General features: G+C 63.6%; 64 protein-coding genes and 3 tRNA genes (1 of these 67 only partly in view). 34 read left to right on the top strand and 33 right to left on the bottom strand.

The features are described 5' to 3' along the window. Positions 1-34 precede the first annotated feature (34 nt). A complete protein-coding gene (locus AC0KVN_RS04970) occupies positions 35-187 on the top strand; it encodes a hypothetical protein (RefSeq protein WP_004207357.1) in 153 nt (50 codons plus the stop codon). A 3-nt stretch (positions 188-190) separates the two neighbouring features. Here the strand turns inward: AC0KVN_RS04970 and AC0KVN_RS04965 are convergent, their stop codons facing one another. After that, positions 191-955, bottom strand: a complete 765-nt coding sequence (locus AC0KVN_RS04965) for an AraC family transcriptional regulator (RefSeq protein WP_185704934.1) — start codon at positions 953-955, stop codon at positions 191-193. Between the two features lie 91 nt (positions 956-1046). Here AC0KVN_RS04965 and AC0KVN_RS04960 point away from each other — a divergent pair, with 91 nt between their 5' ends. Then, positions 1047-2261 (top strand): MFS transporter, encoded by a 1215-nt coding sequence (locus tag AC0KVN_RS04960; RefSeq protein WP_435568327.1) that lies wholly within the window; start codon positions 1047-1049, stop codon positions 2259-2261. Positions 2262-2332: 71 nt separating this feature from the next. After that, positions 2333-3085: a sulfite exporter TauE/SafE family protein gene (locus tag AC0KVN_RS04955; RefSeq protein WP_435568326.1), complete on the top strand. Its 753-nt coding sequence runs from the start codon at positions 2333-2335 to the stop codon at positions 3083-3085. Positions 3086-3130: 45 nt separating this feature from the next. Here the strand turns inward: AC0KVN_RS04955 and purC are convergent, their stop codons facing one another. From purC to AC0KVN_RS04920, 7 genes are all read right to left on the bottom strand, one after another. After that, complete coding sequence (gene purC / locus AC0KVN_RS04950) at positions 3131-3913, bottom strand: phosphoribosylaminoimidazolesuccinocarboxamide synthase (protein WP_004207352.1); 783 nt, start codon at positions 3911-3913, stop codon at positions 3131-3133. 127 nt (positions 3914-4040) lie between these two features. Further along, positions 4041-5315, bottom strand: coding sequence for an aminotransferase class V-fold PLP-dependent enzyme (locus AC0KVN_RS04945; protein WP_435568325.1), 1275 nt, complete (start codon positions 5313-5315; stop codon positions 4041-4043). 39 nt (positions 5316-5354) lie between these two features. Further along, the gene (locus AC0KVN_RS04940; protein ID WP_435568324.1) at positions 5355-5516 is read right to left on the bottom strand and encodes a hypothetical protein; all 162 of its coding nucleotides are present in this window, start codon (positions 5514-5516) and stop codon (positions 5355-5357) included. A 35-nt stretch (positions 5517-5551) separates the two neighbouring features. Then, on the bottom strand, positions 5552-6958 hold the full coding sequence (otsA, locus tag AC0KVN_RS04935; RefSeq protein ID WP_004207349.1) for an alpha,alpha-trehalose-phosphate synthase (UDP-forming): 1407 nt from the start codon (positions 6956-6958) through the stop codon (positions 5552-5554). Continuing rightward, positions 6955-8724 carry a glycoside hydrolase family 15 protein gene (locus AC0KVN_RS04930; protein WP_257211540.1) on the bottom strand — a complete coding sequence of 590 codons (1770 nt, stop codon included), beginning with the start codon at positions 8722-8724 and terminating at the stop codon, positions 6955-6957. Before AC0KVN_RS04930 ends, otsA begins: the two co-directional genes overlap by 4 nt. A gap of 98 nt (positions 8725-8822) precedes the next feature. After that, positions 8823-9587 (bottom strand): trehalose-phosphatase, encoded by a 765-nt coding sequence (gene otsB / locus AC0KVN_RS04925; protein WP_435568323.1) that lies wholly within the window; start codon positions 9585-9587, stop codon positions 8823-8825. 61 nt (positions 9588-9648) lie between these two features. Next, the gene (locus AC0KVN_RS04920; RefSeq protein ID WP_004207346.1) at positions 9649-9819 is read right to left on the bottom strand and encodes a hypothetical protein; all 171 of its coding nucleotides are present in this window, start codon (positions 9817-9819) and stop codon (positions 9649-9651) included. Between the two features lie 131 nt (positions 9820-9950). Here AC0KVN_RS04920 and AC0KVN_RS04915 point away from each other — a divergent pair, with 131 nt between their 5' ends. From AC0KVN_RS04915 to AC0KVN_RS04900, 4 genes are all read left to right on the top strand, one after another. Then, a complete protein-coding gene (locus tag AC0KVN_RS04915) occupies positions 9951-10871 on the top strand; it encodes a LysR substrate-binding domain-containing protein (protein ID WP_435568322.1) in 921 nt (306 codons plus the stop codon). A 39-nt stretch (positions 10872-10910) separates the two neighbouring features. Continuing rightward, complete coding sequence (locus AC0KVN_RS04910) at positions 10911-11141, top strand: type II toxin-antitoxin system CcdA family antitoxin (protein ID WP_037506592.1); 231 nt, start codon at positions 10911-10913, stop codon at positions 11139-11141. Positions 11142-11212: 71 nt separating this feature from the next. Next, positions 11213-13540, top strand: coding sequence for a DNA topoisomerase IV subunit A (gene parC / locus AC0KVN_RS04905; protein WP_435568321.1), 2328 nt, complete (start codon positions 11213-11215; stop codon positions 13538-13540). A 68-nt stretch (positions 13541-13608) separates the two neighbouring features. Continuing rightward, positions 13609-15363, top strand: coding sequence for a putative bifunctional diguanylate cyclase/phosphodiesterase (locus AC0KVN_RS04900; RefSeq protein ID WP_483655968.1), 1755 nt, complete (start codon positions 13609-13611; stop codon positions 15361-15363). Here AC0KVN_RS04900 and AC0KVN_RS04895 read toward each other — a convergent pair. The 4 genes from AC0KVN_RS04895 to AC0KVN_RS04880 are packed head-to-tail and all read right to left on the bottom strand — an operon-like array spanning position 15327 to position 18263. Then, entirely contained in the window at positions 15327-16538 is a 1212-nt protein-coding gene (locus AC0KVN_RS04895) for a CCA tRNA nucleotidyltransferase (protein ID WP_435567449.1), read from the bottom strand. The genes AC0KVN_RS04900 and AC0KVN_RS04895 overlap by 37 nt on opposite strands. Then, positions 16519-17130, bottom strand: coding sequence for a CoA pyrophosphatase (locus tag AC0KVN_RS04890; RefSeq protein ID WP_125985883.1), 612 nt, complete (start codon positions 17128-17130; stop codon positions 16519-16521). Before AC0KVN_RS04890 ends, AC0KVN_RS04895 begins: the two co-directional genes overlap by 20 nt. Beyond that, positions 17127-17693: a DUF1285 domain-containing protein gene (locus AC0KVN_RS04885; RefSeq protein WP_435567450.1), complete on the bottom strand. Its 567-nt coding sequence runs from the start codon at positions 17691-17693 to the stop codon at positions 17127-17129. The genes AC0KVN_RS04890 and AC0KVN_RS04885 overlap by 4 nt, the downstream gene beginning before the upstream one ends. A 51-nt stretch (positions 17694-17744) precedes the next feature. Then, positions 17745-18263 carry a GNAT family N-acetyltransferase gene (locus AC0KVN_RS04880; protein ID WP_333702221.1) on the bottom strand — a complete coding sequence of 173 codons (519 nt, stop codon included), beginning with the start codon at positions 18261-18263 and terminating at the stop codon, positions 17745-17747. A gap of 125 nt (positions 18264-18388) precedes the next feature. Here AC0KVN_RS04880 and AC0KVN_RS04875 point away from each other — a divergent pair, with 125 nt between their 5' ends. Beyond that, complete coding sequence (locus AC0KVN_RS04875; RefSeq protein ID WP_004207337.1) at positions 18389-18772, top strand: dihydroneopterin aldolase; 384 nt, start codon at positions 18389-18391, stop codon at positions 18770-18772. Positions 18773-18832: 60 nt separating this feature from the next. On the opposite strand, the gene AC0KVN_RS04870 is transcribed toward AC0KVN_RS04875, so the two are convergent. After that, on the bottom strand, positions 18833-19780 hold the full coding sequence (locus AC0KVN_RS04870) for an isopenicillin N synthase family dioxygenase (RefSeq protein WP_004207336.1): 948 nt from the start codon (positions 19778-19780) through the stop codon (positions 18833-18835). Between the two features lie 99 nt (positions 19781-19879). Here AC0KVN_RS04870 and AC0KVN_RS04865 point away from each other — a divergent pair, with 99 nt between their 5' ends. Continuing rightward, positions 19880-20287, top strand: a complete 408-nt coding sequence (locus AC0KVN_RS04865; protein ID WP_004207335.1) for an EVE domain-containing protein — start codon at positions 19880-19882, stop codon at positions 20285-20287. Between the two features lie 149 nt (positions 20288-20436). Then, positions 20437-20727 carry a hypothetical protein gene (locus tag AC0KVN_RS04860; RefSeq protein WP_010337758.1) on the top strand — a complete coding sequence of 97 codons (291 nt, stop codon included), beginning with the start codon at positions 20437-20439 and terminating at the stop codon, positions 20725-20727. 77 nt (positions 20728-20804) lie between these two features. On the opposite strand, the gene AC0KVN_RS04855 is transcribed toward AC0KVN_RS04860, so the two are convergent. Next, positions 20805-21107, bottom strand: coding sequence for a glycine zipper 2TM domain-containing protein (locus AC0KVN_RS04855; protein ID WP_010337759.1), 303 nt, complete (start codon positions 21105-21107; stop codon positions 20805-20807). Positions 21108-21228: 121 nt separating this feature from the next. Here AC0KVN_RS04855 and AC0KVN_RS04850 point away from each other — a divergent pair, with 121 nt between their 5' ends. Next, on the top strand, positions 21229-21666 hold the full coding sequence (locus tag AC0KVN_RS04850; protein ID WP_435567451.1) for a cupin domain-containing protein: 438 nt from the start codon (positions 21229-21231) through the stop codon (positions 21664-21666). A 173-nt stretch (positions 21667-21839) separates the two neighbouring features. On the opposite strand, the gene AC0KVN_RS04845 is transcribed toward AC0KVN_RS04850, so the two are convergent. The 5 genes from AC0KVN_RS04845 to AC0KVN_RS04825 form a co-directional block, all read right to left on the bottom strand. Next, a complete protein-coding gene (locus tag AC0KVN_RS04845) occupies positions 21840-22145 on the bottom strand; it encodes a hypothetical protein (protein ID WP_435567452.1) in 306 nt (101 codons plus the stop codon). Positions 22146-22182: 37 nt separating this feature from the next. Then, positions 22183-22254: transfer RNA gene (locus AC0KVN_RS04840), tRNA-Thr, on the bottom strand. A 28-nt stretch (positions 22255-22282) separates the two neighbouring features. Next, positions 22283-23140, bottom strand: a complete 858-nt coding sequence (locus tag AC0KVN_RS04835) for a hypothetical protein (RefSeq protein WP_435567453.1) — start codon at positions 23138-23140, stop codon at positions 22283-22285. Next, positions 23137-24450, bottom strand: coding sequence for a replication-associated recombination protein A (locus AC0KVN_RS04830; protein ID WP_435567454.1), 1314 nt, complete (start codon positions 24448-24450; stop codon positions 23137-23139). The genes AC0KVN_RS04835 and AC0KVN_RS04830 overlap by 4 nt, the downstream gene beginning before the upstream one ends. A gap of 28 nt (positions 24451-24478) precedes the next feature. After that, positions 24479-25657 (bottom strand): glycosyltransferase family 4 protein, encoded by a 1179-nt coding sequence (locus AC0KVN_RS04825; protein ID WP_435567455.1) that lies wholly within the window; start codon positions 25655-25657, stop codon positions 24479-24481. A gap of 123 nt (positions 25658-25780) precedes the next feature. Here AC0KVN_RS04825 and AC0KVN_RS04820 point away from each other — a divergent pair, with 123 nt between their 5' ends. Both AC0KVN_RS04820 and AC0KVN_RS04815 read left to right on the top strand, forming a co-directional pair. Beyond that, complete coding sequence (locus tag AC0KVN_RS04820) at positions 25781-25999, top strand: hypervirulence associated TUDOR domain-containing protein (protein WP_435567456.1); 219 nt, start codon at positions 25781-25783, stop codon at positions 25997-25999. A gap of 73 nt (positions 26000-26072) precedes the next feature. Then, entirely contained in the window at positions 26073-26726 is a 654-nt protein-coding gene (locus AC0KVN_RS04815) for an MOSC domain-containing protein (protein ID WP_278393309.1), read from the top strand. Positions 26727-26739: 13 nt separating this feature from the next. Here the strand turns inward: AC0KVN_RS04815 and AC0KVN_RS04810 are convergent, their stop codons facing one another. From AC0KVN_RS04810 to AC0KVN_RS04775, 8 genes are all read right to left on the bottom strand, one after another. After that, positions 26740-27366 carry a LysE family translocator gene (locus tag AC0KVN_RS04810; RefSeq protein WP_004207323.1) on the bottom strand — a complete coding sequence of 209 codons (627 nt, stop codon included), beginning with the start codon at positions 27364-27366 and terminating at the stop codon, positions 26740-26742. A 100-nt stretch (positions 27367-27466) separates the two neighbouring features. After that, complete coding sequence (locus AC0KVN_RS04805) at positions 27467-27931, bottom strand: MaoC family dehydratase (protein WP_010337834.1); 465 nt, start codon at positions 27929-27931, stop codon at positions 27467-27469. Between the two features lie 47 nt (positions 27932-27978). Then, complete coding sequence (locus AC0KVN_RS04800; protein WP_435567457.1) at positions 27979-29541, bottom strand: alkaline phosphatase D family protein; 1563 nt, start codon at positions 29539-29541, stop codon at positions 27979-27981. A 45-nt stretch (positions 29542-29586) separates the two neighbouring features. Continuing rightward, positions 29587-30867 (bottom strand): alkaline phosphatase family protein, encoded by a 1281-nt coding sequence (locus tag AC0KVN_RS04795; RefSeq protein ID WP_435567458.1) that lies wholly within the window; start codon positions 30865-30867, stop codon positions 29587-29589. Positions 30868-30941: 74 nt separating this feature from the next. After that, on the bottom strand, positions 30942-31469 hold the full coding sequence (locus AC0KVN_RS04790) for a DNA-deoxyinosine glycosylase (RefSeq protein WP_435567459.1): 528 nt from the start codon (positions 31467-31469) through the stop codon (positions 30942-30944). 4 nt (positions 31470-31473) lie between these two features. Next, complete coding sequence (gene ychF / locus AC0KVN_RS04785) at positions 31474-32574, bottom strand: redox-regulated ATPase YchF (RefSeq protein ID WP_004207317.1); 1101 nt, start codon at positions 32572-32574, stop codon at positions 31474-31476. Positions 32575-32643: 69 nt separating this feature from the next. Next, positions 32644-33354 carry a DUF2490 domain-containing protein gene (locus AC0KVN_RS04780; RefSeq protein WP_435567460.1) on the bottom strand — a complete coding sequence of 237 codons (711 nt, stop codon included), beginning with the start codon at positions 33352-33354 and terminating at the stop codon, positions 32644-32646. A 67-nt stretch (positions 33355-33421) separates the two neighbouring features. Beyond that, positions 33422-35050, bottom strand: coding sequence for an alpha-D-glucose phosphate-specific phosphoglucomutase (locus AC0KVN_RS04775; RefSeq protein WP_435567461.1), 1629 nt, complete (start codon positions 35048-35050; stop codon positions 33422-33424). A gap of 225 nt (positions 35051-35275) precedes the next feature. Here AC0KVN_RS04775 and AC0KVN_RS04770 point away from each other — a divergent pair, with 225 nt between their 5' ends. Genes AC0KVN_RS04770 through AC0KVN_RS04760 form a run of 3 tightly spaced genes read left to right on the top strand, consistent with a single transcriptional unit; the run spans position 35276 to position 37155 of the window. After that, positions 35276-36331: a linear amide C-N hydrolase gene (locus AC0KVN_RS04770; protein WP_435567462.1), complete on the top strand. Its 1056-nt coding sequence runs from the start codon at positions 35276-35278 to the stop codon at positions 36329-36331. A gap of 18 nt (positions 36332-36349) precedes the next feature. Next, positions 36350-37033, top strand: a complete 684-nt coding sequence (locus AC0KVN_RS04765) for a hypothetical protein (protein WP_435567463.1) — start codon at positions 36350-36352, stop codon at positions 37031-37033. Further along, positions 36979-37155, top strand: a complete 177-nt coding sequence (locus AC0KVN_RS04760; protein ID WP_435567464.1) for a hypothetical protein — start codon at positions 36979-36981, stop codon at positions 37153-37155. Before AC0KVN_RS04765 ends, AC0KVN_RS04760 begins: the two co-directional genes overlap by 55 nt. Positions 37156-37161: 6 nt before the next feature. Here AC0KVN_RS04760 and pth read toward each other — a convergent pair whose 3' ends face one another. The 4 genes from pth to AC0KVN_RS04740 form a co-directional block, all read right to left on the bottom strand. Beyond that, positions 37162-37731, bottom strand: a complete 570-nt coding sequence (gene pth / locus AC0KVN_RS04755; protein ID WP_279727926.1) for an aminoacyl-tRNA hydrolase — start codon at positions 37729-37731, stop codon at positions 37162-37164. A gap of 88 nt (positions 37732-37819) precedes the next feature. Continuing rightward, positions 37820-38431 carry a 50S ribosomal protein L25/general stress protein Ctc gene (locus tag AC0KVN_RS04750; protein ID WP_004207310.1) on the bottom strand — a complete coding sequence of 204 codons (612 nt, stop codon included), beginning with the start codon at positions 38429-38431 and terminating at the stop codon, positions 37820-37822. A gap of 115 nt (positions 38432-38546) precedes the next feature. Beyond that, entirely contained in the window at positions 38547-39437 is an 891-nt protein-coding gene (locus AC0KVN_RS04745; protein WP_435567465.1) for a TraB/GumN family protein, read from the bottom strand. 4 nt (positions 39438-39441) lie between these two features. After that, complete coding sequence (locus AC0KVN_RS04740) at positions 39442-40368, bottom strand: TraB/GumN family protein (protein ID WP_435567466.1); 927 nt, start codon at positions 40366-40368, stop codon at positions 39442-39444. A gap of 134 nt (positions 40369-40502) precedes the next feature. Between AC0KVN_RS04740 and AC0KVN_RS04735 the strand changes: the two genes are divergently transcribed. The 3 genes from AC0KVN_RS04735 to ppdK all read left to right on the top strand — a co-directional run bounded on the left by AC0KVN_RS04735 (position 40503) and on the right by ppdK (position 46216). Further along, positions 40503-41375 carry a glycine--tRNA ligase subunit alpha gene (locus tag AC0KVN_RS04735; protein WP_004207307.1) on the top strand — a complete coding sequence of 291 codons (873 nt, stop codon included), beginning with the start codon at positions 40503-40505 and terminating at the stop codon, positions 41373-41375. Beyond that, a complete protein-coding gene (glyS, locus tag AC0KVN_RS04730; RefSeq protein WP_435567467.1) occupies positions 41375-43378 on the top strand; it encodes a glycine--tRNA ligase subunit beta in 2004 nt (667 codons plus the stop codon). The genes AC0KVN_RS04735 and glyS overlap by 1 nt, the downstream gene beginning before the upstream one ends. Positions 43379-43516: 138 nt before the next feature. Then, positions 43517-46216, top strand: coding sequence for a pyruvate, phosphate dikinase (ppdK, locus tag AC0KVN_RS04725; RefSeq protein ID WP_136187349.1), 2700 nt, complete (start codon positions 43517-43519; stop codon positions 46214-46216). A 64-nt stretch (positions 46217-46280) separates the two neighbouring features. Here the strand turns inward: ppdK and AC0KVN_RS04720 are convergent, their stop codons facing one another. After that, the gene (locus AC0KVN_RS04720) at positions 46281-46772 is read right to left on the bottom strand and encodes a hypothetical protein (protein WP_435567468.1); all 492 of its coding nucleotides are present in this window, start codon (positions 46770-46772) and stop codon (positions 46281-46283) included. Positions 46773-46910: 138 nt separating this feature from the next. Here AC0KVN_RS04720 and AC0KVN_RS04715 point away from each other — a divergent pair. The 8 genes from AC0KVN_RS04715 (at position 46911) to AC0KVN_RS04680 (ending at position 50278) form a co-directional block, all read left to right on the top strand. Then, positions 46911-46987, top strand: a tRNA-Arg gene (locus tag AC0KVN_RS04715). Positions 46988-47093: 106 nt separating this feature from the next. Beyond that, positions 47094-47273, top strand: coding sequence for a hypothetical protein (locus tag AC0KVN_RS04710; protein ID WP_004207303.1), 180 nt, complete (start codon positions 47094-47096; stop codon positions 47271-47273). 93 nt (positions 47274-47366) lie between these two features. Further along, on the top strand, positions 47367-47549 hold the full coding sequence (locus tag AC0KVN_RS04705; protein WP_048937173.1) for a hypothetical protein: 183 nt from the start codon (positions 47367-47369) through the stop codon (positions 47547-47549). Between the two features lie 121 nt (positions 47550-47670). After that, positions 47671-47747, top strand: a tRNA-Arg gene (locus tag AC0KVN_RS04700). A 229-nt stretch (positions 47748-47976) separates the two neighbouring features. Then, a complete protein-coding gene (locus tag AC0KVN_RS04695) occupies positions 47977-49269 on the top strand; it encodes a tyrosine-type recombinase/integrase (protein ID WP_483655967.1) in 1293 nt (430 codons plus the stop codon). Positions 49270-49307: 38 nt separating this feature from the next. Beyond that, complete coding sequence (locus AC0KVN_RS04690; protein ID WP_483655966.1) at positions 49308-49484, top strand: helix-turn-helix transcriptional regulator; 177 nt, start codon at positions 49308-49310, stop codon at positions 49482-49484. A gap of 57 nt (positions 49485-49541) precedes the next feature. Continuing rightward, positions 49542-49757 carry a helix-turn-helix transcriptional regulator gene (locus tag AC0KVN_RS04685; RefSeq protein WP_483655965.1) on the top strand — a complete coding sequence of 72 codons (216 nt, stop codon included), beginning with the start codon at positions 49542-49544 and terminating at the stop codon, positions 49755-49757. A gap of 38 nt (positions 49758-49795) precedes the next feature. After that, entirely contained in the window at positions 49796-50278 is a 483-nt protein-coding gene (locus AC0KVN_RS04680) for a hypothetical protein (RefSeq protein ID WP_483655964.1), read from the top strand. Here AC0KVN_RS04680 and AC0KVN_RS04675 read toward each other — a convergent pair whose 3' ends face one another. Beyond that, positions 50279-50755 carry a hypothetical protein gene (locus AC0KVN_RS04675; RefSeq protein WP_483655963.1) on the bottom strand — a complete coding sequence of 159 codons (477 nt, stop codon included), beginning with the start codon at positions 50753-50755 and terminating at the stop codon, positions 50279-50281. Positions 50756-50817: 62 nt separating this feature from the next. On the opposite strand from AC0KVN_RS04675, the gene AC0KVN_RS04670 reads away from it, so the two are divergent. The 7 genes in view from AC0KVN_RS04670 to AC0KVN_RS04640 are tightly spaced (at most 31 nt apart) and all read left to right on the top strand, a layout consistent with a single transcriptional unit that may run on beyond the window. Further along, the gene (locus AC0KVN_RS04670) at positions 50818-50976 is read left to right on the top strand and encodes a hypothetical protein (protein ID WP_483655962.1); all 159 of its coding nucleotides are present in this window, start codon (positions 50818-50820) and stop codon (positions 50974-50976) included. After that, positions 50969-51313 carry a helix-turn-helix domain-containing protein gene (locus tag AC0KVN_RS04665; RefSeq protein ID WP_483655961.1) on the top strand — a complete coding sequence of 115 codons (345 nt, stop codon included), beginning with the start codon at positions 50969-50971 and terminating at the stop codon, positions 51311-51313. Before AC0KVN_RS04670 ends, AC0KVN_RS04665 begins: the two co-directional genes overlap by 8 nt. A 6-nt stretch (positions 51314-51319) precedes the next feature. Then, positions 51320-51538 (top strand): hypothetical protein, encoded by a 219-nt coding sequence (locus AC0KVN_RS04660; protein ID WP_483655960.1) that lies wholly within the window; start codon positions 51320-51322, stop codon positions 51536-51538. Between the two features lie 23 nt (positions 51539-51561). Continuing rightward, a complete protein-coding gene (locus tag AC0KVN_RS04655) occupies positions 51562-51840 on the top strand; it encodes a hypothetical protein (protein ID WP_483655959.1) in 279 nt (92 codons plus the stop codon). After that, the gene (locus AC0KVN_RS04650) at positions 51840-52136 is read left to right on the top strand and encodes a hypothetical protein (protein ID WP_483655958.1); all 297 of its coding nucleotides are present in this window, start codon (positions 51840-51842) and stop codon (positions 52134-52136) included. The genes AC0KVN_RS04655 and AC0KVN_RS04650 overlap by 1 nt, the downstream gene beginning before the upstream one ends. Positions 52137-52167: 31 nt before the next feature. Beyond that, positions 52168-52509: a hypothetical protein gene (locus tag AC0KVN_RS04645; protein ID WP_483655957.1), complete on the top strand. Its 342-nt coding sequence runs from the start codon at positions 52168-52170 to the stop codon at positions 52507-52509. Continuing rightward, positions 52506-52952: the beginning of a hypothetical protein gene (locus AC0KVN_RS04640; protein ID WP_483655956.1), read on the top strand. Its footprint extends 447 nt past the window's final position; 447 of the gene's 894 nt are visible here — the first part of the coding sequence; it begins with the start codon at positions 52506-52508; the stop codon falls past the right edge of the window. The genes AC0KVN_RS04645 and AC0KVN_RS04640 overlap by 4 nt, the downstream gene beginning before the upstream one ends.

Genomic DNA, 52952 nt, shown 5'->3' with positions numbered 1-52952 from the left:
ATCTGAGGGCGGAGTTTTTACAGGGATATGGGGCATGTCCGGTCTGGCACTGGCGATGTTTGTGGGGCTTTTTGCCTGGGGGCAGCAGATTGTGGGCTATGACGATCCGCATGGGCGGGTTCAACTGGCGCTGTTCGCAACCTTCTGCTTCGGCCTGCTGGTGGGCTATCGCGCCAAGTCCGCCTGAGGATCAGGGGCGATAGCGGCTGGGCGAGACACCCAGCGCTCGCTTGAACATGGTCGAGAAATTGGCCGGCCCGTCATAGCCCAGGTCCAGCGCGATCGTCGTGATTGGTTCGCCCGCCGCCAGCCGGGGCAGGGCCGCCGACAGGCAGGCCTGTTGCCGCCATTGCGCGAAGCTCATCCCCGTTTCCTGCCGGAACAATCGGGTGAAGCGACGCCGGTTCATCGCCAGCGCGTCGGCCCATTGGTCGATCGTCACATGGGCCTGTGGCTGTTCGACAAAGGCGTGGCAGCGCGCCGCAAGCGCGGCATGGCGTGGGAAGGGCACGGCGAGCGGGATCAGCGGCGCCCGCTCGATCTCTGCCACCAGCAGCCGCATGACCAGGCCATCGCGCGCCGCTTCCGCATATTCTACCGGAACATGGGCGGCCTCCACCAGCAACTGGCGCAGCAGCGGTGACACGCCGAGTACCCGGCAGGACCGGGCCAGGCCGGGATAGACGGCCTGATCGACCAGCACGCTGCGCGTCTGCACCGCGCCGACCATTCGCACCGCATGGGGCGTGCCGCCAGGAATCCAGACGGCCCGTTCGGGTGGGGCGACCCAGGCGCCTTGCGGCGTGCTGACCGCGACCACGCCGGACGCGGCATAGAGCAATTGCCCGCGCCGATGCTGATGCTCGGCCAGTTCGAAGGAGGGCGGATAATCATTGCCGATGCCGACCACGGGCCGGGGCACATGCTCATGATCGTCGGGGTGCCGCTGGTCCATGATTGTCCCGATCGCAAAAGAGATTGACCCATATGCGGAAGCGGGACGCGAAGGGAAGCGCTAATCGGCCGCTTCCAGAAAGGAACGGACAATGAAAGAAACACGGATAGACAAGGCAGGCGCACAATTGGCAGCGGGCGGCACGGCATTTGGCGTGATCGTGGCGATTAGCTTCTGCCATCTGCTCAACGACATGATGCAGTCGCTGCTTCCCGCCATCTATCCGGGTCTCAAGAGCGAGCTACATCTGAGCTTCGGCCAGATCGGCATGGTGACCCTGGTCTATCAGATTACCGCGTCGATCCTGCAGCCGATGATCGGCCTCTATGCTGACAAGCGGCCGACGCCGATGGCGCTGCCGGGTGGCACGCTCTTCTCGCTGGCGGGGCTGACCGTGCTATCGATCGCGCACAGCTATGGCCTCGTGCTGGTCGGCGCGGCGCTGCTGGGCGTCGGTTCCTCGGTCTTCCATCCCGAATCCTCGCGGGTGGCGCGGATGGCGGCGGGCGGTCGCCATGGCCTTGCGCAGTCGCTGTTCCAGGTCGGCGGCAATGCGGGGCAGGCGCTGGGGCCGCTGGCGGCGGCGCTGGTCGTGGTGCGCTGGGGCCAGTCGAGCCTCGCCTTCTTCGCGCTGCTGGCGCTGTTGTCGGGCGCGGTGCTGTGGAATGTCGCCAACTGGTATCGCCACCATGGTCTCAGCCGGTTGCAGGTCGGCGGCGCCGGCGCGCTGCATGTCGAACTGCCGCGCGGGCAGGCGGCGCGGGGCATTGCGATCCTGCTGGCGTTGATCTTCTCCAAATATGTCTATCTCGCCAGCCTGACCAGCTATTACACCTTCTACCTGATCCAGCGGTTCGACCTGTCGGTGCAGAATGCGCAGCTCCATCTGTTCGCCTTCCTGGCGGCGGTGGCGGTCGGCACGGTCGCGGGCGGACCGCTGGGCGACCGGTTCGGGCGCAAATATGTGATCTGGTTCTCGATCCTGGGGGCGCTGCCCTTCACCTTGGCGCTGCCCTATGCCGGGCTGTTCTGGAGCGGGCCGCTGACCGTCATCATCGGCCTGATCCTCGCCTCCGCCTTCCCCGCGATCGTCGTCTTCGCGCAGGAACTGGTGCCCGGCAAGGTCGGCATGATCTCGGGCCTGTTCTTCGGCTTCTCCTTCGGCATGGGCGGGCTGGGCGCGGCCGGGCTGGGCTGGTTGGCCGACCATAGCAGCATCGAGATGGTGTTCCGGGTCTGTGCCTTCCTGCCGGCGATCGGCCTGCTCACCGCCTTCCTGCCCAATCTGGGACGCGAGCGGAACTGAATGTCATGGGCGTGGCGGCCCAGGTCGCCCTGCTTATTCTCTTTGCCGGCAACTGCTTATAAGGCTGGGGCATGAGTCCCGACCTTCTCTATCTCGCCTGTGCCATCATCGCCGTCATTATATCGGGGCTCGCCAAGGGCGGATTTGCCGGTGTCGGGGCGCTGGCGATGCCGATCATGGCGCTGGGAGTCGATCCGGTGCGCGGCGCGGCGATCCTGCTGCCGATCCTGATCCTGCAGGACGCGGTCAGCGTCTGGGCCTTCCGCCGCAGCTGGGACGGGCATATCCTGGCGGTGATGCTGCCCGGCATGGCGATCGGCGTCGGGCTGGGCTACTGGTTCGCGGCGCAAGTTTCCGAAACCGTAGTGCTGGGCGCTCTCGGCGCCATTTCCACCTTGTTCGGGTTACAGCGGCTCTGGGTCGAGCGGGGCGGGGCGATCGTCCTGCCCTCGACCTCGCCGGGCTGGGTCGGCACCCTCTTCGGTATCGCGAGCGGCTTCACCAGCCAGATCGCCCATGCCGGATCGCCGCCTTTCCAGATGTGGGTGCTGCCCAAGAAGCTGCCGCGCGACATGCTGGTCGGCACCACGGCTGTCGCCTTCGCTGTCATGAACTGGATGAAGGTGCCGGCCTATGCCGCGCTGGGTCAGTTCACCCACGCCAATCTGATGGCGACGGCGCTGCTGGTGCCGGTGGCGGTGGTCTCGACCTTCGCCGGCGTCTGGCTGGTCCGGCGGGTCGATGCTGCGCGCTTCTACACGCTCATCTATGTGCTGATGGTGCTGCTGGGGCTCAAGCTGATGGCGGATGCCATCCTCGCCTGAGGCCCAAAAGAAAAAGGCCGGCGTTGCGGCCGGCCTTTTCGTAGATCAGTCCTTCTCGCGCTTCTTGCGATGCGTGTCGAGGTCGAGGACGGTGGTGTCCAGCCCTTCGGGCAGCAGGCCCAGGCGGCGCGCCACTTCCTGATAGGCTTCGACTTCGCCGCCGAGGTCGCGACGGAAGCGATCCTTGTCCAGCTTCTCGTTGGTCGCCATGTCCCACAGGCGGCAGCCATCGGGGCTGATCTCGTCGGCCAGGATGATGCGGCTGTAATCGCCGTCATAGAGGCGGCCGAATTCCAGCTTGAAGTCAATGAGGCGGATGCCGATGCCGGCGAACAGGCCGCACATGAAGTCATTGATGCGGATCGCCATGTCGGCGATGTCGTGCATCTCTTCCTGCGTGGCCCAGCCGAAGCAGGCGATATGCTCTTCGGAGATCAGCGGGTCGCCCAGCGCATCATCCTTGTAGCAATATTCGATCAGCGTGCGCGGCAACTGGGTGCCTTCTTCGATGCCGAGCTTCTTCGACAGCGAACCGGCGGCGACGTTGCGCACTACGACCTCGATCGGCACGATCTCGACCTGGCGGACGAGCTGTTCGCGCATGTTGAGGCGGCGGATGAAGTGGGTCGGCACGCCGATCTGGCCGAGCAGGGTGAAGATATGCTCGGAGATACGGTTGTTGAGCACGCCCTTGCCCGAAATCGTGCCCTTCTTCTGGGCATTGAAGGCGGTCGCATCATCCTTGAAATATTGGATGATCGTGCCGGGCTCGGGGCCTTCGTAAAGGATCTTTGCCTTGCCTTCGTAGATCTGGCGGCGACGGGCCATGCGCGTTCCTGTCTTTTTCTTACAAAAGATTTTGCCCCGGCAAACGCGAATCGGAAAGGATCAGCGGGTGCCGGGGCTGCTTGGGGTGGCCCATAGAGCAATATAGGCGGGGGTGCAATTGTGGCGGCTATGCCCCCTTCATCTTCCGATATTCGTCGAACAGGCCAAGGAAGCGGTCGATGTCCGCCCTGCTCAGGAAATAGGGGGTGGCGAGGCGCAGCTTGCTGGGGTTGCCGCCGCGAATGCGCACCTTGTGATTTTTCCAGAGCCAGTCCTGCAATTCCATCCGCTGCACCGGCGGCACGTTGACGGTCGCGATCGCGCAGCGCAGCGCCGGATCGGGCGAGGTCCAGTCCTCCGCGCCGCGCTTCACCATTTCGGCATGGATATAGTCGGCGAGCATGCGGTTGCGCGCCTCGATCCGCTCCATGCCGATGCTGTTGGCGAAGCTGATCGCGGCGTTGAGGCCCATCAAGGTCGGGATGCAGGAGGAGCCGATCTGCATATAGCGATCCGCCATCCGCGTCGGGTCGTCATAACCGCCGGTCGCGATCGTGTTCCAGACCCGGTCCATCACGCTCTTGTCGCGCAGATAGAGGAAGCCGGTGCCCTTGGTCGCGAACAGCCATTTGTGCATCGACCCGGTATAGAGGTCGCAGCCGATATCGTTGAGGTCGACCTTCATCATGCCCGGCGCATGGGCGCCGTCGAAGGCGGAGATGATCCCCTTCGACCGGGCGAGCGCGGCAATCTCCTTCGCCGGCAGCACCACGCCGGTCGAGGTGCTGATATGGCTGACGAAGATGATCCGCGTCTTCGGCGTGATCGCGTCGTTGATGCGGTCGAGGATTTCGGCCGCGTTTTTCGGCGGCTTCGGCATGGCGAATTTCTTGACCACCACGCCATAGCGGCGCGACCGCAGCATCCAGGGCATTTCGCCCGATCCATGTTCCTCGTCGCTGATCAGCACCTCGTCGCCCGGCTTCATGTCGAAGCCATTGGCGATATAGCTGTTCGCCTCGGTACAGTTGCGCAGGATCGCCATCTGCTCGACCTTGGCGCCCATGAAGTCGGCAAAGGGCTTGCGATACTGGTCCCAGGCGCCATAGCCCCAGATCGGATAATCCTCCGACCCTTGCTGCGTCATCTGCTCGGTCGTCTCGAACCCGTCGAAGATCGCCTTCAATACCGGGCGCGGCGAGGAGCCGACGGTGCCGACATTGAGGTTCACGACATCGGCCGGGATCAGGAACTGTTTGCGCAGCGCCGCCCAATAGGCGTCTTCATTCTTCGCATGGAGATCGGCGGCCGGCAGCGGCACGCTGGTCAGCGCTTCCGCCCCGATCGGCGCGGCGAGCGAGGCGGCAGCGGCGCTGCCGAGGAAGGAACGGCGATCGAGCATGGACATCCCCCATTTGGCGCTCCCGAAGCCGGAGCGGCATCATGTCTGCTGCTGGTTCAACGAGGCGCAAGGGGAAATCCGCAGGGGACGCGCTACAGCACGTTGCCAGGCGATCAGGCCGACGCTGCCAATGATCACGCCGGATTTGGCACTGATGGCGGCCCACAGGCCGCGCGGTTCGTCATCATCTTCGCTATGCATGGCACCGGCCTAGCGGGACCGGTGCCTGATCTCAATCATTCGGTAGCCGGTTCCGGCTCGGCCTCCGGCTCTTCCTGGCGGGTGGCCGCCAGCCGATCGGTGAAGGCGCTGCGCCACCAGCTGATATCCTGCTGCTCGACGCTGTCCATCATCGCCCGCCAGCGCCGCTTGCGCTCGTCGAGCGGCATGGCCAGCGCCCGGTCGATCGCGTCGGACATCTCTTCGGGGCTATAGGGGTTGATGAGCAGCGCGTCCTTGAGCTGCATCGCCGCGCCGGCGAAGCGGGACAGGATCAGGACGCCGGGATCGTCCGGGTTCTGGGCCGCGACATATTCCTTGGCGACCAGGTTCATGCCGTCGCGCAGCGGCGTCACCAGGCCGATCCGGGCGGAGCGATAGATGCCGGCCAGCTTGTCGCGCGGATAGCCCTGGTTGACGTATCGGATCGGGGTCCAGTCGACATCGCTATATTCGCCGTTGATGCGGCCGGCGAGCGAATCCAGCGTGGCGCGGATCTGCTGATAGCTTTCCACCTCGCCGCGCGATGGCGGGGCGATCTGCGCCAGCACGACGCGGCGATGATGTTCGGCATGATCCTTCAGGAAGCGGGCATAGCCGTTGAACCGTTCTTCCAGACCCTTGCTATAGTCGAGCCGGTCGACGCCGACGATCAGCGAGCGATCCTGCAGCGAGGCGCGGACCTGGCGGTGCATTTCCACCGCCGCGTCGCTGGCGGCGGCCTGCTTGAACTCCTCGGCATTGATGCCGATCGGGCAGGCGACGGCCTGGATGGTGCGACCGCCGACGGTGACGAAATCGCCATCCACGGTGCCGCCCATCTCGCGCTCGACATAATGGCGGAAGGATTCCAGCCATTCCTCGGTATGGAAGCCGATCACGTCATAGGCGAAGAGGGTGCTGACCAGCTTGGTATGGTGGGGCAGGGATACCAGCAGGCGGGTGGGCGGCCAGGGAATGTGCAGGAAGAAGCCCATCCGGTTCTGATGCCCCCGGTCGCGAAGCATCTGGCCCAGCGGGATCATGTGATAATCCTGCACCCAGATAATGTCTTCCGGTTCGATCAGCGGGCTGGCGGTGTCGGCGAAGCGCTGGTTGACGCGGTTGTATCCGCCCTCGAAATCGCGGGCATATTCGGCCAGGTCGATGCGGTAATGGAAGAGCGGCCACAGCGTCTTGTTGGCATAGCCATTATAATATTCGTCGACGTCCTGTTCTTCCAGGTCGATCGTCGCGGTCTTCACCCCGTCATCGTCGGCAAAGCCGATATGGCCGGTGAAATTGTCGGTCGTGCCACCCGACCAGCCAACCCAAATGCCCCGGCTTTCGCGCAGTGCCTGGGCCAGCGCCACGGCCAGCCCACCCTGATTGGCGGCGCCATTGGGGCGACTGACCCGGTTGGAAATGACTATCAGACGGCTCATCGCATCACGCTCCACGGTTTGCTCAGCAAGACGGCGCAGTTGATGATGCCGACCAACGAATAGGTTTGCGGGTAATTTCCCCAGAGTTCCCCATTATGGGGATCGATATCTTCGGACAGCAGGCCGGCGGCGGTGCGGCGGGACAGCATCTCCTCGAACAGTTCGCGTGCCTCCTCGGTCCGGCCGGTGCGGTGCAGCGCCTCGATCAGCCAGAAGGTGCAGACATTGAAGGCGGTCACCGGTTCGCCGAAATCGTCCGGCGCGCTGTAGCGCAGCATGTCGTTGCCGCGGCGCAGATCCTTTTCCAGTGCTTCGAGCGTGCCGGTGAACATCGGATCGTCGGCGGTCAGGAAGCGCAGGTCGAGCAGTTGCAGCAGCGACGCGTCGCGCGCGTCATCCTCGAAATTGGCGGAGATCGCCTTGCTGTCGGCGCGCCAGGCGGATTCGATGATGCGGGCGCGCATGGTTTCGGCGCGGTTTTCCCAATGGGCGGCGCGCAGCGGCAGGTCGAGCGCGGTGGCGGCATGCGCCAGCCGATCGCAGGCAGCCCAGCACATCACCGCGCTGTAGCTGTGAACATGGGCGCGGGTGCGCAATTCCCACAGGCCGGCGTCCGGCTGGTCATAAACCTGCCAGGCGCGTTCGCCTACCGCCTCCAGCGCCTCGAAATCGGCATGGCCGGCCATGCGCAGCAGGCGCCGGTCGATGAAGCCCTGGACCGAGGACAGGACGATCTGGCCATAGGCGTCATGCTGGATCTGTTCATAGGCGGCATTGCCGACCCGCACCGGACCCATGCCGCGATAGCCGGGCAGGTGTGCGGCCTCCCATTCATGCAGCGTGGCATTGCCGCGCACGTCGTAGAGCGGTTGGATATGGCCGCCCTTGGCGCCGTCGACGATGTTGCGCAGATAGACGAGGTATGTTTCCAGCACGTCGAGGGCGCCGAGCCGGTTCAGCGCCTCGACCGTATAATAGGCGTCGCGCACCCAGCAGTAGCGATAGTCCCAGTTGCGGCCACTGTCGGCATGTTCGGGGATGGAGGTGGTGAGCGCGGCGACGATCGCGCCGGTTTCCTCATGTTGGCAGAGCTTGAGCGTGATGGCGGAGCGGATCACCGCCTCCTGCCATTCGGGCGGGATGGCGAGGCCGCGCACCCAGAGCTGCCATTCGAGGATGGTGTCGTCCAGCATCCGCTCGATCGCCGGGCGCAGCGCGTCGGAAAATCCCTCGTCCGGCCCCATGAAGAAATGCATGTCCGATTCCAGCCGGAACCAGCTTTCCTGCGCGATCAGTCCAATCGGCGCGTTGGTCGATATCCGCATTGCCATGTAGGACAGGACCATGCGGATATGGTTGGAGCCGTAGGTGACCGGGACATTTTCCTTGCCCCAACTGGTCGTGGGGCGCAGGCGAACGCGGATGCGCGGGCTGCCGGCGGCGGGGCGCACGATGCGGGCGAAGGCGACCGGGCGATACATGCGGCCCTTATGCTTGTGGCGCGGGCAGAAATCGAAAATCTCGATCGCATTGCCTTGGCCGTCGCTCTGGCGGGTGACCAGGATCGGCGTGTTGCGGATATAATGCTGTTCGACCGCGACGCAATTTTCCAGCTCGATTGCCCAGAAGCCGCGGGCTTCCTTGCTGTCCCAATGCTTGTTGTCGAGCAGGGCGGAAAAGACGGGGTCGCCGTCGACCCGCGGCACGCAGGCCCAGACCATGCGCCCGGCGCGGTCGATCAGGGCGGATGCCTGGCAGTTTCCGATCGGCCAGAGGTCGAGATCACGCTCGTTTCCGGCCAGGATATGGTCGCTGGTATCGATGATGTTCGGCCCCCTTCGTTCATGCGAATGGTGGCCGCCGGTCAGATGATCGCGGCGACCCCCTGCGCCAGATAATGCCTGACGGCGGCAACCTGTTCCAAGCCGAAGGCCGCGTGCGTGTGCCGCGCGGGCCCGACCAATATGCCATGGCCGCCCAATTGCGCGGCGGCGGCGAAACCTTCCTCGTCCGTGACATCGTCGCCGATGAAGATCGGCGTGCCGCCGGCCATCGGCGCCTGCTGCATCAGGCGGGTGACGGCGCTACCCTTGTCGGCGCCGCCGGGGCGCAGTTCGAACAGCATCTTGCCGGCCTGCACGGCCAGGCCATGTTCCTCTGCAAGTTGATGGGCAAGCAGGCCGGCGGCCTCGCCACAATCGGGGGCGCCACGGAAATGGAGGCCAACGCTGATCGACTTGCGTTCGACCAGCACGCCGGGACGGGTGTCGGCAAAGATATGAAAGGCCCGTTCGACCGCGTCTATGGCGGGCAGGCGGGGCGGCGCATCCGGCGCTGCGCCGGGCGCGGCAAATTCAAGGCCGTGGGTGCCGGCAAGCAGGAAATCCTGAAAGCCGAAATCGCGCAGCGTGGCGATCGACCGGCCGCTGACGATGGCGAGGCGTCCGTCCAGCTTGCGTCGTAGCGCCGCCAGCAGGGCAAGCAGATCATCATCGACATGCACCCCGTCGGGCGTGTCCGCAATCGGCGCCAATGTCCCGTCGAAATCGAGGAACAGGGCGGCGCCGGTCAGCAGCGCGGGCGGGGGAGCGGGAAGATCGGGCAGAGGGGGAAGAGCGGTTTCGGGCACGGCCTAAAGGTGGCGCCTGTACCGGAAACCGCAACCCCTGTTTTGCCCCTTGCCGGGATTTTCACGATTGGCAGGGGCGCTTGCATTGGCGTTCATCGGCCCAGGGCGCGCTCCATTCGATGCGGTGAAGCACCCGAAATGCCTGCATCACGCGATGCAGGAAATGGTCGGCACTCTTGCTGATTTCTTCATGGCTGTCGTTCCACAGCCGGGCGTCATATTGATCGCGCATCACTGTTCCTTCCGTCCATGATCATCGCCGGGCGCGGAGGGCCGTCGGCACCGCTGTCTCTGCCCGAACAGCACCCTTGGCGCCAACAAAAGCATGGACAGCATAGATAAGCCTGGCTTATCGAATGGCGCATGTCGCCGCTGCCGCCCCTGTCCGCCATTCGCGTGTTCGAGGCCGCCGCGCGGCTGGAGAATTTCACGGCCGCCGCGCAGGAACTTGGGATGACCCAGGCGGCGGTCAGCTATCAGGTGAAATTGTTGGAGGAGCGGCTGGGCATCAGCCTGTTTCAACGGACCGGGCGCAAGGTGGCGCTGACCGAGAAGGGCCGCGAGATCGCGCCGATCCTGACCCGCGCCTTCGACCAGATGCGGCAGGGTTTTGCCGCACTGACCCAGGATCATTCGGCGGTGCTGAGCATAAGCTGCACCAACAGTTTCGCGCATCTCTGGCTGGCGCCGCGCATCGGCGCCTTCCAGATGCGCCACCCGAACCTCGCCGTGCGGATCATGGCGGATGACGCAGTGGTCGATCTGGCGCGCGACGGCATCGATCTGGCGGTGCGCGGCGGCAAGGGCGAGTGGCCGGGGCTGGAGGCGAAGCTGCTGACCCATAACCGGCTGGTGCCGATGTGCAGCCCGGCCTGGCGCGACCGGCACGGGCCAATCGCCGATGCGCAGGCGCTCCACGCCTTGCCGCGCCTGTCGCCCGACGACATGTGGTGGCATGAATGGTTCGCGGCGATGGGCGTGGAGGCCGACCCGGCCGATGGCCCGCCCGGCATCGCGCTCGACAGCCAGGTGATGGAGGGGCGCGCCGCGATCGCCGGGCAGGGGGTGGCCATCCTCAACCATTTCCTCTGGAGGGCGGAGGTGGAAGCGGGGCAACTGGTGGAGGCGGTGCCCTCCTATGTCCGCGAAATCGCCAGCTACTGGCTGGTCTATCCGCCCCATGCCCGCAACACGCCCAAGATCAAGGCCTTCCGCGACTGGATCGGCGCGGAGTTTGCCACCGCCATCGCCGCCGATCCGGACGCGCGTTTCTTGCCGCGTTAATCCATGGCATGACATCGTCCTGCAAAAGGTGATCGGCCAATGGATAACGATGAGTTCGCGGCAAGCCGGGCGCGGGTCGAAGCCGCGCGAGAGCGGAACCTGATTGCTGCTGCCGAAGAACTGGGGATGGATCTCAGTCTACGGTCCGAGCCCGGTTTCGTGGAGGAAGTCCGCCATCGCTGGATGGGAGCCAATAGGGACGCGATGGAAAGTTGGAACGCCTATGTCGAGAAGCATGGCCTCCCGCTCGACAAATATCGAAATTTTTGATCGCGGCGCCCAGCCTTGGGGGTGCATAATTCTCGTTTCCGTTCACGTTCCGTCCTGCTAAGCCACTCCCGATGACCGATTTTCGCGACCCGTTCGACGCTATCAAGGACCATCCTTTCGACGCGGCGCTCTCGCAGCGCTATCTGGTCTATGCGCTCTCCACCATCACCGCGCGTTCGCTGCCGGACCTGCGCGATGGGCTGAAGCCGGTGCATCGGCGCCTGCTCTGGGCAATGCGGCTGTTGCGGATGGAGCCGGGCGGCGCGAACCCGGACGTGCTGGTCGCCAATCCGGCGCGCAACACCACCAGCTACAAGAAATGCGCCCGCGTCGTCGGCGACGTCATCGGTAAATATCACCCGCATGGCGACGCGTCGGTCTATGACGCAATGGTGCGCCTGGCGCAGGATTTCTCGCTGCGCACGCCGCTGGTCGATGGCCAGGGCAATTTCGGCAATATCGACGGCGATAATGCGGCGGCGATGCGCTATACAGAGGCGCGGCTGACCCAGGCGGCAGCCGACTTGATGGCGGGCCTGGACGAGGGCACGGTCGATTTCCGCCCGACCTATAATGGCGAAGATGAGGAGCCGGAGGTTTTCCCCGGCCTCTTCCCCAATCTGCTGGCCAATGGCGCGAGCGGCATCGCGGTCGGCATGGCGACCAGCATCCCGCCGCACAATGTCGGCGAACTGCTGGATGCCGCCACCCTGTTGATCGACAGCCCGGAGGCGGACGACGCCGCGCTGATGGAGATCGTCAAGGGACCAGACTTTCCGACCGGCGGCGTGCTGGTCGATAATCAGGCGATCATTTCCGAAGCCTATCGCACCGGGCGCGGTTCCTTCCGCACCCGTGCCCGCTTCTCCACCGGCCGCAACGAGGATGGCAGCTGGGAAGCGGAAGGGATCGAGAAGCTGGCCGGCGGCACCTGGCAGCTGGTGATTTCCGAAATCCCCTATCAGGTGCAGAAGTCGAAGCTGATCGAGCAGATTGCCGCGCTGATCAACGACAAGAAGCTGCCGATCCTGGAGGATGTGCGCGACGAGAGCGATGAGGCGATCCGCATCGTCATCGTCCCCAAGAGCCGCAATGTCCCGGTCGATATACTCAAGGACAGCCTGTTCCGGCTGACCGACCTGGAAAATCGCTTTCCGCTCAACCTCAACGTGCTCGACGCCAGCCATACGCCGCGCGTGCTGGGGCTGCGCGCGGTGCTGGTCGAATGGCTCAAGCACCAGATCGAGGTGCTGGTCCGCCGGGCACAGCACCGGCTGGAGAAGATCGCCGCGCGGCTGGAACTGCTCGACGGCTATATCATTGCCTATCTCAACCTCGACCGGGTGATCGAGATCATCCGCACCGAGGATGAGCCCAAGGATGTGATGATGGCCGAGTTCAGCCTGACCGACCGTCAGGCCGAGGCGATCCTCAACATGCGGCTGCGCAGCTTGCGCAAGCTGGAGGAAATGGAGCTGCGGCGCGAGCATGCCGAGCTGGTCAAGGAACAGGCGGAGCTGGAAAAGCTGGTCGAGAGCCCGGCCCGGCAGCGCACCCGGCTGAAGCGCGACATTGCCGACCTGCGCAAGCGCTATGGCCCCGATACCGTGATCGGCCGGCGCCGCACGCTGGTCGAGGAAGCCGGGCCGGCGCGCGAGATCCCGCTGGAGGCGATGATCGAGCGCGAGCCGGTGACGGTGATCCTGTCCGAACGCGGCTGGATCCGCGCGATGAGCGGGCATCGTGACCTGGCTGCGGCCGATACGCTGAAGTTCAAGGAAGGCGATGGCCCGCAATTCGCCTTCCACGCCTATACCACCGACAAGCTGCTGATGGCGACGTCGAGCGGCCGCATCTACACGCTGGGGGCGGACAAGCTGCCGGGCGGGCGCGGCTTTGGCGATCCGGTGCGGATGATGGTCGACATGGACGATCAGGGCGGCATCGTCGCGCTGATGCCGGCGAGGACTGGTGGGCAATTGCTGCTGGCTTCGTCCGACGGACGCGGCTTCCTGGCGGATGTGGCCGATATCCTGGCCGAAACGCGCAAGGGCAAGCAGGTGGTCAATGTCCGCACGGGCGCCAAGCTTGCCGTGGTGCATGCGGTCGATCCGGAGGCGGACAGCATTGCCGTCATCGGCGAGAACCGGAAGCTGCTGGTCTATTCGATCATCGAAATGCCCAAGATGGCGCGCGGGCAGGGGGTGCAGATGCAGCGCTATCGCGACGGCGGCCTGTCCGACGCGATCGCCTTCCGCCTGAACGACGGGATCAGCTGGGCTATGGGCGGCGAGACGGGCCGGACCCGGACCGAGGCGGACATGACGCCATGGCGGGTAGCCCGCGGCGCCGCCGGTCGCATGCCACCGACAGGCTTCCCGCGCGACAACAAGTTCTGACGCAAATTCAGCACCATCAGCAGATGTTCGTTTCCCGAATATTTACCCTTGGCGGATAAGGCAGAGGCATGAAAGCCATGTCGGTGCGTAGCTGGCCCCCTGAACAGACCAGTGGCCTCCCCTTGCCCGGGGGTGATGACACGCATCTGCCGCACATGATCGGAGCGAGCGAATGGCTCACCGCCCTGTCGCAGGCTGCGGCGATTTTATCGTGTGAAAACAATGCTATAAACATTGTCGAGGCGAATGAGCCATTCCTCAAGGCGTTCCGGGAACATCGCGAACGTACGGCCGCAACGGCCCAGGCATCGGCCGAATGGCGCGCGCGCGTCACTGGTTTCGCCCAGTCGGATCGCGATTCGGAAAGTTTCGAAATCCGCCGCGATGGCAAGCTTGGCCCTGAATATTTTCTCTGCACGCTCGGACGGCTGCGGGCCACCGGCGCGCGCACCGAACAATTTCTCTTCACCGCGATCGATCGCACCAGCGAGCGGACGATGGAGAAGAATTTGCGGCGCGAGTTGCTCTCCGACGGCCTGACCGCGCTGCCCAACCGCACCGGCTTTGGTGAGGAAATCGATGATCGGCTCGCGAATGGCAGCTGGCCGGACAATGCGCAGTTCGGCATCATCGCGATCGACCTCAGCCGCTTCAGCCGGGTGAATGAATCGCTTGGCCCAATGGCTGGTGACGAACTGCTGATCACGGTCGCAAAGCGGCTCAAATCTTGCCTGCGTCAGGGCGATGTGCTGGCCCGCATTGGTGGCAATGACTTTGCCATTTTTGCGCGTTTGAACAATGGTTTGTCAGACTCTCTTCAGATCGTTCAGAGAATCAGGGAGGCACTGAGTTCGCCGATCCGCCTGTCCGACCTGCAGATCCGCGTCGATTGCGCGATCGGCTGCGCCCTGTCGACGCATCTGGAGGACAACCCGGATGATGTCGTCCGCAAGGCGCAGGCGGCGGTCAAGATCGCCAAGCGCACCGGAAAGGTCGAGATTTATCGCAATGGCGTGCTCAAGGAAGCGCAGCGCCGCTTCTCGATCGAGAGCCGGCTGCGTGATGCGCTCGCCCATGGCGGGCTGACCCTGGCCTATCAGCCGCTGATCCATCTCCAGACCGGCGAAATTACCGGTTTCGAGGCGCTGGCGCGTTGGGATGACCCGGAACTGGGCCATGTCTCGCCGGTGGAGTTCGTGCCGGTCGCGGAAGAGAGCGGTCTCATCACCCCGCTCGGTCGTTGGGCCGCCTATGAAGCGGCGCAGGCGCTGAGCCGCTGGGACGCGAAATTCGGCCAGGCCCTGCCGGTCGGCGTCAACGTCAACCTGTCGCCAATCCAGATGGCGCGCGACGATGTCGCATCGATGTTCGAGGAAGCGCTGCGCTATTCCGGCATTGGCGGCCATCGCCTGACCGCCGAACTGACCGAAAGCGCGATCATCGCCGATCCGGACAAGGCGCGCAAATTGCTGTTCGCGCTCAAGGATCTGCAGATGCCGATCGCGATGGACGATTTCGGCACCGGCTTCTCCAACCTGGCGAGCCTGCACAGCCTGCCGATCGATATCCTCAAAATTGATCGAAGTTTCGTGTCCAACATGCTGGAAGATCATGATAAAGCTGTGATCGTCCGCACCATATTGTCACTGGCGGAATCGCTCAACCTGCGGGTCACGGCCGAGGGTATCGAAACCCAGGAACTGGCCGACATGCTGCAGAAGATGGGCTGCTGGCAGGGGCAGGGCTATTATTTCGCCCGCCCGATGAGCGAAGCCGATGCCTTCGACTATTGGCGCGTGCGCTGGAATTTCGAGACGATCTGATCGGCGATTTCGCCGACCCGGTCGGCGTCGGGGAAATCCTCCGCCACCCATGATTTCTGCACTTCCTGCAAGGCACGGGCGACGTCCGGGCCGGGCTGAAGGCCGCGCGCGATCAGCGCGCCGCCGCCGATTGGCAGGCTGGGCGGAGTCCAGCCGTCGAGCGGGACCAGTGCCGACAGGCACGCGGCGGGGTCGAGCAGGATGCGGTCGATCGCGCCTTCCACGCCGACCCGGTGCGCCAGCGCGCGCGGGCCTTCGGGTGCGGAGGCGGTTTCGAGCGCGGTGATCAGCCGCTTGCGCGCCTTGTTGGAGAGCTTGAGCCGCGCGCCGATCTGGTCCGCCAGCGCCGCGTCGGCCGGCACCAGCGCGGCCAATCGGCGCAGCGCCGATGGTGCCATGCTCGCCTCATTCTCCCGCGCAATCAGCTTCGCCAGCCGGTCGATGCCTTCGTGCGTGATTTCGGGCAGCACCGGCAGCCAGATCCCGCCGTCCACCATCATGCGCAGCGCCGGCACGGGATCGCGTACCACCAGCAATTTGAGCAGTTCGTCGGCGATCCGCTCGCGCGACAGGGCCATCAGGCTGTTGGCCGCGGCGACGCAGGCATCATAGGCCGATGCGTCAACTTCGTTGTCGCCATAGCGGGCCAGGAAGCGGAAATAGCGCAGGATGCGCAGATGATCCTCGGCGATCCGGGCGCTGGCATCGCCGATGAAGCGCAGGTGCCGGGCGTCGAGATCGGCCACGCCGCCGAAATAGTCGCTGATCGCGCCGGTTAGGGGATCGGCATAGAGGGCGTTGAAGGTGAAATCGCGCCGGGCGGCATCCTGCTGCCAGTCGTCGGTATAGGCGATGGTGGCGCGGCGGCCATCGGTGCTGACGTCGCGGCGCAGCGTGGTGATCTCGACCGGCCCGTCGGGCAGCACGGCGGTGATCGTGCCATGCTCGATCCCGGTCGGTACCGCCTTGATCCCGGCCGCCTTCAGCCGATCGACCACATCCTGCGGCATCAGGCTGGTGGCGATGTCGAGATCATTGACCGGTAGGCCAAGCAGCCCGTCGCGCACCGCGCCACCGACATAGCGGGCACGGCCCTGGTCGGCGTCGAGTGCAGCGAGAAGGCCGGAAAGGCCGGAGCGGTGGCGCCACGGGGCGTCAGGAAGAATGCGGGTCATGGCCGAGCCTGCGGGAAAGATTGGCGAGGATGGCAGCGGTCACGCCCCAGATGCGGCGGCCCTGCCAGTCGATTTCATAATATTGCCGCTCGATGCCTTCGAACATCAGGCTGCGGCGCACCCGATTGGCCGGATCGAGCGCATAGTCAAGCGGCAGTTCGAACCAGTCGGCCACTTCGCCCGGCTGGGCGCGCAGCGGCAGGTCGGGCGGGATGACGCCGAGCACCGGCACGATGTCGAAGCCGGTGAAGGTATGATACCGATCCGAGGTGCCGATGATGTCGACCCGGTCGGAGGGCAGGGCGATCTCCTCCCGTGCCTCGCGCAGGGCACCCGCAATCTCATCGGCATCGCCGGGGTCGACCCGGCCGCCGGGGAAGGCGATCTGGCCGGCATGCTTGCGCAGCGTCTCGGAACGCTGGGTCAGGATCAGGCCGGGATTGGCCCGATCGGTGATCGCGACCAGCACGGCGGCGGGGGCCAGCGCCATGTCGCCGACGATGCGCGGATCGCGGGTTTCGGACGGAAGCAACTGGATATCGCGGCTATGCCCGTCGATCAGTGCGGCGCGCAGCCGCTCGGCCAGCGTCATGCCGCGCCGTCCAACGGAAAGAAGCGGCCTTCGCTCCACAAACCGACCCGCTCGCCTTCTTCATCCAGGGCCAGGTTCATCAGTTCATAATAGACGCTGCGCACGATCAGCGCGTCGAGCCCGGCACGGACATGGAGATAGGGATGGGGGCCATCCTCCTTCTCGCGCAGGGTCAGTGCATGGTCGGGGCCGGCCGGCACCAGTTCGCCGGTATTGAGCCGGAAGGCGAGGTTGCGGCTGGCGCCTTCGCCCTCGCTCTTGAGTTCGACCGCAACGAAGGGGGCATCCTCGACCGCGATGCTCAGCTTCTCGACCGGGGTGACCAGTACATAGGAGCCGTCGCCCTCACGCCGCAATATGGTGGAAAAGAGCCGCACCATCGCTTCGCGCCCGATCGGCGACCCCTGATGGAACCAGGTGCCGTCGCGCGCGATCCGCATCTCGCTGTCGCCGCAATGGTCGGGATTCCATTTATCGACCGGCGGCAGGCGCTTTTCGGCGGTAAGGCGGGCAATGTCGGCGAGCGACAGGTCGGCGAGGTCGGGCAGGGGCTCCATCGGCATGGAAAGCAGATAGGAGCGGCCGGCCCGCTTGGCAAAGGTCTTTCGGTCGGGTCAGGCGGTAACGGTGATTCGCGGCGACAGCATGCCGGTTCCGCCGACCGGGCGACCATCGACCGACAAGGCGAGCAGGCGCCGGGGCTCGAACGGGCCGGGGCAATCCCAGCCGGCGGTGCCGTCGGCGGTGAAGCCCCAGAAGCGGCCATAATATTCCGGATCGCCGATCATCATCAGCGGTTCGCAGGCCTGTGCGCGGGCGGCGGCGACCACCGCATCCATCATCGCGCGGCCGTGGCCGCCCTTCTGATGCGCCGGCGCAACCGCGACCGGGCCGACCATGATCAGCGGCAATTGGCTGCCATCCTCGTGGGTTAGCGCCACCGGCCAGCTTTGCAGCGATCCGATCAGGTCCCCCTTTTCGTCCAGCACAGCAAAGGAGAGGGCAGGCAGCCAGGGCATGCCATCGCGGATCAGATAGGCGGTGCGGCCGTGCCGGTCGGGACCGAAGGCGGCGTCCAGCAGGCCCTCGATCGCGTCGGCGGGCTGGCTGTCGAGGGGAAGAATTGCTGACATGTCTTGCCGATCCGCCATCAATGGCGCATGGACCGCGCCGGAAGCGGCGGGCCTATAGCGCCCATGCCGCAAAAGGAAAGATCAAACTGGATCCGCGCCCTTCGCGCGACCGGACATGGCGAGCTATGGACAGCATTTTTGACGATTATCTGACGCTGGAGGTCAACAACCTGCACGTCGACGTATTGACCGGCATCTATTCGGAAGAGACGCATCTGCCCCAGCCGCTGCGCATCTCGATCCGGGCCAAGCTGCGGATCGCGGACCATTATGATCCCGATACGCCGCTCAGCGAGTCGAAAAACTACATGGACCTCAAGCATGCCGCGTCGACCGCGCTGCCCGAGGGGCTGCATTTCACTTTGATCGAGGGGGTGGCCGACCATATCATCGAGACCATCTTCCTGCAGGACGACAAGGTCCGCCATGTCGAGGTGAAGATCGTCAAGCTGGCGCTGAGCGAGCGGGGCGAGGAAATCGGCATCACCCTGGGTCGCGGCCGGAAATAAGCGCCGCTTGCGCTGAGAATGAGAGGCCCGCCGCTGCCGGACGCAGCGGCGGGCATTTTCTTACGCCTTCTTGATCAGGCCGATCTCGATCAGCCGCTCGGTCAGATAGTCATGCGCACTGATCGGCTCCTCGCGGCGCGGATTGTCCGGCGTCACGCATTGCGGCAGCGCGTCGATCATGAAGTCCGGGCGCAGATGCAGGAAGAAGGGCATGGAATAGCGCGAATGGCCGCGCCGTTCCGGCGGCGGATTGACGACGCGGTGGCTGGTCGAGGGCAGTACATGGTTGGTCAGCCGCTGCAGCATGTCGCCGACATTGATGGCGAGCGCGCCCGGCGGCGGCACGACCGGTAGCCAGTTGCCGTCGCGATCCTTCAGTTCCAGCCCGCCTTCCTCGGCGCCCAGCAACAGGGTGATGAGGTTGATATCCTCATGGGCGCCGGCGCGGATGCCCGGAGCCTCGGGCGACACCGGCGGGTAATGGAGCAGGCGCAGGATCGAGTTGCCGTCCTTGATCGGGCCGTCGAACCAGCGTTCGGGCAGGCCCAGATAGAGGGCGATCGCCGACAGCAGTTCCGCGCCGACCCGGTCGAACTCGGCATAGAGCGGCGCGAACACGTCGCGGAACGCCGGCATTTCGGTCGGCCAGACATTGGGCGGCATGGTTTCGGCGAGCGGATCGCCGGGCGCAAGGTCGCGGCCGACATGCCAGAATTCCTTGAGGTCGTTCTCGCTCGCGCCCTTGGCAATCTCCACGCCGAAAGCGGTGTAGCCACGCTGGCCGCCATTGAACTTGGCATCATAGGCGCGCTTCATCTCGACCGGCTGAGCGAAAAATTCGCGTGCCAGCGCCCATCCCTTGTCGACCAGCGCCTGGTCCATGCCATGGTCCTTGACCATGGCGAAGCCGAAGCGTTGGAAGGAACCACCGAAGGCGGCGGCGAAATCGCCCTTGCTCATCTCTGCCATGGACAGGACGGGCACCTGGTCCAGCACGGATTGCGACACGTATATTCTCCAGATCGATTTGGCTTGCGGATGATATAGCGATCAGCCGCGATGGTTCCCATCCTTGATCGTCCTTGGCGCCTGATGCAAGGATGCGGCATGAACTACTGGCTGATGAAATCGGAACCCGACGTCTTTTCCTATGCCGACCTGGTCAAGAAGGGGAAGGCGGAATGGGACGGGGTGCGCAACCATGCGGCCCAGTTGCATATGAAGGCGATGCGCAAGGGCGACCTGGCCTTCTTCTATCACAGCAATATCGGCGTCGAGGCGGTCGGCATCATGGAGATTGTCGAGGAAGCGGCGCCGGACAGCACCGACGAGACCGGCAAGTGGATCGCGGTCCATGTTGCGCCGCACAAGAAACTGGATCGCCCGGTGACACTGAAGACGATGAAGGCGGACCCGGCATTGGCCGACATGGTGATGTTACGGCAATCGCGCCTGTCCGTCGCGCCGCTGACGCCGCAGCAGTTCGAGCATATCGTCGCCTTGTCAAAGGCTTAGAAAAACGAGACTGCCTCGATTGCGTTCCGCGCAACTGGAACGCCGTTTTTTGCGATTGTATGAGTTTTTGCGCTGCAACATATGGGTGGCAACAGAACAGAATGTCCAAGAGGTGTTTGAGGGCATTCACAAGGAGCACACCCATGCGAATGCTGTCCAAGTTTGTTGTCGCCGGCGCCCTGAGCGCCATCGTTGCCGTCGCTGCCCCCGCCAATGCGCAGGACGCCGCCAAGCAGCGCTTCACCCACGAAGGCTACACCTACGTCTATGACGTCAAGGATACCAAGACCGGCAAGGTGATCTCGGGCCGTCGTTACCCCGACGCCGTCGCCTTCAACCTGCAGGTCAAGGGTGACAAGGTTTCGGGCGTCTCGGGCGGTCAGACCGTGTCGTTCAAGGTCGATGACGCGCGCGGCGCGGCTTCGGGCGCGACCAACTAAGCCATTTGGCCTCGGCCATCAAAAAGGGCGGCTTCCCGATGGGAAGCCGCCCTTTTTCGTTGTCCTTGACGACGGGATCAGCGGCAGCGACGCTTGCTGTCGATTTCCTTGCCGAGCAGCGCGCCACCGGCGGCGCCCAGGATCGTGCCGGTCGCACGGTCGCCACGGGTATCGATCGCGCGGCCAACCAGGGCGCCGCCGACGCCGCCGACGATCAGGCCGGTCGTGCCATTGGACTTGCGGCAATAGGTGCGCCCGTCGCGACCGCGCCATTCCTTGTAACGATAATGTTTGCGGGCCTGTGCGCCGTCCGTGGGAACGGCCATCGACACGGGAATGGCCAGCGACAGGGCGGCCATGGCCATCAGGGCGTTACGCATAATATCTCCTCCGAATTGCGTTGTCAGCCGATTGAACCCCTGCCTATTGACCTAGGTTGCATGAACCTCTGACAACGGCATAAGTTTTTGTTTCAGCGGAAATTAAATTTGAGGTGAAGCGATGAACGCAGGCGACGGGCAGGATGCTGCCGCACTGATCCGGGCGCTCGACCTGGCCCCGCATCCCGAAGGCGGCTGGTATCGCGAGACCTGGCGGGCCCAGGCGGCAGCGGGCCAGAGAGCGGCCGGCACCGCGATCCTGTTCCTGCTGGAGGCGCATCAGCGATCGCACTGGCATCGGGTCGATGCCGACGAGATGTGGTTCTGGCATGCGGGCGCCCCGATCATCCTTGGCATCGCTCCGCCGGCGGGGCCGGGGGTCGATCATCTTTTGGGGCCGGACATTGCAGCAGGTCTGCTGCCGCAGCGCCTGGTCCCGGCGCATCATTGGCAGGCGGCGCGGCCGGTCGGCGGATGGGCGCTCGTCAGTTGCACGGTCACGCCGGGCTTCGACTTTGCGGGCTTCACGCTCGCACCGCCCGATTGGACGCCGGCCTGAAGCGCACGGATCTCCGCCGATTTTCAGACTTATCCAAAGTTATCCACAGATTTGTGGCGCGGCCTGTCTTCAAACTGTCTGAATCCGCTTTGTGCGACTCGCGGATCGTGACAGCATCCTCTTATCGGGACAGTCGGCAAGGAGCGATCCAAAGCCGGAAAATCCAAGAGAAATCAAGGATTTTTTGCCCTGATGGTCCGTTGGGAGCTGCCATGCGCGAGGATGGCAGGGACGATCGGATCCAAGCCTTTCAGGATGATGCCGGGTACGCGCGAAAGTGAACGTCGGGCTTCAGATGAAAGGTCTGCAAGGGTGAACAGACCTTCGGGCTCGTTCTCCCGCGCGAAGATGTGGCAACACATCACATCGCCGGACCGGAAGGCGCAACCCGCAAGGGCATGTGGCCGAAAGGAACCGACGTTAGTGGGGGCCGGCAGCGATGTCGGCCCCCATTTTGTTTCCGGGATGCCGAGTGCCATCGAGTGCGCATGAGCGCACCGTTCAAGAGTCCGTCGGTGCCGGCTGAGGGGATCGAACCCCCGACCTTCGGTTTACAAAACCGCTGCACTACCGCTGTGCTAAGCCGGCGCACCCGACGGGTCGGACGCCCTTACTATCAGATCACGCCGAACGTCCAGCCCTCTGTGCGCGCAATTTCGCCGGTCAGGGGCAAAGGTGTCCAAAGTGCCCGATTTTCTGCGCTTTCGCGCATCCAGGCGGCGGTCAGCAGGGCATCGGCTTGATGATCGGCGGCGAGCGGACCGAAGTAGGGGGCGGTTGCGAACATGGTCAGCGCGTTATTGAGGGCGGCGAGATCGCGCATCTTGGTCCGGCCCTTGGGCCGCCCGGCGGCGCGCGCTGCGATGCTGGTATAGATTTCGACGACCAGCGATCCGGTGGCAGGCAGCGGATCGAACGGCCAGACCGGCACATGCGGGCGGATCTGGTGGAGCAGGCGCATGCCGGCAAAGCTGGCCTTGGCCACCTGCGCCGCGCCGATCGCGTCATAGATGGTCGACGGCTTGCCGCCGCCCCCGGCATTATAATGGTCTTCGCAGGCGCGGTTGTGCAGAAACTCGGCCTTCATTCCGTCGGCCTTGCCGAAATAGAAATGACGACGATGGGTGGTTTCCAGCAGGCTGGCGGCACCCAGATCGGGATCGGCGCAGACCGCATCGACATAGGCCCAGAAAGCCGGTGCGTCGGTTGGCGTCGGATCGCCAGGCAGATAGGCGCCGCGTGCGACGAAGGGTGGGGCGAAGCTGAAGTCGAAGCCGAACAGGGTCGGTGCCTCGCGCGCCGTTGCGATCAGCCAGTCGGCGACCGCCTGGCGCGACCAGATGCCGCCCGGCGCCTCGACCAGTTCCGGCGCATTCCGCCCGCTGCCGCAGATGGCGACCGCGATCCCCTTGTGCCGCGTGCCCTTGGCGCCCGACCAGTCGATCGCGGCGAAGCGCGCGAACCGGGGCGTCACGCCGCGCCGCGTTCGGCGCGCAGCTTGTTCCAATAGGCAATGCGCTCGGCGATCCGCGCCTCGAACCCACGCTCGGTCGGCGTGTAGAAGGTCTGCGGGCTCATCTCTTCCGGCCAGTAATTGGCGCCGGAAAAACCGCCCTCGGCATCATGGTCATATTGGTAATTCTTGCCATAGCCGACCTGCTTCATCAGCTTGGTCGGGGCATTGACGATGTTCATCGGCGGCATCAGCGATCCGGTTTCGCGCGCAGTGCGGAATGCCGTCTTCATCGCCATATAGCCGGCGTTCGACTTGGGCGCGGTGGCGCAATAGATGCAGGCCTGAACGATCGCCAGTTCGCCTTCGGGCGAACCGAGAAATTCATAGGCATCCTTGGCGGCAAGGCACTGGACCACTGCCTGCGGGTCGGCGAGGCCGATATCCTCGGTGGCGAAACGGACGAGCCGGCGCAGCACATAAAGCGGCTCCTCGCCAGCGGTCAGCATGCGGGCAAGATAATAGAGCGCCGCTTGCGGATCAGAGCCGCGCAGAGATTTGTGAAGCGCGGAGATGAGGTTGTAATGGCCCTCGCGATCCTTGTCATAGACCGCGACGCGGCGGTGAAGCAGGGCGGATAGGGCCGCCGGATCGAGCGGGGCGGGGATATCGATCGAATAGAGCGTTTCGACCTGATTGAGCAGGAGGCGGCCGTCGCCGTCCGCGCTGGCCAGCAGCGCTTCGCGCGCGGCCATATCCAGCGGCAACGGGCGGCCGATCAGCGCTTCGGCCCGGTCCAGCAATTGTTCGAGCGCCGCAGCGTCGAGCCGACGCAGGATCAGCACCTGCGCGCGGGACAGGAGCGCAGCGTTCAGTTCGAAACTGGGATTTTCGGTCGTGGCGCCGACCAGCGTGACTGTGCCATCCTCGACGAAAGGCAGGAAACTGTCCTGCTGCGCGCGGTTGAAGCGGTGGATCTCGTCCACGAAGAGCAGGGTCTTCTCGCCGCGACGGCCATGGTCCTTTGCGGTGGCGAACACCTTCTTGAGGTCGGCGACGCCGGAAAAGACGGCCGAGATAGGCTCGAACCGCATGCCAACGGCATCAGCGAGCAGCCGCGATATCGTCGTCTTGCCGGTGCCGGGCGGTCCCCAGAAGAGGATAGATGACAGGCGGCCGGCGGCCACCATCCGGCCGATGGCCCCGTCCGGGCCGGTCAGATGTTCCTGGCCGACCACATCGGCCAGCACGGCCGGACGCAACCGATCGGCCAGCGGGGCATGGTCGATGCCGGCGGGAAGGACATCGTCGGAAGAGAAAAGATCAGCCATCGGTCCCGATATAGGTCGGCCGGACCGATCAGGGAACAGGGCTGGAACGGATCTTGGCACCCTGGGCGCGCTGACGGATGATCCGCAAATAGGTGTCGACCAGAGCCTGGTTCACCTGGTCCCAGCCGAAATGTTCAGCCTGCGCCTCGGCGGCGGCGCCTGCGCTGGCGCGGGCAGCACCATCGGTGCAGTAGATTTGCAATGCGTCGGCGAACTTGCCGATGGCGCCGGGGCGGATCAGCCGGCCGGTAACGCCTTCCTGCACCAGATTTTCGCTGCCGGTGGCGCGGGCGGCGACGGTCGGCAGGCGGCAGGCCATCGCCTCCAGCGTGACATTGCCGAACGTCTCGGTGACCGACGGGTTGAACAGCATGTCCATGCTGGCGACCGCGCGGCCCAGGTCGGCCCCGCCCTGGAAGCCGGTGAAGACGGCATCGGGCAAGCGGTTCTGGAACCATTCGCGGGCCGGCCCTTCGCCAACCACCAGCACCTTGTGCGGCACCTTGCGTGCGGTCAGCTGGTCGATCGTGTCGGAAAAGACGTCCAGCCCCTTTTCCATCACCTGACGGCCAATGAAGCCGATCACCGGCACATCGTCGGCAAAGCCGAGCGACCGGCGCCAGTCGAGATCGCGGCGCTGAGGGGTGAAGATCTCGCGGTCGATGCCACGGGTCCAGATGCCGACATCATAGCTCATCCGCTGTTCGCGCAGCAACTGGGCCATCGATTCCGACGGGGCGACGATCGCATCGCAGCGGCGGTAGAAGCGGCGGAGAATGCCCTCGATCGCCGGTTCCAGGAAGGCGAGGCCATAATAGCGCGGATAGGTTTCGAACCGGGTGTGGACCGAAGCAACGGCGGGCAGGTCATGATCGCGCGCCCAGGTCAGTGCCCGATGGCCGAGCGGATCGGGGCTCGACAGATGGATCATGTTGGGCGCGAACGCCTTCAGATCTCGGCGCAGCGCGCGCGACAGGCGGGTGGGGATGCGATATTCCGGGCGGCCGGGCACGGGAATGGACGGCGCGCTGACCAGGTCGCCGGTCGGCGGAAAGGCGGGCGTATCGGTGGTCGGGGCATAGATGCGCACCTGCGCACCCTGACGCAGCAGATAGCCGACGAAGCGATTGAGCGCCTGGTTCGCGCCGTCGCGCACATAATTATAATTGCCGCTGAACAGCGCGACACGAAGTCCGGTAACATCCATCGCGGCCCCTTAGACCAGACCGGCGAAAAACCCAAGGAACCAGAGCGGGTCTCGGGAATTTTGCTGAGGCTGACCGGGAAAGCCGGCCGGCATGATTGCCCCCGAAGGAGAGGATGTCTGCTGATGGCCGAGAGATTCCGCAAGGGAACACGGGTCAGGTGGAATTGGGGGCAGGGTGTCGGCCGGGGACGCATAGCTGAGCGGTTCGAGCGGCATGTGGAGCGGATGATCGCTGGCTCCCTGATCCGTCGCAACGGGTCCACCCGCGATCCCGCCTATCTGGTCCATACCGACAAGGGCGACCTGGTGCTCAAGCTGGGATCGGAACTGAGCGCCGCCTGATCTTAGGGGCGGACGGGGCAAGCTGGCCGCAACTGGCCATCGTCATCGCGCTGCAACCATGGCATGGAGCGGCATGACCCAGCCTTTCATGACCATCGATGCGCTGCTGATCGGCATGCCCCGGCCCTTTCGTGATGACGAGCATAGCGCCATTGGCAAGCTGCCGGTCGCTGGCCCGATCCGCATCAACTGGCTGGGGTTCGCGGGCGACGGGGTGGCCGATACCGTTCATCATGGCGGCTGGGACAAGGCGATCCATCTCTATCCGCAGGACCATTATGGCTGGTGGCGCGATCGCAAGCCCGATCATCCACTGCTCGACGCGCCCGGCGCCTTTGGCGAGAATATCGCAAGCCGCGGCATGACCGAAAGCGACATATGCCTGGGCGACCGGTTCAGTCTGGGCAGCGCGGTGGTGGAGGTGAGCCATGGCCGCCAGCCTTGTTGGAAACTCGACCATCGTTTCGGTGCCCGCGACGTGATGGCGACGATCGTCAAGACCGCGCGCTGCGGCATCTATTTCCGAGTGATCCGCGAAGGCGAGGCGGAAGCGGGCACGCGGATGGGGTTGCTGGAGCGGCCCTTGCCCGACTGGAGCATCGAGCGGGTCTTTCGCCTGCTGATCGGCGGCGGGCACAAGGCCGATCCTGATGCGGTGCGCGCGCTGGCCGAGATGCCGCAACTGGCCGAAGCCTGGCGCGAACGGGCGCGCAAGCTGGCGGCGTGACGGCTGAGGCTGACTAGCGCTCCACCGCCATCCGCACGGCGAGGCCGCCCAGCACCGTGCCCATGAACCAGCGCTGGATCGTCAGCCAGCGCGGCCGGGTGCCGAGGAAACCGGCGATCGATCCGGCGAGGCAGGCGATGATCGCGTTGACCGACAGGCTGATCGCGATCTGGGTCGCGCCCAGGATCAGCGATTGGCCAAGCACATGGCCGCGCGCCGGATCGACGAACTGGGGCAGCAGCGAGAGATAGATCATCGCTACCTTGGGATTGAGCAGATTGGTCAGCAGCCCCATGGCGAACAGCTTGCGCGGGCCATCGAGCGGCAATTGCTTCACCTGGAAGGGCGAGCGGCCGCCGGGCCGCACCGCATTCCAGGCGAGCCACAGCAGATAGAGCGCGCCGCCCAGGCGCAGCACATCATAGGCGAAGGGCACCGCCATCAGCAGCGCGGTGATGCCGAAGGCGGCAGCGACCATGTAGAAGAGGAAGCCGCAGGCGACGCCGAGCAGCGAGACCATGCCGGCGGCGCGCCCCTGGCTGATCGAGCGGGAGATCAGGTAGATCATGTTCGGTCCCGGCGTCAGCACCATGCCGAGCGAGATGAGGGCGAAGGCGGCAAGATGCGCGGCGCTGGGCATGGCTGGGCTCCCCGATGAGAATGCGCCTTTGCTTAATGGCAGGCGATCCGCACCGACAGGTCCGGGATAGTGGAAGTGGCCCCATCCGGCCGAGGGCGGATCAGGCCGGGCGGGTGCGCCACATGGCGATCGGGCACATGGTCAGGACGGGTTCGTCCTTCTGGTTGTAGAGCGTCACCTTGTTGCGGACGATCCCCATTTCCGGGCGGCTCTGCGAAATCTTCTTGTCGATCACTTCATTGGTGCCGCGCAGCGTGTCGCCGGGGCGGACCGGGCGCAGCCAGCGCAGTTCATCGACGCCCATCGCGCCCAGGCTGGCCGCCTGGCGTCCGGGTTGCTTCTGCATTTCGGCGACGAACATCTTCATGAACAGGGCGGTGGTGTGCCAGCCGCTGGCCGAGAGGGTGCGAAAATGGGTGGTCGCCGCAGCCTCGTCGGACAGATGGAAGGGCTGGGGATCGAACTCCGCGGCAAAGGCGATCGTTTCCTCGCGCGACAGGGTCAGCGGCCCGAACGCGAAGCTGTCGCCTATCTCGATATCCTCGAAATAGAGAATGTCGTCCATCTATCCGTCTCCCATTGCAACGGACATGGTTTATGGTGACTTTCCGTTTACGTCAACTGCCAGCTGATGCTCAGCCCCGGCGTGCCGCGCGGAACGGTCATGGTCGCGCGGGTGCGGATCTGGCCGCCCGGCGCCGATACCTGATCCATCACCATCGCCCGCGTCGTCCAGGAGTCGGCCGTCACTTCGCAGGTCAGATAGCCGCGCTGGTCGTTGATGAATTTGAGCTGCGGGTTATTCTTCAGGATGATGTCGCTGCCGGGCCGCAGGTCCGATCCGTCGCCGCCTGAGGAGATGGAGGTCGACACGAACTCGACCGCGACCGGCTTGGCGCCGTCATCCAGCAGGCCGGCAAAATTCTGATGCTCGTCGCCGGTCAGGACCACGACATTGTCCAGCCCCTTCATCCGGCCGAGCAGCCGCTGGCGCTGCACCTTGTAGCCGGCCCAGGTGTCCATATTGTAGATCGGCTCCGCCGCGTCCGCACTGTTGCGCCGGTCGAGCGTCATCATCATCACCTGCTGCGCCAGGCAGTTCCACTTGGCGTCGCGGCGGGCAAGATTGCGAGCCAGCCAGCCTTCCTCCTCAGCGGAAATGACCTGTGCCTGGGTGGCGGCCATTTCGGCGCAGGCCGGCTTGAAATTGTCGCCACAGGGCTGGTCAGTGCGGAAGGTGCGGGTATCGAGGAAGTCGATCGACAACAGGTCGCCGAAGCGCGCCTGGCGATACATGGTGCCGATCATCTCGCCGCGTGGCGCCATCGCCGCGCGGACCGGCATATATTCATACCAGGCCTGCATGCCGGCGGCGCGACGCATGCGGAAGGCATCGGCCGGCGCGCCCCTGGCGTCGATGTCGCCGACCCAGTTGTTGGCGACCTCATGGTCGTCGAAAGTCGGGAACCAGCTATGACGGCAGCGCGCCGCCTGCAGGTCATAATCACTCAGATATTGGGCGTAGCGCAGGCGATAGTCGGCAAGGTCATAACAATCCTGGCCGATATGGTCGCGCACCTGCGGTCCGGGCAGGCCGTCCTTGTCATAGTCCGGGCCGCGCTGGCTATATTCATAGATGAAGTCGCCATAATGATAGACGAAGGCGAGATCGTCCTCGCGCGCCAGATGGCGGAAGGCGGTGAACAGGCCGTCCTGATAATTCTGGCAGCCGGCGACGCCGAATTTGAGCAGCTTGGGACTCGCCGACGCCAGCGGCAGGGTGCGGGCGCGGCCACGCGTCGACTGGTCATTGCCGAGCGCAAAGCGATACCAATAGGGCCGGTCGGGCTGAAGGCCGGTCACCTCGACATGGACGCTGTGGCCCAATTCCGGCCGGGCGATCGCTTCGCCGCCGGCAACGATGGTCCTGAAGCGATCGTCGGCCGCGACCTCCCATTTTACCGGGATCGGCGTCATCGGCATGCCGCCATGCGGCTCGAACGGGCGCGGCGCCAGCTTGGTCCAGATGACGAAGCCGTCGGGCGCCGGATCGCCCGATGCCACGCCCAGCGCGAAGGGATAGCCGGCGAACCAGCTCTGGGCATGGAGAATGGCGGGCGCGCCGGCGATCGGGGCGATGGCGGCGGCGGAGAGGAGCGAGCGGCGCGTGAACATGACGCGCCGCCTAGAGCCGCTTTATGACAAATGCATGTCGCCCGATCAGGGCTTGACCAGCCCCTGCAGCACCGCCGGATTGCCATCGCTCGCCACCGGCGTCACGCCCAGCAGGCGGGCGAGCAGCGGATAGACATCGACATTGGTGAAATCGGCCGAGGGACGGAAGCCGCTGACGAAGGCCGGGCCGTTGGCGATGAATAGCGCCTGCATTTCCGGCGCCCGATCGTCCCAGCCATGGTCGCCGCCGGTGACCGGCTTGGTCGGCGTCGTATTCTGGAACACCCAGCCGGTTTCAGCCAGGCAGAAATAGGGCGGGATGCGGCGATGCGTGCCATAGTGGAAGCGCGCCGGGATTTCGCTCTTGCGCCAGCACTGCATATGGTCGCGCGGCTTGAACAGTGCCGCCTCCAGCGCCTTTTCGCGGCCGGGATTGGCGACCAGGCTGGCATAGGGGCCGGCCTCGACGACGCGATAGTCGGCCGGGTCGGCGATCTTGTCGATCGGCAGCACCCGGTCATTCGCCTTGGCGGCCATGCCATGGTCGGAGACGATGACGATATTGGCGGGCTGGCCCAGCGCCTTCAGGCCGGCGACCAGTTCGCCAATATGGGCGTCGACGTCTGCGACTGCCTGGGTGGTTTCCGGCGCGGCCGGGCCGTTCACATGGCCGGCGGTGTCGACTTCATCGAAATAGAGGGTGACGAAGCGCGGACGGATGTCGGCCGGGCGGCGCAGCACGTCCAGCACGCCATTGACGCGCTGGGTCGGGCTGATCGCCTCGTTGAACTGGGCCCAGTCGCTCGGGCGCGACCCGCCGCTGATCCTGTAGGGCCATTCGGCCGCCTTGTTACCGCCCCAGGCGACGTTGGAGCCGGGCCAGAACATGGTCGCGGTGCGCACGCCCTGCTTTTCGGCGGTGATCCAGATCGGCTCGGCTTCGTTCCACCAGTATGGATCATCGCTGGCCATGGTGAACTTGTCCTTGGGCCGGCTGTCATCTTCCATATTATTGGCGACGATGCCGCTGCGATCCGGCCGGTCGCCGGTCACGATCGCCCAATGATTGGGGAAGGTCTTGGTCGGGAAGGACGGGCGCATCGACGCCTCGGTCCCGCCGGTCGCCAGCGCGTTGAGATTGGGCGAGACGCCGCGCGTCAGATAATCGGGACGGAAGCCGTCGATCGACACCAGGATCGTCACCGGCGCGCGCTGTTCGGCCGGCGCGGCGGCGACGCTCGCTGGATGCTGCTGCGCCGGGGCGCAGGCGCCGAGCAGGGTGGAAACGGACAGGGCAAAAGCGAGCGACAGGCGACGGGCGGACATCAGGGCCTCATGGCAAAAAGGAAGATTTGACCGCTGCTTAGCAGTCCAACCAAGTCGGTAAAGTGACGAATGGTTCATGTCGGTTCGACATAGGGCGCCAGCGCGCTCCAGGCCTGTCGTTTGGCATCGCGTGAAAGGCTGGCATAGGCGCCGCTGGAGGAAGGGAGGTCAATCATCACCAGATCGGACCTTTCTCCCAATTGGCGGCGGCCATGCTGGGCGGCGGTCTTGCCGTTGAAGGCGATCGCGCGGAGATTGGGCAGGCGGGACAGGAAGGCGCTGAGGTCGCGCAGCTCCGCACCCCGGATGCTGCTGTCCAGGCTGCCGTCGCGATCGGCGCTCTCGATCACATCCCACAGGCCGACGCCCCGTGCGCGCAGCCGTTTGAGCTTCATCGCATAGGGCGCGCTGCGGACATCCTCGTTCAGAACGTCACTCATCAATGCCCAGAAGGCATTGCCGCGATGGGCATAATATTCGCCCTGCTTGATCGAGGCGTCGCCGGGCAGGCTGCCCAGGATCAGCAGCCGCGTTCCCGCATCCACGCTGGGCAGGAAGGCGGCCTTGCGCTGCGCAGGCCGCTGGCCAATGCGCAGCGCCATCGGATCAGACGTTGAAGCGGAACAGCATGATGTCGCCGTCCTGCGTCACATAATCCTTGCCTTCCGAGCGCCACTTGCCCGCTTCCTTGGCACCGGCTTCGCCGTTGAACTGGACATAGTCGGCATAGGCCATGGTCTCGGCGCGGATGAAGCCCTTTTCGAAGTCCGAGTGGATGGCGCCGGCGGCCTGAGGCGCCTTGCTGCCCTTGGCCACGGTCCAGGCGCGGGCTTCCTTGGGGCCGACGGTGAAGAAGGTGATGAGGCCCAGCAGTTCATAGCCGGCGCGGATGATGCGGGCGAGGCCGGCTTCGGTCAGGCCCAGCGCTTCGAGATATTCGCCGCGTTCCTCGACCGGCATGGTGATGAGTTCGGCCTCGATCGCTGCCGACACGATCACCGCGCTGGCATTTTCGGCCGCCGCCTTCTCGAACACGCGGGCGGAAAATGCGTTGCCTTCGGCGGCAGCGCCTTCCTCGACATTGCAGACATAGAGAACCGGCTTGGCGGTCAGCAACTGCGCCTGGGCGAACAGGCGGGCTTCTTCTTCGTCGCGCGGCTGGGTCAGGCGGGCGGGCTTGCCGTCGCGCAGCAGTTCCAGCGTCTGGCCCAGCACCGATGCGGCGGCCTTGGCCTCCTTGTCGCCCTGCGCGCCCTTCTTGAGCAGGTTGGGAACCCGCTTTTCCAGGCTTTCGAGGTCAGCGAGCATCAGTTCGGTTTCGACCGTCTCGGCATCGGCGATCGGATCGACCTTGCCCTCGACATGGGTGATGTCGTCATCCTCGAAGCAGCGCAGGACGTGGACGATGGCGTCGGTCTCGCGGATGTTCGCCAGGAACTGGTTGCCCAGCCCTTCGCCCTTCGACGCGCCGCGGACCAGCCCGGCAATGTCGACGAAGGCGAGCTGCGTCTCGATGATCTTGGCGCTGCCGCCGATCCTGGCGATGGTCTGTAGTCGATCGTCGGGCACGGCGACGCGGCCCTCATTGGGCTCGATCGTGCAGAAGGGATAATTCGCCGCCTGCGCCGCCTGCGTCTCGGTCAGCGCATTGAACAGGGTGGACTTGCCCACATTGGGAAGCCCGACGATACCGCAACGAAAACCCATTTGACTGCCTTCATGTCTCAGATGATGCCGCGCCGATAGCGGTTTCGGCGCGGATTGGCCAGCCTTGCGTCAATGGCGGAAGAACAGCGTCACCGATGCGACATGGTTGACGCGCTGGCGGCTGCCGCCCTGGTCGATCAGCTGGTTGAGATAGCCGACTTCCATGGTCGATGCACCGGGCAGGCCAATCTCGACCCCGGCGAAGCTGCGCAACTGGTCGAAGCCCTTGCGGGCACCCCAGTCGGTGTCGTTGAGAGCAAAGAAGACCTCGCCATAGGCGAGCGCATTGACCGCGTCGCTGCCGGGTTTCAGCGCATGTTCCACCCGCAGCATCTCGCGCAGGCGCCAGCCCATGTCGCTGCCGTTCGAGCGCCAGCGCTGCTCCAGCCGGGTGCGCGAGGAAATCTCCGCATTCTTTGGCCGCGCCAGCGTCCAGCTCAGCTGCTGGAAGCTGCGTTCCTCATTGACGTCCTTGCCACCCTCGATCGGGACGACGACATGGGCATAACCCTGATAGAGGGTGATGTCGCGCGACAATTTGACGCCCAATGCGCCACGGAACAGGGCCTGGTCGATCCGCGATATACCGTCGCCGACGCGGGGCTGGATTTCCGCAAAATAGACCAGCTCGTCCTTGATCGACCCCATCGCCGTCAGATTGACCCAGAGCTGCTCGTCCTCGCTCGTCGCGGCCTGGGCGGGCAGGGCGAGGGCGGCAAGGGACAGGACGACAGCAAGCGACGGGAAACGCATGAAACCTCTGGCGGCGGAAAGCGACATTTCCATCCGCCTTTAGGTTGCGGTCATTGCTGTCCCGTTGCTGCGGGGTAAGCGATGGTGAACCGGTTCAGGTGATGACGCTGGGCTGGTCCATACCGGTATAGCCGGCGATGTCGGCCAGTTCCTGCGCCGCCGCCACCAGCGGCGCCAGCGCATCGCCAGTTGCCAGCGCCAGATCGCCGTCCGGCCCGACATAGCGTTCGATATAGACGCGCAGGGTCGCGCCCTCGGTGCCGGTGCCCGACAGGCGGAAGACGACGCGCGATCCATCCTCGAACAATATGCGCACGCCCTGGTTCTTGCTTACCGACTGGTCGGTCGGGTCGGTATAGGCGAAATCGTCCGCCGCCTTCACCGTGCCGCCGCTGTTGCCAGTGCCGGGCAGGCTGGCGAGCGTGTCGCGCAGCGCCGCCATCAACGTGTCGGCCTTGTCCTTGGCGATCGCTTCATAGTCGTGGCGGGCATAATAGTTGCGGCCATAGGTTGCCCAATGATCGGCCATGATGTCGGCCACGCTCTGCTGGCGCGCGGCCAGGATGTTGAGCCATAGCAGCACCGCCCAGATGCCGTCCTTCTCGCGCACATGGTCGGACCCGGTACCGGCGCTTTCCTCGCCGCAGATCGTCGCCATGCCGGCGTCGAGCAGATTGCCGAAGAATTTCCAGCCGGTCGGCGTTTCATAGAGCGGAATGCCCAGCTTCTGCGCCACTCGGTCGGCCGCGCCGCTGGTCGGCATGGAGCGGGCAATGCCTTTGAGGCCACCGGCATAGCCGGGCGCCAGATGGGCATTGGCGGCCAGCACCGCGAGCGAGTCCGAGGGCGTCACATAACAATGGCGGCCGATGATCAGGTTGCGATCGCCGTCGCCATCCGACGCTGCCCCGAAGTCGGGCGCATCGGCGGCCGTCATCCGGTCATAGAGCGCCTTGGCATGGACCAGATTGGGGTCGGGATGATGATGGCCGAAGTCGGGCAGGGGGGTGCCGTTCATCACCGTGCCGGCCGGCGCGCCCAGGCGCTTCTCGAAAATCTCGGTCGCATAGGGGCCGGTCACCGCGCTCATCGAGTCGAAGGCGAGGGTGAAGTCGCCGGCGATCATCGCCCTGATCGCGGGGAAATCGAACAGGCTTTCCATCAGCGCGGCATAGCCGGCGACCGGATCGACCACTTCGACGGTCATGGCGCCCAACTGGCTGGTCCCCAGCGTGTCGATATCGACGTCGGCGGCATCGAGGATGCGATAGCTGTCGATCGTCAGGGTCCGCGCGTGGATCGCGTCGGTCACCTTTTCGGGGGCTGGCCCGCCGTTCGACACATTATATTTGATGCCGAAATCCTCGTCCGGGCCGCCCGGATTATGGCTGGCCGACAGCACCAGCCCTCCAAAGGCGCCGGACGAGCGGATCAGATGCGACGCAGCCGGGGTGGACAAGATACCGCCCTGACCGACCAGCACCCGGCCAAAGCCATTGGCCGCCGCCATCCTGAGTGCGATCTGGATGACTTCGCGATTGAGATAGCGGCCATCGCCGCCGATCACCAGGGTCTGGCCGGCATAGCCGTCCAGGCTGTCGAACACCGACTGGATGAAATTTTCCGCATAATGGGGCTGCTGGAAGACCCGAACCTTCTTGCGCAGGCCCGATGTGCCGGGCTTCTGGTCGTCGAAAGGCGTGGTCGCGACGGTCTGGATCACCTCTGTCCCCTGCTTTGCCTAATAAGTCGTTACGCCTCTATGGCTTGTTCATGCTGCACTGCGCAATGCGCTTTGTCGCGCCGAAGGTGCGGGCGGCCGTGATCGCATGCGATTACTGCGCAAGAGACGGGTTGGCCAAAGCCGTCATGCGGGTTATCACCCATGGCAACTATTCAGAAAATCGGCATTTTCAGTGACAGTATCGTGACCTTTGTAGGAGGTTCCATGTCTCGTCTGCCCGCTTTCCTGTCCGGTCTTGCGCTGCTGACGGCGCAACTGGCTTCGGTGTCGGCCGATGCCTGCACGCGCCTGGTCTATCATGGTGCCAATGACGATGTGATCACCGCCCGGTCGATGGACTGGAAGGTCGATGTCGGCACCAACCTCTGGATCTTTCCGCGCGGCATGGCGCGCAGCGGGGAGGCCGGCCCCAATTCGGTCAAATGGACGTCCCGCTATGGCAGCGTGATCGCCACCGGCTACGACATTTCCACCACCGACGGCATGAACGAGGCAGGGCTGACCGCCAATCTCCTGTGGCTGGTCGAATCCGAATATCCGCATTTCGATGGCAAGCAGCCGGGCATGAGCATCGCCATCTGGACCCAATATGTGCTCGACAATTTCGCCACGGTGAGGGAGGCGGTCGACGCACTGGGCAAGGAAAGCTTCGTCGTCGTCACCGACAATATTCCCGGCGAGGAACGGCTCGGCACGCTTCATCTCGCGATCTCGGACGCATCGGGCGACAGTGCCATCTTCGAATATATCAAGGGCAAGCTGGTGATCCATCACGGCCCGCAATATCCCGTGATGACCAATTCGCCGGTCTTCGATGAGCAACTGGCGCTCAACGCTTATTGGAAGGATATTGGCGGAACGACCATGTTGCCGGGCACCAACCGCTCGGCCGATCGCTTCGCCCGCGCCTCCTTCTATGTGAATGCCATTCCCAAGAGCGAGGATCCGGTGACGGCGCTGGCCAGCGTGTTCAGCGTGATCCGCAATGTCTCGGTGCCGCTCGGCATCTCGACCCCCGACCAGCCCAATATCTCGTCGACCCGCTGGCGCACGGTCGCGGATCACAAGCGCAAGCTCTATTTCTTCGAATCCGCGATGACGCCCAACAGCTTCTGGGTCGACCTCAAGACGATCGACTTTGCGCCTTCTGCCAAGGTGAGGAAGCTCGATCTTGGCCCGAACCAGGCGAAAACCTATTCGGGCGAGGTCAGCGGCCAGTTCAAGGATGCGCCGGCCTTCAAATTCCTGGGACTGTCCTGATCGGCCGGGAGCGCCGCCATGCGATATCTTCCTCTATGCTGCCTGCTCGCCAATGCCCTTGTCTATGCCGGACCGGCCTTGGCGCAGGAGGTGCCGGCGCAACTGTCCGATGACATGCCCGATCAGGGCTGGCATCTCACCGTCACGCCCTATGTCTGGGCGGCATCGCTGCACGGCAATGCGGAACTGGCTGGGTTCCGCACCAGGGTCGACATGCCCTTCTCGGAGATATTCGACCATCTCGACTTCGTCACCATGGGAGAAGTCGTCCTGAGCAATGGCAAGGTCGGCGCCTATGTCGATGGCCAATATGTGAAGACCAGTCAGGACGCATCCGTCTATCATCAGCAGGTGGGACTGGGCATCAGGAAGGCCCATGTGTCGGGCGGCCTTTTCTATAATATCATCGACCATCGCATGGCGGAGCGGACCGTCCATGGGGTTCGGCGGCGCTTTACCTTCGCGCCGGTCGTCGGTTTGCGCTGGTCGAAATTGTCGGCCGATGTCGCGGCGCTGGGCCTGACGGCCAATCGCAAGGCCGACTGGACGGAGGTGCTGGCCGGCGTCCGCACGGCGGGCGATATCGACCGTCACTGGGTGATCGACGCGCGCCTGAATGCCGGCGGCTTTAGCGATCGGAAATCCAGATGGATAGCGAGGGAACGATTGGCTACCGGCTGCGCCTCGCCGGCCTGCCACTGACCGTGCGCGCTGGCTATCGCTTCGTCCATCAGCAATATCGGATGCGCGACTTTACCGGCCAGCAATTTCGCTGGAACGTCTCGCAGGAAGGGCCGCTATTGGGCCTCTCGGCGCGCTTCTGATCCGCCTCAGTCGGCCAGCCGCAGCGCCACTTCGTTCATGAAGCGGGCGTCGTCATTCTTCGCCAGCCATTCCGCCTCGGCACCGATCGCGCCCAGCATGTCGGCCAGCGCGTCCATCTCGCTCTTATGGTAATTGCCCAGCACATAGCCATGGACCTTGTCCTTGTGGCCCGGATGGCCGATGCCCAGGCGCACGCGGCGGAAATCATTGCCGATATGGGCGTCGGTCGACCGCAGGCCATTATGGCCGGCGTTGCCGCCGCCGCGCTTCACCTTGACCTTCATCGGTGCAAGGTCGAGTTCGTCGTGGAAGACGGTCACGTCCTGCGGCGTCAGCTTGTAGAAGCGCATGGCCTCGCCGATCGCGCGGCCGCTTTCGTTCATGAAGGTGGCGGGCTTGAGCAGGATGATCTTCTCCGGGCCGATCCGCCCTTCCTGCACCCAGCCCTGGAACTGCTTCTTGGGCGGCGAGAAGCGATACATGTCGGCGATCAGGTCCACGGCCATGAATCCGACATTGTGCCGGTGCATCGCATATTGCTGCCCCGGATTGCCGAGGCCGGCCCAGATCTGCATCGTCTATCCCGCATGAAAAGAAAAATCCCGCCCGCCGGTTAGGCGGACGGGATCGGAATTTCCAGCCTGCAAGCAAGCTGTAAGGCGATTACTCGCCTTCGCCCTCGGCGGCTTCGCCTTCGGCGCTCTTCAGAGCCGAGGGAGCGACGATGGTGGCGATGGTGAAGTCGCGGTCTTCGATCGCAGCCTTCGCGCCCTTGGGCAGGGTCACGGCGCTGATGTGGATCGAATCGCCGACTTCGAAGCCCTTGAGGTCGACGACGACGTCATCGGGGATCTCGGCGGCATCGACGACCAGTTCGACGTCGTGACGGACGACGTTCAGCACGCCACCCTTCTTGAGGCCGGGCGAGGCGTCTTCATTCTCGAAGCGCACCGGGACAGCGACGGTCACGGTGGCATGTTCCGAAACGCGCAGGAAGTCGGCGTGCAGCGGACGATCGGTCACGGGGTGGAAGGCCACATCCTTGGCGAGGGTGCGGACGGTCTTGCCGCCGACTTCGACCATGATGACCGAATTGAAGAAGTGGCCGGTGCCGAGCTGCTTGTTGAGGAGCTTTTCCTCGACGTGGATCGACAGGGGTTCTTCGTTCATACCATAGATGACGGCGGGTACGCGGCCCTCACGGCGGAGGGCGCGGGAGGCTCCCTTGCCTGCCCGATCGCGTGCCTCGGCCGACAGCGTAAGCTGCTCGCTCATTGCGTGTCTCCAAAAGCAAATTTGATACAATTTTCCCGCCACGCCTCCAGGGATGACCATCGCGGGAAGGCGGCCCTGTAGCAGAAAGCGGCGATAAAGCAAGTTTAGCGTTGGCTTATTGCACGCGCGTGACCTTGTAGCCTTTGGCCTTGAGCAGATCGACGAGATTGTCCTTGCCGGTCAGGTGGCCGGCGCCCACCGCGATGAAGGGGCGGCCCTTCAGCTTGTCGACCGCGCCGACCCAGTCGCGGTTGCGCGCGGTCAGGATCGCATCCTCGACCACCGGATCGGGCTGCTCGCCATTCTGGTCCTCCTTGGCGATCGCCTCCATGTCGCCCTTGGCCCAGGCGCTCAGGATGCGATTATAGAGCGCCTTCATGTCCTTGGCTTCATGGATGGTCTGGATCAGCAGCTTGCGCTGCGCCGCTTCGGGCAGGCCGTCAAAGGCGCCGAACTGGCGCTCGACGGTTTCGAGGCCACCGATCGGCCGGCCCTTGAAGGCGGCGATCAGCACCGGCTCGACGCCATTTTCCTGGCTGACGTTCAGGTTTTCCTGCGACGCGGCGGACAGCAGCATGGCCGCCGCCCAGCTTTCATAGCCCGACAGCGCCTGTGCGCTGGTGCCGCCTTCCTTGACGATCCGGTCGAGTTCGGGGCGCTCGCCCGCCGGCACGCGCGCGTCGAGCGCGGGCAGGTTGGGGCTGCGACCCATGCTTTCGAACAGGCCCAGCGTCTTCTGCTGGTCCTGCAGGTCGGCGGCCTCCAGCACCAGCTGGTCGGCATCCTTCCAGGCCTGCTTGATCGTCGGCGTCTGCCAGTCGACCCCTTCGGGAAGGACATGGATGGTGCCGAAGATCCAGCCGTCCAGGCCGGCGCGCTCGACACGCCACAGTGCCGGGCCCTGGCCGGCCTCGACCTTGGGGGCAGGGGCCTTCTGCTCGCTGCCGCACGCGGCGAGTAGCGCAAGACCGCAGAGGGCCAGGAAACGGATCATCCAGCTTTTCATGGCCTTATTCCCCCTGCTTCACACGCGCGCTGGCGATGCCCAGTGTCTTCAACTGATCCTGCACGCTGCCCTTGCCGGCCAGATGGCCCGCGCCGACCGCGACGAACACGGTGCCCGGCTGATCCAGTCGCGCCTTGATCCACTTGGCCCAATTGGCGTTGCGGTTGATCAGCAGCACCTGCGCCAGTTCCGGCGTGGCCTTGAGCGAATCGTTCATTTCGTCCGCCAGTTTTTCCGGCTGGCCGGTCTGCCAGTGACTGAGCAGGGCGGCGAACTCGCCTTCCATCCCGTCCATGCCCTCGACCGTGGCGTTGAGGAACTGGACCTGCTGCGCCATCGGCAGGTCGGCGAAGAAATTGAGCTGCTGCTCCACCGTTTCCAGCGCGCCGACCTTCTTGCCGGCCTTCTCGGCAGCGGCGCGCAAGATCTTTTCCGCGCCGATGTCGGACTGGTAGCCCAGCTTCTGCAGCGGCGCGACCGACAGGATCATGCCGGCCATCCACGGATTGAACGCCTCGAACGACTGCCAGGGTACGCCGGCCGCCACCATCGCCGCGCGATATTTCTGTGCGGCGTCGGGCGCTAGGCGGGTGGACAGGGCGACCCGGTCGGTCGCCATCGCCTTGCCTGCCATCATCTGCGCCATCTCGCCGGGATTTTCCGGCTCGATGATTTCCAGCACCAGTTCGTCCGATGCGTCGAACGCCTGCTTCACCCCGCCCTTGAACCAGTCGATCCCCGGTTTCAGCACATGGACCGTGCCGAACAGATAGATGGTCGTGTCGGCGTCCTTCACCTGCCACAGGGCAGGGGCGACGTTGACAGCGATGTTGACGGGTTCGCGGGCGGCGAGGGGCTGGGCCTGGCCCCAGGCGCCGAGCAGCAAAAGTCCCGCGGAAAGCCAGCGGGACGGGAAAGCGGTCAGTCTCATGTCCCTTCCATGCGGGCGCCGGGCGCGCAGGGCAAGCGGCTTAACCCTGTTCGACGCGGCTTTTCCTTGACCCTTGGCCCGCGCTGCGCCAAGGCGCGGCCGACCATAATCTGTCATTATTGCAAGGACCACCGGTGGCCGAGGGCAAAGCGCTTTCCTTCCAGGACCTCATTCTCACCCTGCACGCCTATTGGGGCAAGCAGGGTTGTGTCATTCTTCAGCCCTACGACATGGAAGTGGGGGCGGGTACATTCCACCCGGCGACCACGTTGCGCAGCCTGGGCCCCAAGCCCTGGAACGCGGCCTATGTCCAGCCCAGCCGCCGTCCGACCGACGGTCGCTATGGCGAGAACCCGAACCGGCTGCAGCATTATTACCAATATCAGGTGATCATGAAGCCCAGCCCTGCCAACCTGCAGGAGCTATATCTGGGCAGTCTCAGGGAAATCGGCATCGATCCGCTGGTCCATGACATCCGCTTTGTCGAGGATGACTGGGAAAGCCCGACGCTGGGCGCCTGGGGCCTGGGCTGGGAAGTCTGGTGCGACGGCATGGAAGTTACCCAGTTCACCTATTTCCAGCAGATGGGTGGCTATGACTGCAAGCCTGTCGCGGGCGAACTGACCTACGGCCTCGAACGCCTCGCCATGTATATCCAGGGCGTGGACAGCGTCTATGACCTGAAGTTCAACGACCAGGGCGTCACCTATGGCGACGTGTTCCTGGAAAATGAGCGGCAGATGTCGAAATGGAATTTCGAGGTCGCCGACACCGAAAAGCTGTTCCGCTGGTTCAAGGACTGCAAGGCCGAGTACGACCAGTGCATCGCCAATGATGTGCCGCTCGCGGCTTTCGAGCAGGCGATCAAGGCCAGCCACACCTTCAATCTGCTGCAGGCGCGCGGCGTGATCTCCGTGCAGGAGCGCGCCAGCTATATGGGCCAGGTCCGCGACATGGCGAAGGGTAGCTGCGAAGCGTGGATGAAGACCAACGGATGGACCGCCTGATGACCGATTTCCTCCTCGAACTGCGCTGCGAGGAAATTCCCGCGCGCATGCAATTGAAGGCGTCCGATGATCTGGCGCGCCTCTTCACCGAGGAACTGGCCAAGGCCGGGCTCAAGCCCGCGTCGATCGACAGCTTCGTTACGCCGCGCCGCCTGGCGCTGATCGCCCGCGACCTGCCGCTGGAAACCGCGGCGGTCAGCGAGGAATTCAAGGGCCCCCGCACCAGCGCCCCGGCGCAGGCGCTCGAAGGCTTTCTGCGCAAGACCGGTCTGACCCAGGATCAACTGGAGGATCGCGACGGCGTCTGGTTCGCCGTGGTGAACAAGCCCGGCCGCGCTACCACCGACGTGCTGGCCGAAGCCGTGCCGGCAGTCATCCGCGCCTTCCCCTGGCCCAAGTCGATGCGCTGGGGCGCGGCCAGCGCCACCACCGAAAGCCTGCGCTGGGTCCGCCCGCTGCAGGGCATCATCGCGCTGCTCGGCGGCGAGATCGTCCCGCTGTCGATCGAGGGGGTCGAGGCTGGCCGCGAGACGGTGGGGCATCGCTTCCATTCGACCGGCGCGATCCGCATCGACGGCGCCGACGACTATGCCGACAAGCTGCGCGCCGCCTATGTCATCGTCTTGCATCAGGAGCGTCAGGCGATCATCGAGGCGAAGGCCGGCGAGGCTGCGGCGGCCAAGGGCTATAGCGTGATCGAGGACAAGGGCCTGGTCGCGGAAAATGCTGGCCTGACCGAATGGCCGGTGCCCTTGCTGGGCGATTTCGATCCGGAATTTCTTGAGGTTCCGCCCGAAGTCATTCAGCTAACCCTGCGTATCAACCAGAAATATTTCGTTCTGCGTGACGCGGACGGGAAGTTGGCACCGGCCTTCATCTGCACCGCCAATATCGAGGCGAAGGATGGCGGCGTGGCGATCGTCGCTGGCAACCGCAAGGTGCTGGCCGCGCGTCTCAGCGACGCCCGCTTCTTCTGGCAGCAGGACCGCAAGACGCCGCTCGCCGAGCAGGCGAAGAAGCTAGGCCGCATCACCTTCCATGAGAAGCTGGGCACCGTCGCCGACAAGGTCGAGCGCGTCGCCAAACTGGCCGAATGGCTGGCGAGCGAAGGCATCGTGCCGAATTGCGACCCGGCGCTGGCGCGTCAGGCGGCGGAACTGTGCAAGGCGGACCTCGTCACCGAAATGGTCGGCGAATTCCCCGAATTGCAGGGCGTGATGGGCGGCTATTATGCCCGCGCCGAGGGACTGCCCGATGCGGTGGCCGATGCGATCCGTGACCATTACAAGCCGGTCGGGCAGGGCGATGACGTCCCCACCGCGCCGATCACGGTGGCGGTCAGCCTGGCTGACAAGCTGGATACGCTGCGTTCCTTCTTCGGTATCGATGAAAAGCCGACGGGTTCGCGTGACCCGTTCGCGCTGCGCCGTGCGGCGCTTGGCGTCATCCAGATCGTGACCGCCAATGGTCTGCGTATGGCTGTTGCAGAGGGCGACCTGCTCGACTTCTTCGCCGACCGTCTCAAGGTCCAGCAGAAGGAAGCGGGCATTCGTCATGACCTGATCGACGCGGTGTTCGCGCTGGGCGGCGAGGACGACCTTGTCCGCCTGCTGGCCCGCGTGAAGGCGCTCCAGTCCTTCGTCGCGACCGATGACGGTGCCAATCTGCTCGCGGGCTACAAGCGCGCCGCCAATATCCTCAAGAAGGAAGGCGTGGAGCAGGCGGAGGCGATTTCGCTTTCCTATGAACCCGAAAAGGCGGAAGCTGATCTGATCGCTGCGCTCGACGCGGCGGAACCGCAGGCGGCACAGGCTGTCGCGGCCGAGGAGTTCGAGGGCGCCATGGCGGCGCTGGCGACGCTCCGTGCGCCGATCGACGCCTTCTTTGAGACCGTGACGGTGAATGATGCTGATCCGGCGAAGCGCACGACTCGCCTCGCGCTGCTGGCGCGGGTCCGTGATGCAGTGCACAATGTCGCCGACTTTTCGAAGATTACAGGATAAGGAAACGAAATTCCAAAATCTGCGGGAAATATGCGAAGTTAAGCGGGATAAGTCCTATCCCCTAATGGCTTGAGCCGCTAATTGCGGCATTATTATTGCAACGCACAACTCGGCAATCAGTGCAGGGAGAGCCGGTATATGGTTATGACGGAAGAGGCCCAAATGAGCACCACTTCGACGCGCTATGTTTATCGTTTCGGCGGTGGCGTGAACGACGGGGGCAAGGGCGACAAGAATCTGCTGGGCGGCAAGGGCGCGAACCTGGACGGCATGGCCGCGATCGGCCTGCCGGTGCCGCCGGGCTTCACCATCACCACCGAAATGTGCACCCGCTATTATACCGATGGCGGCGTCTATCCCGAGAGCCTGAAGGCGGAAGTCGCCAATGGCATCGCCCATATCGAGGCGGTTACCGGCAAGAAGTTCGGCGACGCGGCCGATCCGCTGCTGGTTTCGGTCCGCTCGGGCGCGCGCATCTCGATGCCGGGCATGATGGACACTGTCCTCAACCTCGGCCTCAATGACGAGACTGTGCTGGGCCTGGCCGCTGCATCGGGCGACGAGCGTTTCGCCTGGGACAGCTATCGCCGTTTCATCCAGATGTATTCGGACGTGGTGCTGGAACTCGATCATGGCGCATTCGAGGAAGCCCTTGAAATCGCCAAGGAAGATCAGGGCTACACGCTCGACACCGAAATGACCGCCGACGACTGGAAGGCACTGGTTTCGGAATATAAGGCGCTGGTCGCCAAGCTCTGGAACAAGCCTTTCCCGCAGGATGTCGCCGACCAGCTCTGGGGCGCAATCTCGGCCGTGTTCGGCAGCTGGCAGGCGGACCGCGCCAAGGTCTATCGCCGCCTGAACTCGATCCCCGGCGACTGGGGCACGGCCGTCAATGTGCAGGCGATGGTGTTCGGCAATATGGGCGACACGTCGGCCACCGGGGTTGCCTTCACCCGCGACCCCGCCACCGGCGAGAACGCCTATTATGGCGAATATCTGATCAACGCCCAGGGCGAGGACGTCGTTGCTGGCATCCGCACCCCGCAATATCTGACCAAGCAGGCGCGCGAGCGGGCAGGGGCCAAGCCGCTGTCGATGGAAGAGGCGATGCCCGAAACCTATGCCGAACTGGCACGGGTGTTCGACATCCTCGAAACCCATTATCGCGACATGCAGGATATCGAGTTCACGGTGCAGCAGGGCAAGCTCTGGATGCTCCAGACCCGCTCGGGCAAGCGCACCGCCAAGGCCGCACTCAAGATCGCGGTCGAAATGGCCAGCGAAGGCCTGATCTCGGAAGAGGAAGCCGTCGCCCGCGTCGATCCCGCCGCGCTCGACCAGCTTCTGCATCCGACCCTCGATCCCAAGGCGCCGCGCGATGTGCTGACCAAGGGCCTGCCGGCCTCGCCGGGCGCAGCCAGCGGCGCGATCGTGTTCGATGCCGACACCGCCGAGCGTCGCAACGAACTGGGCGATGCCGTCATCCTGGTCCGCGTCGAAACCAGCCCGGAAGATATTCACGGCATGCACGCGGCCAAGGGCATCCTGACCGCACGTGGCGGTATGACCAGCCACGCCGCCGTGGTGGCGCGCGGCATGGGCCGTCCCTGCGTCTCGGGCGCGGGCAGCCTGTCGATCGACAATGCCAACAAGATACTGCGCATTGGCAGCCGCGAGCTGAAGGAAGGCGATATCCTGACCATCGACGGCGCCACCGGCGAAGTCATGGCGGGTGAAGTGCCGACCGTGCAGCCCGAACTGGCCGGCGATTTCGGCATCCTGATGGCCTGGGCCGACAAGGTCCGTCGCTTGAAGGTGCGCGCCAATGCGGAAACCCCGCTCGACTGCCAGACCGCGCGCGACTTCGGGGCCGAAGGCGTGGGCCTGTGCCGGACCGAGCATATGTTCTTCGACGCGGCCCGCATCACCGCCGTGCGCGAAATGATCCTGGCCGACAGTGAGAAGGGCCGCCGCGTCGCGCTCGACAAGCTGCTGCCCGAACAGCGCGACGATTTCGCCCAGATCTTCATGGTGATGGCCGGCCTGCCCGTGACCATCCGCCTGCTCGATCCGCCGCTCCACGAATTCCTGCCGCATGGCGAAGCGGAATTCGAGGAAGTGGCCAAGGCGGCGGGCGTCGGTGTCGAGGCGCTGAAGCGTCGCGCCGCCGAACTGCACGAATTCAACCCGATGCTGGGCCATCGCGGTTGCCGTCTGGGCGTGACCTATCCCGAAATCTACGAGATGCAGGCCCGCGCCATCTTCGAAGCCGCGCTGATCGTGAAGGAACGGAGCGGCGAGGCGCCGATCCCCGAAGTCATGATCCCGCTCGTCGCGACGAAGAAGGAACTGGAACTGATGAAGGCGATCGTCGATCAGGTCGCCAAGGACGTGTTCGCCGAGCAGGGGGCGTCGGTCGACTATCTGGTCGGCACGATGATCGAACTGCCGCGCGCGGCGCTCAAGGCCGGTGAGATCGCCGAAGTCGGCGAATTCTTCTCCTTCGGCACCAACGACCTCACCCAGACGACGATCGGTATCAGCCGTGACGACGCCGGCCGCTTCCTGACGCAATATGTCGACAAGGGCATCTTCGCCCGCGATCCGTTCGTCAGCATCGATGTGGAGGGCGTGGGCCAGCTCATCGAACTGGCGGCCGAACGCGGCCGGGCGACCCGCCCCGGCATCAAGCTCGGCATCTGCGGCGAACATGGCGGCGACCCGGCCTCGATCGCCTTTTGCGAGCAGACCGGCCTCGATTATGTCTCGGCCTCGCCCTATCGCGTGCCGATCGCCCGCCTCGCTGCGGCCCAGGCTGCTCTGGCGAAGAAGTAAGAGGAAAGGGGCGGGAGGCAACTCCCGCCCTTCTTCGTTTCAGGGGGCTCAGGGTTTCAGGGGGTCAGGCCTGGCCGGTAAGGCGGCTCAGCAGGCCCGGCTTCTCGCCCCGTTCCAGATGGTGCGCCTGGCCGCGCCAGTCCTCATGCGCGATCGTGCCGGGCTTCAGGCCCAGGCGGGCTTCCAGCGTCGCCTCCTGCTCGCCATTCAGCGCCGCGATCTGGCCATAACGGTGATAGCCCGCCTCGTTGAGCGCGATCTCCTGCGTCTGGCTGATGCCGTTTATGCGGCTGAGGTCATCGCGGCCCTGCACGCCGCCTGCAACCGCCGTCGCGGTGCCGGGGCTGATCGGCGTGGACTGGCGCTCCAACTCGGTGATCCGTTCATTGGCGGCATTCAGCCGCGCATCGCGATCCCGGATGGCATGGTGGTGGGCGCTCTGCTCCTCGCGCCACAGCCGCTTATATTTGCCCCGGCCGCTCATCATCAGGCCAAGCACCAGGCCGGCCAGCAGCGCCACCAGCAGCAGCGCAATCTCATTGGGTGTGAAGCTCATGTCGGCATCCTTTCCAGCGTCGAAACGATCGGCCCGCCGGGAAGTTGCCGAAAACGCCCATGGTTCGGGCATTGTCGAAAAAAGTGAAAGAAAGTGCTTGCCAGCACCGCCGGACGCTTCTAACAGCGCCACTCCAACGCACCCGTAGCTCAGCTGGATAGAGCATCAGACTACGAATCTGAGGGTCGGACGTTCGAATCGTTCCGGGTGCACCATTTTCCTTCATCGCTGAACAATCGAACGCAACTTACTGTGGTTGCTTGAGATTTTGCCGCGTCAATCGGCATTGACGCCGGGCGCGATCTGGCGAAGCATTCCATCATGCGCACCACATTGGGCATCTGCACCCGCAAGGCACGCTATGCCACGGAGGAGGAAGCCTGGGCTGTCGTCCATCGGGCCGATATCGTCCTGCGGCCTTATCGCTGCGCGCTGTGTCGCCAATATCACCTGACCAGTCGAACCAAGGGCATGCGGCTGCGGCCACCCTATCGGGAATGACCGATCAGAGGCCAAAGCGGTTTCCAGATTATTTTCCCTGCCGAAGTCAGCATGCTAGGATCGACGCATCGTTACGACATGCGGGGAATATCCATGGTCTGGATCGCACGCCTCCTTCTGTTCATCCCGTCGCTCGTTGCGGGCTGGTTCGTGTCGCAGGAAGACCCGCGCTATTGGGTGATTGCGCTGGCGATCGGCCTCACTTTCCTGGCGCTGGGCATAGTTGCGGCCATCTATATCCCGATTCTCCATCCCTGGCCGCGCCGGAAGCGATAAGGCGACGAGGGGCAAGTCCCGGAAATACGGGCTTTTGTCGGCGATTTTCGCATAAATTTCACATTGATGATTTTTGGGGGTTGCCAGATCAGCCGGGCCCTTATATCTGCGCCTCCACAACGCACCCGTAGCTCAGCTGGATAGAGCATCAGACTACGAATCTGAGGGTCGGACGTTCGAATCGTTCCGGGTGCACCATTTTTCCGCGCTATTTCAGTATTTTACGCCGTTTGCCATCGTCGCAACTGGGGCCTAATGGTCCCGTAGCATACGCTTTTTCATACGGTGGCGGTAACTGCTGGTAACGCTGGGTAATCCTCGGGTTGAGGTAGACTTCGCAAATTTGCAGCCATTGATCGGATGAGAATAATGAAATCCGGTCACCCCATCCCGTATGCCAGCCGTATGCTACTAACGGGAATGGCGTATGAAGGTCACATGGAACCATCAGGGGCTCACTAGCCTCAAATGCGAAAAGGGTCGATTTCTCGATCCCAAGGGTAACCGACTCGCGCTCGTCGTCACCGCTGCCAGCAAGACATGGCAGTGGCAGGCGCGCGTGAAAGGGGTGCCACGGACGCTTACGCTGGGGAAATTCCCCACGGTGGGCCTCGCCGACGCGCGGGCCAAGGCTGGCGAAATTCAGGCCGATCATGACAGCGGAATTGACGTTTACGTCAAATATGGCGCTGGCGCGAAGAACCTGCCGCCGGAGGAAGCGCCGAGTCGCCCGCCCGGCATCATGACCTGTCAGGAAGCATGGGACCGCTATATCGGCGGCCTGAAGGCTGGCACGAACATCTATGGCAAGGCGTCGAACAAGCCCCGCACCATCATCGAGAAGGAGGGGATGTGGACGCGGCTCTGGAAGGAGGAAATCGGCTCCACCCTCATCACTGAGGTGACCGAAGACCTGCTCTATGACGTGATCACGGAGCTTCGTGAGGATGGTTTCCTTGGAGCGGCCAACAGCACGACTCGGTATATCAAGGCGTTTTTCCAGTGGGCACGGCATGACAAGCGGACCACCGGCCTGAGGATGAACCCGGCTGAGGACCTCCCTCTTTCGGAAACGAGAAAGCGCGACCGCATATTGACCCCATCGGAAATCCGCTGGCTTTGGTCGGTTCTCGATCGTGAGGAGGAAATCTGGGCCGATGCCTATCGTCTCGCCCTGCTGACTGGTCAGCGCAAACTGGAAATTTTCGGGCTGCGTCGCAATGAAGTGAATGTTGCCGGTCACCACCTGATGATTCGCGCCGAACGGATGAAGCACAGTCGGGATCATATCGTCCCGCTGCCGAACGAGGCATGGAAGATCGTCGACCGACGGATGCGTGCGACCAATTCGGCCTTCCTGTTTCCGAACATCGACGGGGACAATCATCTCACTGGCTGGAGTAGAAAGCAGGCCAACATCGCCAACGCTCTGTTGCAGCATGCGGCGAAGCAAGGTCATGAAGTGAACCATTGGATGTTCCACGACCTGCGGCGATCCTACTCTTCACACTCGAACGGGATGCAGGATGAGCGAGGGAACCGTCTCGTGGCCAAGGATCATATTGAGCGCGTTCTGAGCCACGTTATCGGCGGGGTTGAGGGCACCTATGACCGCAATGACTACTTCGCGGAGAAGCTTCGTGCGCTCACTCTGTGGGAGGAGCATCTCATGGGAGCCATTCTCGGCAAGAAAAATATGGAATTGGCGCAAGCGGCTTAGGCAAGGTCATCGGGTAACCAACGGAAACGACAATACCCATGACTACACAGACCACTCTGCTGACCTACAAGGACGTAACCGCGATTGCACAAGTGACCCGCAAGACGATCTGGAAATGGGAGAAGGAAGGAAAGTTCCCAAGCCCGATCAAGGTCAATGGTATGGTTCGGTGGCGCTCCAATGATGTTGATGACTGGGTTGCGGCGCTACAGTGATCCTTGCGTCAGATGGACTTCCATGGGATAATCCCGATACTCTATAGGGAGCATTTCATGGAAGCCGTCTACCAGCCAGCGCCTGATAATCAACCGACGATCCTACCAAAGCTACTTCTCACCTATGATGAAGTGGCGCAAACGGTTGGGGTGGTTCGACAGACCGTCTGGAAATGGGTTCGTGAAGGCAATTTCCCGCAACCGGTAAAAGTCAGCGGCACTGTCCGGTTTCGCGCCCGAGACATCGAGGACTGGGTCAACAACCTGACGTGACAAAGGGGGCTTCGGTCCCCTTTTTGTATAAATAGAGCATGAAAATTCGTGATCTCATTAACATCGTAGAGGGCCGGAACGTCGATCTGGTCAATCAGGCCCGTCAGATGGGGATCGACCCCAACAGCATCCCTGCACTTCGTGAGCTTGAAAAGCTCAATGCCTTCCATGGCGATTTCATGGGGCGGGTTGCCGAGCGCGCAAAGCTGATCCAAGACGTATGGAACGAAATGATCCCACGTCTGCGCGAGGAAGGGAAACTGCCTTTTGAAGTGGGAACACGGTTCACCACGCCGAAGTCGATCGAGCACAATCAGCAACCGTGGAAAGTGGACGGCTACCAGATCGACCACAAAGACCTACGAAAATATGGCTATCGGGTCTCGCGTGATGGGGAAAAGTCGGTGATGTGGGTGTCTGATCCGGCAGGGGATGAGCGTATGAAGCTCCATACGCCAAATTGGGACCGCGCCAAGCATGTGGCGGAATGGACGCCGCTGACCGGTCCTCGCGCGGCCTGATTATTCTTCGATTTCCTCGACGATTGTCGCGGCGTCACAAAGGAACTCCCATGCCACGTCTTCGCCTATGATACGGGGGCAGGGGGCTCCCGACCAGTAGCCCAGAGCAATGCGGCGCTGCTCTTCGTCGGAGAACTCTTCGCCGTTGTCCTGCGCTGCCAAGCCTGACCATATGCGGTTGAGCCAAACGGCGTCGTAGCGTTCGAGGTCGCTTTCTGGCTCGACGATATAGAGATGGTTGTAATAGGCCACCACGGTGTCGAGAGCACTCAGGTCATTGACCAGATATACGCATTTACGCGACCGGCAATGAGCGGGCCGAAAGCGTTCAAGAATTTCCTCCACTTCAAGGTCCATTCCAGACCCGCCACGATATTCAAGAACGGTGCCGATTTTGAGAGGCTCACGCGAGGCGTGAAAGAACTCGTCAAACGGATGGGCTTCAAAATTCTCGCACAGGGATATCCAGCTTCGCATCCGATATTTATCTGATCGTTTTATATTGAAATCGCCCCCATGCCCTTCGTTACAACAGGGGTATGAGAAAGACCGCATACATCACCGTCGACTACCGGGTTGAATTTGATGGCCATGGGTCCGATCGTCCTGAAGAGGTCGCTCGGGAACATGCGGTCAATCGCATGTATGGTTTCGACAGTGTCGAGATCGTAGAAGTCACTGTGTCCGTGGATGATTGATCCCGGCGCATCGGGCAAGCGGCCCGAACATCATCATTCCCAGTGCAGTTGGCATCTGGATCAAATTGCAAGCGATTGCGACTGTGGACCCTATGGGTGGTATCCGACACCCTCAGTTCCCACCGTCACCCTTCGCGAACTCCGGCTGAACACGGGGATCACGCAAGCCGATCTGGCCGAAACATTGGGCGTCAGCGTCTCCGTCATCCGCAGGCTGGAGAACCACCGTGATCGTCATATCCGGGCGATCCAAGACTATATCGCGGCGCTTGGTGGCGTCCTCTCCCTCCGGGTCAGGATCGGCGATCAGGTGTATGATCTGAAGCTATTTGAGTAGAACGATATGAGCGACTATCAGAAAGTCGGCCGGGGCATGCGCCCAGCGCCGAAGACACATCCACGTATCCTCGAATACCCCAACACTCGCTTGGGACCGCAGGTGCGATCGTTTGGTGACACCCTGAGCGCCTTCGACGTCATCGCAATGGAAGCCCGCCGCGCGAAGCAGCAGGAGATCATCTTGAGCGAGGAATTCGTTGCCTCGATCAGGCTCGAAGACTGACGATGGTGCAAGGAGCGCGCGTAATGGCTGGATTGCTCAAGATCATGAAGATCACCCTTATGGCGATGCTGGTGCTCACTCTGCTGAGCGGCTGTGGCAAGGTCAGCGAGTGGAACGAGCAGAGCCGGGAGCGAGAAGAGCAGCACTGCCAGATCAACTGGGGCGACAGCGGCTACGAGCATCGCGTCATTTCATTCAAGCAGGATGCCGACTCCGAACTGCTTTCTCACCGGTGTCAGGTGAAGGTCAGTGGCCGCTGGGTCCCCGAAGAGAGTGTGAAAATTACAAGTGGTGATATTTGATGCCAACATTCTTCAACAAATTCTCGCCGCCCTGTGAGGGCATTGCGGCGATGCAGGAACTGGCGGCCTATGCAGAGCATCGCGCAGGCACCGGCCAGCCCATTTACATGTCGCCCAAGGAACTGCGTCACCAGACGGAGACCAAGGTAGCGCCGGACACCTACGAGTGTGCTTGGCCCAACTGCTCCTGCGAGCGGGTCAGTGGCATCTACAATCGTGAGCGGGTGCAGTGGCTCATTCGTGAGGCGCGTGAGAATCCCGATTTTTCGATCAAGGACGTTCGTTTCGCCCGTTGATCGCTGACCGTAATTTGATGAAGTGGATTTGATGATGAAAATTTGGGCTGCGGTCGTTCGCCAGCACGGCGAGGGTTGCGATTATTCGATCCGATGCGGGGAGAAGATGATCCCGCTCAGTTCGACCAATTTCGACGATGCCGTCGATGAAATCAAAACCAAACTCGAAACCGAATACGGTATGTGGCCCGGTTCCGAGGATCGTGATCCAAAAACGATCGCGATCGTCAGCATTGAGGGTTTTGTTGACCTTGAAGAATGGGAAGCCGAGCGCGACGAGGCCGAAAAAGAAGAAGAAGAAGAAGTGGAGGCTGATCACGCGCGCAACGTGCGGTATCAGGAATATCTCGCGCTCAAGGCTGAGTTCGAATGACAGGCCGCGCCTTCTATTGCTCCTATCGGGGCTACGACGAACAGGAAGACGCCATCGTTTTCGCAGGCTCCAAGAAGAAGGCTCGCGAACTTCATGCCAAACGGATCGACTGCCCACCCGAAGAGGTGACGGTGATCCGGAAGAAGATTTTCGACGTCTATGCCAAGACCGGTCGGGTCCCGGCAAAGGCTCGCCTGCATGACGGTTGGTGGTTCGAATGTCATAACTGCGAGTGTCGCATCAGCTTCGATGCCGATGATGAGATCGCCTATGATCTCGATCACATCAAGGAAGATGCCCGCGAACGCGCCGAGGCACGGGTCGAACTGGAAGACATCGACCGCAAGCTGTCCCTCCCTCCGGTGAATGATCCTTCATCGCCGGAATATAAGTGGGAGATGCTCGCGCGCGAACCCAAAGCAGTTGAGCATCGACGTCGATCG

It is taken from the genome of Sphingobium sp. SG1 (assembly GCF_057063145.1).
This window is presented reverse-complemented; position numbering and strand designations above follow the sequence as displayed.

Coding starts and splice junctions, on each gene's coding strand:
- AC0KVN_RS04670 (WP_483655962.1), top strand. CDS start 50,818: ATGAGAAAGACCGCATACATCACCGTCGACTACCGGGTTGAATTTGAT.
- AC0KVN_RS04800 (WP_435567457.1), bottom strand. CDS start 29,541: ATGTTCACGCGCCGCTCGCTCCTCTCCGCCGCCGCCATCGCCCCGATC.
- AC0KVN_RS04745 (WP_435567465.1), bottom strand. CDS start 39,437: ATGAAAAGCTGGATGATCCGTTTCCTGGCCCTCTGCGGTCTTGCGCTA.
- AC0KVN_RS04885 (WP_435567450.1), bottom strand. CDS start 17,693: ATGCCGATGGAGCCCCTGCCCGACCTCGCCGACCTGTCGCTCGCCGAC.
- AC0KVN_RS04875 (WP_004207337.1), top strand. CDS start 18,389: ATGGACAGCATTTTTGACGATTATCTGACGCTGGAGGTCAACAACCTG.
- otsA (WP_004207349.1), bottom strand. CDS start 6,958: ATGAGCCGTCTGATAGTCATTTCCAACCGGGTCAGTCGCCCCAATGGC.
- AC0KVN_RS04855 (WP_010337759.1), bottom strand. CDS start 21,107: ATGCGTAACGCCCTGATGGCCATGGCCGCCCTGTCGCTGGCCATTCCC.
- AC0KVN_RS04955 (WP_435568326.1), top strand. CDS start 2,333: ATGAGTCCCGACCTTCTCTATCTCGCCTGTGCCATCATCGCCGTCATT.
- ychF (WP_004207317.1), bottom strand. CDS start 32,574: ATGGGTTTTCGTTGCGGTATCGTCGGGCTTCCCAATGTGGGCAAGTCC.
- glyS (WP_435567467.1), top strand. CDS start 41,375: ATGACCGATTTCCTCCTCGAACTGCGCTGCGAGGAAATTCCCGCGCGC.
- AC0KVN_RS04765 (WP_435567463.1), top strand. CDS start 36,350: ATGCGATATCTTCCTCTATGCTGCCTGCTCGCCAATGCCCTTGTCTAT.
- purC (WP_004207352.1), bottom strand. CDS start 3,913: ATGGCCCGTCGCCGCCAGATCTACGAAGGCAAGGCAAAGATCCTTTAC.
- AC0KVN_RS04900 (WP_483655968.1), top strand. CDS start 13,609: ATGAAAGCCATGTCGGTGCGTAGCTGGCCCCCTGAACAGACCAGTGGC.
- AC0KVN_RS04815 (WP_278393309.1), top strand. CDS start 26,073: ATGACCCAGCCTTTCATGACCATCGATGCGCTGCTGATCGGCATGCCC.
- AC0KVN_RS04895 (WP_435567449.1), bottom strand. CDS start 16,538: ATGACCCGCATTCTTCCTGACGCCCCGTGGCGCCACCGCTCCGGCCTT.
- AC0KVN_RS04820 (WP_435567456.1), top strand. CDS start 25,781: ATGGCCGAGAGATTCCGCAAGGGAACACGGGTCAGGTGGAATTGGGGG.
- AC0KVN_RS04920 (WP_004207346.1), bottom strand. CDS start 9,819: ATGCGCGATCAATATGACGCCCGGCTGTGGAACGACAGCCATGAAGAA.
- AC0KVN_RS04780 (WP_435567460.1), bottom strand. CDS start 33,354: ATGTCGCTTTCCGCCGCCAGAGGTTTCATGCGTTTCCCGTCGCTTGCT.
- AC0KVN_RS04915 (WP_435568322.1), top strand. CDS start 9,951: ATGTCGCCGCTGCCGCCCCTGTCCGCCATTCGCGTGTTCGAGGCCGCC.
- AC0KVN_RS04830 (WP_435567454.1), bottom strand. CDS start 24,450: ATGGCTGATCTTTTCTCTTCCGACGATGTCCTTCCCGCCGGCATCGAC.
- AC0KVN_RS04710 (WP_004207303.1), top strand. CDS start 47,094: ATGCGCACCACATTGGGCATCTGCACCCGCAAGGCACGCTATGCCACG.
- AC0KVN_RS04645 (WP_483655957.1), top strand. CDS start 52,168: ATGATGAAAATTTGGGCTGCGGTCGTTCGCCAGCACGGCGAGGGTTGC.
- AC0KVN_RS04825 (WP_435567455.1), bottom strand. CDS start 25,657: ATGGATGTTACCGGACTTCGTGTCGCGCTGTTCAGCGGCAATTATAAT.
- AC0KVN_RS04810 (WP_004207323.1), bottom strand. CDS start 27,366: ATGCCCAGCGCCGCGCATCTTGCCGCCTTCGCCCTCATCTCGCTCGGC.
- pth (WP_279727926.1), bottom strand. CDS start 37,731: ATGCAGATCTGGGCCGGCCTCGGCAATCCGGGGCAGCAATATGCGATG.
- AC0KVN_RS04945 (WP_435568325.1), bottom strand. CDS start 5,315: ATGCTCGATCGCCGTTCCTTCCTCGGCAGCGCCGCTGCCGCCTCGCTC.
- AC0KVN_RS04845 (WP_435567452.1), bottom strand. CDS start 22,145: ATGGCACTCGGCATCCCGGAAACAAAATGGGGGCCGACATCGCTGCCG.
- AC0KVN_RS04650 (WP_483655958.1), top strand. CDS start 51,840: ATGCCAACATTCTTCAACAAATTCTCGCCGCCCTGTGAGGGCATTGCG.
- AC0KVN_RS04660 (WP_483655960.1), top strand. CDS start 51,320: ATGAGCGACTATCAGAAAGTCGGCCGGGGCATGCGCCCAGCGCCGAAG.
- AC0KVN_RS04665 (WP_483655961.1), top strand. CDS start 50,969: ATGATTGATCCCGGCGCATCGGGCAAGCGGCCCGAACATCATCATTCC.
- AC0KVN_RS04965 (WP_185704934.1), bottom strand. CDS start 955: ATGGACCAGCGGCACCCCGACGATCATGAGCATGTGCCCCGGCCCGTG.
- AC0KVN_RS04750 (WP_004207310.1), bottom strand. CDS start 38,431: ATGAGCGAGCAGCTTACGCTGTCGGCCGAGGCACGCGATCGGGCAGGC.
- parC (WP_435568321.1), top strand. CDS start 11,213: ATGACCGATTTTCGCGACCCGTTCGACGCTATCAAGGACCATCCTTTC.
- AC0KVN_RS04795 (WP_435567458.1), bottom strand. CDS start 30,867: ATGTCCGCCCGTCGCCTGTCGCTCGCTTTTGCCCTGTCCGTTTCCACC.
- AC0KVN_RS04850 (WP_435567451.1), top strand. CDS start 21,229: ATGAACGCAGGCGACGGGCAGGATGCTGCCGCACTGATCCGGGCGCTC.
- AC0KVN_RS04740 (WP_435567466.1), bottom strand. CDS start 40,368: ATGAGACTGACCGCTTTCCCGTCCCGCTGGCTTTCCGCGGGACTTTTG.
- AC0KVN_RS04940 (WP_435568324.1), bottom strand. CDS start 5,516: ATGCATAGCGAAGATGATGACGAACCGCGCGGCCTGTGGGCCGCCATC.
- AC0KVN_RS04770 (WP_435567462.1), top strand. CDS start 35,276: ATGTCTCGTCTGCCCGCTTTCCTGTCCGGTCTTGCGCTGCTGACGGCG.
- AC0KVN_RS04705 (WP_048937173.1), top strand. CDS start 47,367: ATGGTCTGGATCGCACGCCTCCTTCTGTTCATCCCGTCGCTCGTTGCG.
- ppdK (WP_136187349.1), top strand. CDS start 43,517: ATGGTTATGACGGAAGAGGCCCAAATGAGCACCACTTCGACGCGCTAT.
- AC0KVN_RS04760 (WP_435567464.1), top strand. CDS start 36,979: ATGGATAGCGAGGGAACGATTGGCTACCGGCTGCGCCTCGCCGGCCTG.
- AC0KVN_RS04880 (WP_333702221.1), bottom strand. CDS start 18,263: ATGTCAGCAATTCTTCCCCTCGACAGCCAGCCCGCCGACGCGATCGAG.
- AC0KVN_RS04690 (WP_483655966.1), top strand. CDS start 49,308: ATGACTACACAGACCACTCTGCTGACCTACAAGGACGTAACCGCGATT.
- AC0KVN_RS04720 (WP_435567468.1), bottom strand. CDS start 46,772: ATGAGCTTCACACCCAATGAGATTGCGCTGCTGCTGGTGGCGCTGCTG.
- AC0KVN_RS04680 (WP_483655964.1), top strand. CDS start 49,796: ATGAAAATTCGTGATCTCATTAACATCGTAGAGGGCCGGAACGTCGAT.
- AC0KVN_RS04890 (WP_125985883.1), bottom strand. CDS start 17,130: ATGACGCTGGCCGAGCGGCTGCGCGCCGCACTGATCGACGGGCATAGC.
- AC0KVN_RS04805 (WP_010337834.1), bottom strand. CDS start 27,931: ATGGACGACATTCTCTATTTCGAGGATATCGAGATAGGCGACAGCTTC.
- AC0KVN_RS04860 (WP_010337758.1), top strand. CDS start 20,437: ATGCTGTCCAAGTTTGTTGTCGCCGGCGCCCTGAGCGCCATCGTTGCC.
- AC0KVN_RS04865 (WP_004207335.1), top strand. CDS start 19,880: ATGAACTACTGGCTGATGAAATCGGAACCCGACGTCTTTTCCTATGCC.
- AC0KVN_RS04970 (WP_004207357.1), top strand. CDS start 35: ATGTCCGGTCTGGCACTGGCGATGTTTGTGGGGCTTTTTGCCTGGGGG.
- AC0KVN_RS04695 (WP_483655967.1), top strand. CDS start 47,977: ATGAAGGTCACATGGAACCATCAGGGGCTCACTAGCCTCAAATGCGAA.
- AC0KVN_RS04960 (WP_435568327.1), top strand. CDS start 1,047: ATGAAAGAAACACGGATAGACAAGGCAGGCGCACAATTGGCAGCGGGC.
- AC0KVN_RS04790 (WP_435567459.1), bottom strand. CDS start 31,469: ATGGCGCTGCGCATTGGCCAGCGGCCTGCGCAGCGCAAGGCCGCCTTC.
- AC0KVN_RS04675 (WP_483655963.1), bottom strand. CDS start 50,755: ATGCGAAGCTGGATATCCCTGTGCGAGAATTTTGAAGCCCATCCGTTT.
- AC0KVN_RS04910 (WP_037506592.1), top strand. CDS start 10,911: ATGGATAACGATGAGTTCGCGGCAAGCCGGGCGCGGGTCGAAGCCGCG.
- AC0KVN_RS04655 (WP_483655959.1), top strand. CDS start 51,562: ATGGCTGGATTGCTCAAGATCATGAAGATCACCCTTATGGCGATGCTG.
- AC0KVN_RS04685 (WP_483655965.1), top strand. CDS start 49,542: ATGGAAGCCGTCTACCAGCCAGCGCCTGATAATCAACCGACGATCCTA.